Below are 56,729 nucleotides of genomic sequence, written 5' to 3' on the forward strand. Positions count from 1 at the left end.
GCCAATCCAGGAAACTCTAGAGCGARGGTCGTCGTCGCCAGCAGCGCCGCCGCCCTCGTCAGTGATCGGGCTTATAGACCTGCCCCCACCGAGACGTCAACAACGATCTTCAAAAAAACTTCAAAATTCGACAAGATATTGAAATTAAAAGGTAATCTTTATCCACAGGCGTGAACCGCAGATTTTCGCCCGGTTGACCGGGCGAAAATCCGACGGCGCGGGGGATCAGCCGGCCTTTGCCTCGTCGTTGCCGCGCAGGAGCTGGATCAGGGCAGAAAAGTCTTCGCCACCGTGACCGAGCTTCTCGAACATCGAATAGAGCTGCGCGGCCTGCGCGCCCATCGGCGTCGTTGCACCGGCTGCACTTGCTGCCTGCTGCGACAGCTTCAGGTCCTTCAGCATCAGGCTTGCGGCAAAGCCCGGCTTATAGTCGTTGTTGGCGGGCGAGGTCGGCACCGGACCCGGTACCGGGCAATAGGTCGTCAGAGACCAGCATTGTCCGGACGACGTCGAAGCCACGTCGAACAACGCCTGGTGCGACAGACCCAGGCGTTCCGCCAGCACAAAGGCTTCGCAGACACCGGCCATGGAAATGCCGAGGATCATGTTGTTGCAGATCTTCGCCGCCTGGCCTGCACCGGTTCCGCCGCAATGGACGATCTTCTTGCCCATGGCATCGAGCAGAGGCTTGCCGCGGGCGAAGGCCTCGTCGCTACCGCCGACCATGAAAGTCAGCGTGCCGGCCGCAGCACCACCGGTTCCACCGGAGACAGGGGCATCGAGCGAGGGGCAGCCGATCTTTTCGGAGAGCGCATGCGCCTTGCGGGCGCTGTCGACGTCGATCGTCGAGCTGTCGATCAGCAGCGTGCCCGGGTCGACGAAACCGAGAAGCTCGTCCCAGACGTAGAGAACATGGGCACCGGCGGGCAGCATGGTGATCACGCATTCGGCTCCGCGCACCGCCTGCGCAATCGAGCCGGCGACGGAGACCCCGGTCTTTGCCGCCGCGTTGCGGGAGGCTTCCGACAGGTCGAAGCCGCTGACCGCATGGCCCGCCTTGACCAGATTGGCGGCCATCGGCCCGCCCATATTGCCGAGCCCGATAAAGGCGATCTTCGTCATGTCATTCCTCCTCGCATAGAAACTCGGCCTGGCCGAAAAATCGCGCCCATCCTCCGGCGCTAGAACAGTGGCGGGTGATCCTTCCCGGCGAAACGCGCGAGCATGGCAGGCGTGACGTCGGCCAGCCCGACGCTCCATTTCGGATTGCGGTCCTTGTCGATCACCGCGGCCCGCACGCCCTCGTAAAAGTCGGGATTGCCGAGCATGCCGAGCGTCGCCGAATATTCCCGTTCCAGGCAGTCGTTCAGCGACGCGCTGCGACGGCCGGCGCGCAGGAGATCGAGCGTCAGCTTCATGCTGAGTGCCGAACGCGAGTTCAGCAGCGCCAGCGTTTCCCTGGCGAAATCGGAACCGTCAGCCTCGAGTGCCGCCAGAATCTCTTCAACCGTATCGAAGGCAAAGCATCGGTCGATCAGCGTAAGGTGGCCCTGAAGCGACGTTGCCGGCGCTTCCGACGCGTGCCTTGCAATCACCGCGTCGATATCGGCGCCATTTGCGGCCGACGGCTGCGCTGCAAGTTCGGCGATGAGTGCTTCCAGCTTGTGCGAACCAACGAAACGATCTGCGAGCCGCGCACGGATCGCGTCGGCCGCCACGATATCCCGGCCGGTGAGACCCAGATAGGTACCGAACTCGCCGGGCGCCTTCGGCAGCAGCCAGGTCGCGCCGACATCCGGGAAGTAGCCGATCCCGGTCTCGGGCATTGCAAGCCGGGTGCGTTCGGTCACGATGCGGTGGCTGCCATGAGCGGAAATCCCGACGCCGCCGCCCATGACGATGCCGTCCATGATGGCGATATAGGGCTTGCGGTAGCTGGCAATGCGGCTGTTGACGACGAACTCCTCGCGCCAGAACCGAGCGCCCTCTTCCGGGCGCTCGCGGCCGCTTTCATAGATCATGCGGATATCGCCGCCGGCGCAGAGCCCGCGTTCGCCCTCGCCCGTGACAACCACGGCCGCAACCTGCGGATCGTTCTCGAATTCGGTCAGCGCCGCTGCGATCAGCCGGATCATCGGGACGTTGAGGCTGTTGAGCGCACGCATACGGTTCAGCCGGATCCTGCCGATCGCCCCCTGGCGCTCGACGATCACTTCCGGTGCTGGCGTCTGCATTTCCATGAGCGATCTTTCCCGTTTCTGGCCTATTTCCGGCCGATAAGCGAACGCGCCACGATGAGACGCATGATTTCGTTGGTGCCCTCGAGGATCTGGTGCACCCGAAGGTCCCGGACAATCTTCTCGACGCCATAGTCGGCGAGATAGCCGTAGCCGCCGTGGAGCTGCAGCGCGTCGTTGGCGACGGCAAAGCAGCGGTCGGTGACGAAGCGCTTGGCCATGGCGCAGAGTTTCGTCGCCTCCGCGTCACCGGCATCGAGCGCCGAAGCGGCGCGCCACAGGAAGGTCCTGGCGATTTCGAGATCGGTCGCCATGTCGGCGAGACGGAACTGCAGCGCCTGGAATTCGCCGATCGCCTTGCCGAAGGCGCGACGCTCCTGGACGTAGGCGAGCGCCTTTTCGAAGGCGGACTGCGCACCGCCAAGCGAGGCAGCGGCGATGTTCAAGCGACCGCCGTCAAGCCCGCCCATGGCGATCTTGAAGCCGTCGCCTTCGCCGCCGAGCCGGTTTTCCGCGGGCACCCGCACGCCGTCGAGCATGACCGCCCGGGTCGGCTGCACGTGCCAGCCCATCTTCTTCTCGTTGGCGCCGAAGGTAAGCCCCGGCGCGTCCTTCTCGACGATGAAGGTCGAGATACCCTTGGGGCCGTCCTCGCCGGTTCGCGCCATGATCACGTAGAGGCCGGATTCGCCGGCGCCGGAAATGAACTGCTTCTGGCCCGTCAGGACATAGCTGTCGCCATCCCTGACCGCCTTGGTCTTCAGGGCCGCGGCATCCGAACCGGAACCGGGCTCGGTCAGGCAGTAGCTCGCGAGCACGTCCATCGTCAGAAGCTTGGGCAACAGCCGCTGGCGCTGCTCGTCGGTGCCATAGCGATCGATCATGCCGGCGCACATGTTGTGGATCGACATGAAGGAGGCGACGGCCGGGCAGCCGGTCGCCAAGGCTTCGATGATGATCGCGGCATCGAGCCGGGTCAGGCCCGTGCCGCCGACATCGTCACGGACATAGATGCCGGCCATGCCGAGTGCTGCGGCACCGCGCAGCGTTTCGACCGGAAAATGCTTCTGCTGATCCCAGTCGATCGCGTGAGGGGCGATCTCGTCGCGGGCGAAATCGAGCGCCATCTGACGAATGGCCTCCTGCTCCTCCGACAGGCGAAAATCCATATGCATGTCCTCCCTGACCGCATACCGGCTGCAGGCTTCCAGGCTTGCAGCAACTCAGAGCGCTGCAGCGACCTTTGCGCATCTCGGAAGATGCGCGGCGCTACAGACAATTGAGGCCTAGTTACACCAAACTTCGAACAGGCCCATATGCAACTTCTCACAGGCTCTGTTCAAAAATGAACAGACGGCTCCAATCAACTCTCACTTAGACGATACGGCAGAGCGCCGCGTAAGTCATGGTCCACAATCAGGCGACGCTTCAATGGCGGTACGGCGCGGCTGGCGCATTTCGTCCGTTCGCAGATACGGCAGGAAATGCCGATTGGGTCGAAGGCGGCGCGGTTGCCGAGGTCCATGTCGTCGGCATAGACGAAGGCATCGGCGTAGGAGACCTCGCAGCCGAGCGCCAGCGCATAACGCGGCTGCGCGGCACGGAAACCGCCGCCACCCTTGGTGATCTGGGTGGCGAGACAGAGGTAGCGAACTCCGTCCGGCGTCTCAGCCAGCTGACGGATGATGCGGCCCGGCGTCTCGAAGGCCTGATGCACGTTCCAGAGCGGACAAGCGGCACCGAAGCGAGCGAATTGCAGCTTCGCAGCACTGTGGCGCTTGGTGATATTGCCGGCGCGATCGATGCGGGCAAAGAAGATCGGAATGCCCTTCTGCCCCGGCCGCTGCAGGGTCGAAAGGCGGTGGCAGACCTGTTCCAGTGACGCGCCGAAACGGGCGGCGAGCAGCTCGATATCGTGCCTCAGGTCGCGGGCGGCCTTTAGAAACGCCTGGTAGGGCAGGATCAGCGCGCCGGCGAAATAGTTCTGCAGCCCAATGCGACAGATCTCATAGGCCTCTTCGGTGCGGAAGCCGGCGCTGCCGGCCACCCGGTCGATCTCTTCGCGGGCATGGAGCTGGGCGATCTGCAGGGCGATCTGAAAGTCGCGCGTCGCCGCCGGAGCGTATGGGTTGAGCGTCAGGATACGGGCACGCGGATCGAAGCGACGGATCGCCTCGTCGCCGGCGGCACCGCGCACGACGCGGACGCCATGGCGCTGCTCCAGATAGACTGCCAGCGCTGCGTGGTTGTCGCCCTCGCCGAGCCCGAGTTCGCCGGCAAGCCGCTCTGCGAGCATATCGATCTCGTGGATGTAGTTATCGACGAAATGGAAGAAGTCGCGCACTTCCTCATAGGGAGTGGTTTCGACGAAGGGGCCGCCTCGGCCGATCGTGTCGTCGATGCTTGCAAGCTGTTCGCTGTTGCGGCGATAGGCCTGGTGGCAGGTGATCAGCGCGTGCGCCAGCCCCGGTGCGTTCTGAGCAACGAGCTTCAGTTCCTGCAGGCTGGCCGAATAGGTCTCGAACAGGGGGTCGCTGAGCGCTTCCGAGAGCGCCGAAAGCAGGCGATCGCCCTCTCCAGTCGAAAGCTCCGCGATATCGATCTGGAACTTCTCGGCGAGCGCCAGAAGCACCGCGGCCGAAACCGGCCGCTGGTTGTTCTCGATCTGGTTGAGATAGCTGGTGGAAATACCGATGCGTTCGGCGAACTGGCCCTGGGTTGCCTTGTTCGCCTCCCGCAATTCCCTGACCTTGCGGCCTATGTAGAGCTTGCCGATAGCCATGTTTGCAACTTTGCAATTTACGTTTCACAAATTTCTCTATTTCACATTTGCACATGAAGGGACGTTTTTCCATCCAACCTTCGACGCTATTGCGAAGGTCGAAGCGCCTCTGCACAATCGTTGAGAAAGCCGGGCATCAAAAAAAATCGGGAGGGCACCATGCGCGCCATACTAGAACAGGTCGAGGCCCGCCGGGCTGAAGCAAGAGCCGGCGGCGGCCAGCGGCGGATCGACGCCCAGCACGGCAAAGGCAAGCTGACGGCGCGCGAACGCATCGAGGTGCTGCTCGATGAGGGCTCCTTCGAAGAATACGACATGTATGTCACGCACCGCTGCGTCGACTTCGGCATGGAAGGCCAGAAGGTCGCGGGCGACGGCGTCGTCACCGGCTGGGGCACGATCAACGGCCGCCAGGTCTATGTCTTCAGCCAAGACTTTACGGTTCTCGGCGGTTCGCTTTCGGAAACGCATGCGCAGAAGATCTGCAAGATCATGGATATGGCGGTTCGCAACGGCGCACCGGTCATCGGCCTCAACGACTCGGGCGGCGCGCGCATCCAGGAAGGCGTGGCGTCCCTTGCCGGCTATGCCGAGGTCTTCCGCCGCAATGCCGAAGCCTCGGGCGTCATCCCGCAGATCTCCGTGATCATGGGGCCCTGCGCCGGCGGCGCCGTCTATTCGCCTGCCATGACCGACTTCATCTTCATGGTGCGTGACTCGTCCTACATGTTCGTGACCGGGCCCGACGTCGTAAAGACCGTGACCAACGAGATCGTCACGGCCGAAGAACTCGGCGGTGCGGGCACGCACACGAAAAAGTCCTCCGTCGCTGACGCGGCCTATGAGAACGATATCGAAACGCTTGAGCATGTGCGCCTGCTCTTCGATTTCCTGCCGCTCAACAACCGAGAGAAGCCGCCGGTCCGTCCCTTCCACGACGACCCGGCGCGGCTCGAAATGCGTTTGGACAGCCTGATCCCCGATAGCGCCACCAAGCCCTATGACATGAAGGAACTGATTCTGACGCTCGCCGACGAGGGCGACTTCTTCGAGCTGCAACAGAGCTTTGCCCGCAACATCATCACCGGCTTCATCCGCATGGAAGGTCAGACGGTCGGCGTCGTCGCCAATCAGCCGATGGTGCTCGCCGGCTGCCTCGATATCGACAGTTCGCGCAAGGCTGCGCGTTTCGTGCGCTTCTGCGATGCCTTCTCGATCCCGATCCTGACGCTGGTCGACGTGCCCGGCTTCCTGCCCGGCACCGCGCAGGAGTATGGCGGCGTCATCAAGCACGGTGCCAAGCTGCTCTTTGCCTATAGCCAGGCGACCGTGCCGATGGTGACGCTGATCACCCGCAAGGCCTATGGGGGCGCCTACGACGTCATGGCCTCCAAGCACATCGGCGCCGACGTCAACTATGCCTGGCCGACCGCCGAGATCGCCGTCATGGGCGCCAAAGGCGCGACCGAAATCCTCTATCGCTCCGAACTCGGCGACGCCGAGAAGATCGCGGCGCGCACGAAGGAGTATGAGGAGCGCTTCGCCAACCCGTTCGTGGCGGCCGAGCGTGGCTTCATCGACGAGGTGATCATGCCGCATTCATCGCGTCGCCGCATCGCCCGTGCCTTTGCATCGCTGCGCAACAAGCAGGTCGATGTTCGCTGGCGCAAGCACGACACGATCCCGCTCTGATGGAGGCGACGATGGAACGGGAGCCGGAGCGCGTGATGACGCCGGAAGAGGCCCGACGCGATCACTGGCAGATGCTGCGCTACATGACCGTCAACGCACTGATCGGCGTTACGATCGGGGCAATCACGGCCGGCGTTCTGATCTGGCTCAACATCGGCGCGGTCGGGACCCATATCATCCGCTCCACGAGCCCGGTGCTTGCCACCCTCATGGTCGTCGTGCCCTTCGCGCTGCTCTTTGGCGGCGCGGCTGCGGCATCGTCGATCGCGCTTCTGCCCTATCGCCGCAAGTTCAAACGCTGACGCCGCCCCCAAGGATTTGAGAAAGAAACACGATGTTCAAGAAAATCCTCATCGCCAACCGTGGTGAAATCGCCTGCCGCGTCATCAAGACCGCGAAGAAGCTCGGCATCGCAACGGTCGCCGTTTATTCCGACGCCGACCGCGACGCGATGCATGTGCGCATGGCGGATGAGGCCGTGCATATCGGCCCGTCGCCGTCGGCGCAGTCCTATATCGTTATCGACAAGATCATCGACGCGATCCGCAAGACCGGCGCCGATGCCGTTCATCCGGGTTACGGTTTCCTCTCGGAAAACGCCGCCTTTGCGCAAGCGCTGGAAAAGGAAGGTGTCGCCTTCATCGGCCCGCCGGTTGGAGCGATCCAGGCGATGGGCGACAAGATCACCTCGAAGAAGCTGGCGGCTGCAGCGGGTGTCTCCACGGTTCCCGGTCACATGGGCCTGATCGAGGATGCCGACGAAGCGGTGCGGATCGCCGGTTCGATCGGCTATCCCGTGATGATCAAGGCGTCGGCCGGTGGCGGCGGCAAGGGCATGCGCATCGCCTGGAACGACCAGGAGGCACGCGAAGGCTTCCAGTCGTCGAAGAACGAGGCAAAGAACGCCTTTGGCGACGACCGCATCTTCATCGAAAAGTTCGTGACCGAGCCACGCCATATCGAGATCCAGGTGCTCGGCGACAAACACGGCAGCACGCTCTATCTCGGCGAGCGCGAGTGCTCGATCCAGCGCCGCAACCAGAAGGTCATCGAGGAGGCGCCGTCACCCTTCCTCGACGCCGAGACCCGCAAGGCCATGGGCGAACAGGCGGTCGCACTCGCCAAGGCGGTCGGCTACCATTCGGCCGGCACAGTGGAATTCATCGTCGACGGCAAGCGCAACTTCTACTTCCTCGAAATGAATACCCGCCTGCAGGTGGAGCATCCGGTAACCGAACTCATCACCGGGCTCGATCTCGTGGAGCAGATGATCCGGGTTGCCGCCGGCGAAAAACTCGCTTTTGGCCAGGCCGACGTGATGCTCAACGGCTGGGCGATCGAAAGCCGGCTCTATGCCGAAGATCCCTATCGCAACTTCCTGCCGTCGATCGGCCGGCTGACGCGCTATCGTCCCCCGGTCGAGGGCACAAGCGACAACGGAACGGTGACGCGCAACGATACCGGCGTTTTCGAGGGCGGCGAGATCTCGATGTTCTACGACCCGATGATCGCCAAGCTCTGCACCTGGGCACCGGATCGGCAGACGGCGGTCGAGGCCATGGCCGACGCGCTCGATCAGTTCGAGGTCGAAGGTATCGGCCACAACCTGCCCTTCCTTTCAGCGGTCATGCAGCAGCAGCGCTTCCGCGAAGGCCGACTGACGACCGCCTATATCGCCGAGGAATTTGCCGACGGCTTCCACGGCGTCGCGGCCGACGCGCAGTCGCTTCGCAAGATCGCGGCCGTCGCCGTCTCGATCAACCAGGTGCTGCAGGAGCGCGCCAGCCAGATTTCCGGCACGATCGGCAATCACCGCCGCGTCGTCGGCCATGACTGGGTGGTCAGCCTCGGCGATCACAACTTTGCGGTCACCGCGGGCGCGTCTGCTGATGGTGCCTATGTCCGATTTGCCGACGGCGGCTTGGTCACTATCGCCGGCGACTGGGCTCCTGGCCGCACCCTTGCCACCTTCAACATCGACAATGAACCCTTGAGCGTCAAAGTCGATCTGGTCGGAACCGCCATCCGGCTCCGCTGGCGCGGCATCGACGCCATAGCCCACGTCAGAAGCCCGCGCGTTGCGGAACTGGCGCGGCTGATGCCGAAGAAGCTGCCGCCGGACACCTCGCGCATGCTGCTCTGCCCGATGCCGGGCGTCATCACCTCGGTCTCGGCCAAGGTTGGAGACACCGTCGAAGCCGGCCAGGCGCTCGCAGTGGTCGAGGCGATGAAGATGGAGAACATCCTGCGCGCCGAGAAGCGCGCCGTGGTCAAGCGTGTGGCGGTCGCCGCCGGCGCCAGTCTCGCGGTCGACGAACTGATCATGGAATTCGAGTGACAGTCATAGCCGCCCTCATTCCTGTGCTTGTCACGGGAATCCAGCAGCGTCGCGTCTGCGATGCGAAGAATTCACTCTTTCACGCGAAGGACTTCGCGTGACTGGATCCCTGTGACAAGGAAGGCGCCCTTTTCGGGCAAGGAGCTAACGATGAGCCAAAAGACCATCAAGGACTGGGAAACGCTCGCCGAGCGCGAACTCAAGGCGGCGCCGGAAAGCCTTAGCTGGCAGACGCCCGAAGGCATCGCTGTAAAGCCGCTCTATACGGCCGATGACCTTGATGGCATCGATCATCTCGCGTCACTACCGGGCTTCGAGCCTTTCGTGCGTGGTCCGCGCGCGACCATGTATGCCGGCCGCCCCTGGACGATCCGCCAATATGCCGGTTTCTCTACGGCAGAAGCCTCGAACGCCTTCTACCGGAAGAACCTCGCGGCCGGGCAGAAGGGTCTGTCAGTCGCATTCGATCTCGCGACCCACCGCGGCTATGACAGCGACCATCCGCGCGTCGAAGGCGATGTCGGCAAGGCGGGGGTTGCGATCGACTCGGTCGAGGACATGAAGATCCTGTTCGACGGCATTCCGCTCCAGGAGATGTCGGTCTCGATGACCATGAACGGCGCGGTCATCCCGATCCTCGCTTCGTTCATCGTTGCGGGTGAAGAACAGGGCGTTTCGCGCGACAAGCTCTCGGGGACCATCCAGAACGACATCCTCAAGGAGTTCATGGTCCGCAACACCTATATCTACCCGCCGGAACCGTCGATGCGCATCGTCGCCGACATCATCGAGTATACGGCCAAGGAGATGCCGAAGTTCAATTCGATCTCGATCTCCGGCTATCACATGCAGGAGGCCGGGGCGACGCTGGTGCAGGAGCTCGCTTTCACGCTTGCCGATGGACGCGAATATGTGCGCGCTGCCCTTGCCAAGGGGCTGAACGTCGATGAGTTCGCCGGCCGGCTTTCCTTCTTCTTCGCAATCGGCATGAACTTCTTCATGGAGGCGGCGAAGCTTCGGGCGGCACGCCTGCTCTGGACCCGGATCATGCAGGAGTTCGAGCCGAAGAAGCCGTCGTCGCTGATGCTGCGCACCCATTGCCAGACCTCCGGTGTTTCGCTGCAGGAGCAGGATCCCTACAACAACATCATCCGCACCGCCTTCGAGGCGATGTCGGCGGCCCTTGGCGGCACGCAATCGCTGCATACCAACTCCTTCGACGAGGCGATCGCGCTGCCGACGGAGTTTTCCGCGCGCATCGCCCGCAACACACAGCTGATCCTGCAGCACGAGACCGGCGTCACCAAGGTCGTCGATCCGCTGGCCGGTTCCTATTACGTCGAGAGCCTGACCAATGAACTCGCCGAAAGGGCCTGGGCGCTGATCGAGGAGGTCGAAGCGATGGGCGGCATGACCCGTGCGGTCAACGCCGGCCTGCCAAAGCGACTGATCGAGGAGGCAGCGACGCGCCGTCAGGCCGCCGTCGACAAGGGCGAGGAGATCATCGTCGGCGTCAACAAATACCGGCTCGACAACGAGGAGCCGATCGACATTCTGGAGATCGACAACAGCGCCGTGCGCGCCGCGCAGATCCGCCGGATCGAGGAGACCAAGCGTCGCCGCGACGGCACCAAGGTGCGGGAAACGCTGGACGCGCTCTCTGCGACGGCAAAGAGCGGCGAAGGCAATCTGCTTGCGGCGGCCGTGGAAGCCGCGCGCGCACGCGCCACCGTCGGCGAAATCTCGGACGCGATGCGCGGCGCATTCGGCGATCACGCGGCAACACCCAAGGTCGTCAGCAAGATCTATGGCAAGGCCTACGAGGGCGAGCCGGAGCTTGACGTTCTTTCCGGACGCCTCGACGAGGTCTCCGCAAAGCTCGGCCGCAAGCCGAAGATCATGGTCGCCAAGCTCGGCCAGGACGGCCACGACCGGGGCGCCAAGGTCATCGCGTCGGCCTTCGGCGATATCGGCTTCGACGTGCTCGCCGGCCCGCTGTTCCAGACACCGGAAGAAGCTGCCGACATGGCTCTTAAGAGCAAGGTCAACGTCATCGGCGTCTCCTCGCTTGCGGCCGGCCACAAGACGCTGATGCCGCAGCTGGCAGAAGCCTTGAAGAAGCGCGGCGGCGAGGATGTGATCGTCATCTGCGGCGGCGTCATCCCCCGTCAGGACTATGACTACCTGATGGACAATGGCGTGTCCGCCGTCTTCGGCCCGGGCACCAACGTGCTCGATGCCGCACGCGCGGTGCTCGACCTGATCGAGGGCAAGCGCCGCAACATCTGACGGGTCAGGGCGGCGGACGTTTGCCCCAGCGCCAACTCCGCACGGTTGTCGGCGTCGATCTACGCAACTATGTTGTGTTCATGACGTCGATTGCCGAAGTCTTCGGACCCTTTGCTCTGATGGGGCGCCTGCTCGCTCGCTTCTGGCCGCAGCTTCTCTTGATCGGGACCTGCGGCTACATCGCGCATGATCTCCTGCTGCGTGCGGCAGTCTTCATCGGCCTGCAGCATCCGCTTGGCGGTATGGTGACGCTCTCATTCGTTGTGCTGGCAAAGCTCGTCGTCATTGTTCTGATGTTCATGGCGCTTCGCCCCGGCTTGCCGGCGCTCGAAGCGCTCCGGCAGCAGCCGGCGGCAGCGCGCACCGCGAGCGCGGCACCAAAAGCCGACCGCCGGCTGATCGCCGTTACCGCCGCCGCCATCCTGCCGTTCTTTGCCTACTATGCCGCCTGGGGCTTCCTGGGCGATACGGTTCGCGAATATTCGCGCATGGCGCTCAATGCCGTTGCCTTGGGCGAGGCGGCCGACTTTTTCGACATATCGAGATCGCGGGGCGTACTCCTGTCGATCGCGCTGTGCTGGCTGGTGCGTTGGGGCGCAAAACGCATGAGCAAGCGCAGCGAGGCTCCCTTCTGGCGCCTGCTGGTGGTCGCCGCAGACGCAAGTTGGATCTTCATCGGTCTTTATGGCCTGTCTGTCTGGAAGGACCAGTTGATCAGCTGGCTCGGCGCCGGCAAGCTTCTCGGCATGAACGAACTCACCTTCACCGGCATTGCGCATGCTGCCGAGACCTTCGTACCGGTGGAACTGAGAAAGCCCGATTGGAATGCGCAGGCGGAGGGCCTGTTCTTCTACGCGCTTCTTCCGATCATCTGGCTGGTCATGGCGGCAATCATCAACGGCTACGAACTTTCGAGCCCGGCACCGCGCACGAAGCCGTCGTCGCCACGGCGACGCGGAGCCAGAACCTTTCGCAAATGGCTTGCCGATTTCCTCGACCACTTCATCAGCGATTACCGCTCCCGTTACAGCCCGATCTGGACCTGCTTGAAGCTGACGCTCGGTTCGGGGCTCGCGACCCTTCTGGCCTTCATCATCGCCTACCGCGCCATCGCCTGGATGGGCGCCTGGATTTGGTACGCGGCGACGCGAACGCTCGGCATGGGTGACCTGCAGAGTTGGCAGTTCGTCTTCGATGCTCTCGGCCTTCTCATCGGCAGTCCCAGCGACCTTGACGGCGGCATCGTGCTCGACGCCCTGCGCATCACCTTGCTGGCGGCGATGCTCGAACACGCAGTGTCCCGCCAGGCCGAGAAGAGCGAAATCAGCTACGCGTCCACTTGAAGATCAGCGTCTCGGCGCTGGCACCGGGAAACTCAATCCGCAGCGAAAGGTCACGTGCCTCCGCGGGAACGATGAAGCTCTCGGCCATGCGAACTGTGGCGCCGTCCTTGGCATCGCTGAAGGCCGTGCCACCGCAGCGCGGCCACTCGGCGACGTCCGGATACATCTTCCGGACGATCGGCTCTGTCAGGGAGACGGGTTCGAACCGGCGCCCTTTGTCGTCGATCAGCCGGACGAGGCAGGCTCCCTGCGAGAGCACGGCTCGATCGGTCGATGACGCCTCGAATTCGGCGAGAATGACGCGCGCGTCATCGGTGCGCGGAAGACGTCTCATGTCGAGGAGCTTCCACTGTCCACCGGCGAAGGCCTGCTTCACGCCACCCTCGACGACGATTTCCGCCTGGGCGGTGCTCAGCCATCGGCTTTCTCGAAGGCTCTCCCATGCGCGGACGACAAAGGCGAGCGGCAGCACAACCATCAGCGCCAGCAGGCAGGTCCAGAAGGTACGTTTCTCGCTCATGCCGGTCCCTCCTCAACGCGCAGCAAGTGTCCAGGGCGTGCCGCTGCTGCTGCGCGCAATGGTGACGGACGGCTTGATCTCCACTGGCTGCTTGTCTCCGAGCATTATCCAAAGCTCCTCCGCCAGCGGCATCACGCGGCTTCGAGAGACCAGTAGCGTGCCGTCGGCGACGGCCGCTTCGGGAAGCTCGAAGGCAAGAAGCACCGGCTTCGGCAGGCCCGGCTCCAGCCTTTCCGTCGACAGATAGCCGGGCACGGTCGAGAACCGCTGGCTAAGTTCATAACGCAGGCCATTGCCTGCAAGCCATTGTGCGGATGTCAGCGTCATGGTTTCCGTCTTGGCGACGGCCGCACCTTCGATGATCAACCAGACGCCGGAAGAGGAGTAGTCCTTGACGCGCCCGAAGCTCTCGACCTTGACCTGGCGCGCCAGGTGAACATTGGCCGCACCGAAGGCGAAGTCCTGGGTTTCCACCCGCTCGCCGGCTGCGCCGCGAATGGCGATCGGCGCGGTGATGTCGCCGTAGCCGGGCGTGCTGTTTCGCATCGCATAGAGCACGGCGATTGCAAGCCCACAAAGGAGCAGCGTGCGGAAAGCCGATCTCATTGCTCCGTCGTCTCCGCAGCTTGGCTGACCGCCAATTCAACGACCGCAGCCTCGCCGTCGTCGAACCAGTTTGGGGCGCCGTAGAGGTTATCACGTGGCTTGTAGATCTGTTTGCCGATGGACAGCGAAAGCTTGTCCGGCTCCGGACGATCCGTCGGCCACTCCCACACCGCGATCAGCTTCTCCGGCATGTTCGGGTTGACCTCGCTGGCGATCCATTTGTCCCTGGCGAGATAATAGACCGGCTTCGGCGACACGACTTCCTGCCCGTCCCTGATCGTAATCAGGTTCATGAAGGCATTGCTGGTGGCGACTGATCGGTTGTCGAGGTCGAGATCCACCATCAGGAATCGCTTTGGCTCGAATGGCTTGGTGCCGGTCGGCGGCACGGAGGCCATGGTGGCGTCGTTGATCGTCACCAGCCACCGGCCGGTATCGACCGCCTCACCCTTGGCAGCGCTTACGGCGCGCGCCGGATTGGCCGCATCATAGACTGCCGTCGCAAAGGAGACCGCAGCCGCCGCCATGCCGCCGATTCCGGTGACCAGCATGATCAAAAGGCGCTGCCTGATTTTCGATCGTGGCACGACCGGCATTTGTCCTCCRTCCGCCCTCGGATGTTGCAACCGGAAGATAGGGAGGTTCGCGCGGAAAATCAAAACACGCGTATCGGCGCGAGCGTGTTTGTCGGACCGTCTCAGTTCAACAGCATCTAGATCCGTTGCATCTCGATCGGCACCACCTGACGGCGCGGGTCGGTGTTAGGCGGCCCTTTTTCGAAAGTCGCGCGAATGGGCAAAGGCTCGCCGTTTGCTTGCGAGGCCACCATATGCATCTGCAACCGCTCGCCGCGGCGAACGAACTGGATACTGAAAGGCCTGCCGCCGTACACGCCGGAAACGGTCGGCATCCACCGCCCCTTGCCGACCGCAAGCTCCACGTCGGCGAACCCTTCAATCTTCACGACGGCCTGCCAGCCCGTGTTGCTCGTGACGGTCAGCAGGTCGCCGTGTCTGACGAAACCGATATAGCACTTGCTACAGTCGCCGGCCGTCGACGTCAGTTGTCGCCATTGCCCGGCAAAGGCATGGCCATCCGCCTGCGCGGCCACTGCAAGCGCGAGGAAYGTTAGGCCGGCCATGCCGACCCTGCAGAGAAACTTCACGCCTCAACTCCCTGATCGTCGCCAACCGTCTTTGAGACCGTCATAGGGCACTGCTCGTACATGCACTGATTGCACGATACATCGACAGCAACCCAGATGGAATAGCCGAGATATGGATGCCTGCCTATCGCTTCCCAGGGCCGATTTCCCCCTGCATTGGCGCTTGCCTTCTTGGCACGACGGACGACAATCGAGTGGAGCGGAAAGGGTGAAACCAGATACCGTTTCATCCGCCGTCCTCCGCTTCATGAGGGAGGCCTTTGATGCGAAAGCTGCAATCGCAAGGGGTTCATCACATCACGCTCGTCGGCGCCGACCGACAGACGTCGATCGATTTCTGGGAGGGGCTTCTTGGCATGCCCTTCATCTTCGAGCAGCCGAATCTCGACCGGGCAAGCGAAAGCCACCTCTATTTTGACCCGGGCGATGGCCGGCTGATTACCATCTTCACCGACGAGAACCGCAAACCCGACCCCGAGCGCACGCCGACGGATATCGGCTGCGTACACCACATCGCCTTTGCCGTTTCGCGCGCGACGTTTACCCAGGCGGTGGAGCGGCTCAACGAGCGAAACATCCGGCACAGTGGCGTCAAGGATCGCGGCTTCATGGATTCGATCTATTTCGAGGATCCGCTCGGACTGCTGGTCGAACTTGCCTCCTATCGCTTCGAGCCGCCGCCCGGCCACAGCCACGCCGAGGTCCTGATGGAGGCACACAGGGTCAGGGTCGCTCGCGGCGACTACAACATCGCCGAGGTGCACCTGGCCGACGCCATCGAGGCGCTGGTCGAGCGTACCCGGCCGACGCTGTCGCCCGACCGGGAGCCGAAGGATCCTTATCGGTCGCGATAGGCCCTTGGTGGTCCACCGCCTGTCGTTCAACGCACGCGACCGGGCCGGCGAGCGAGCCGGAACCGCAGCATCGCGGGCAAAGGGAGGAGTGACATGTCTGCAATCAAGCTCAACGTGATCAAGCCCAGCGTCAACAACATGACGGCGCGCGTCTTCCTGAGGGCAGCCAAACTCGATTTCAACGAGCAGGATGTCTACGGCCAGACGCGCACGGCCGAGTATCTGGCGAAAGCGCCTTCGCATCTCACGCCGATGATGGAGACTGCGGACCTGCCCAAAGGCGCACTATGGGAGAGCTGCGCGATCATGCAGTACCTCTGCAACAAGCACGGGCTCGACCAGTTCTACCCGAAGGCCCCCGAGGCCCGCGCCATGATCGACAGCGCCATGTTCTATCTGATCGGCACCTTCTATCCCTACCTCGCCCGGGCCACCTATCCGGTTTTGAACTTCCCGCTCTATCCGGGCGAAGTTGGTTGCAGCGACGCGGACGCCGAGACGAAGGAGAAGGCGCGCCGCGCAGCAGTCGAGGCGCTTGCCGAGCCGCTTGACGTCTTTCGCACGTTCTATATCGGCGACAAACCCTTCATCGGCGGGGCCAAGCCCTCCATCGCCGACATCCGGCTGGCGGCAACGCTCGAATTCCTGGCAGCGATCGACTACCCATTGCCGGGTTGGGCGAGGACCTATGTCACGAATATGGAGGAGACACTTGGCGACGCCTACACCGGGCCGGCCGCCGATGTGCGCGGCTACATCAGTTACGTGAAGGGGCTAAACTAGACGGGCCCATGCGGGCTCCATCTGCGGCCATTTCCTCATTGAACCAGGAGCACGATGCCGGTTGCGCCGAGCGCCACCGTCCACAGGCGATCGAAGTTGATCCATGTCGAGCGGAGCACCGCAAGGCCAAGCCACTCGAAGACGGCGATCGCCACCACCGCGACGACGGCCAGCATTGCTGCGCCATGAACCGCGACGGCGGCGAACGCGACCGGAAGCGAGCCTGAGATTGCAAGATCGCCAGGGCGATCCGCCACGCAAAGGTTGAGGACCGCCGGCACCAGCATCAGGCCCGCCCCATGGCTCGTCGCCATCAGGAACGACCAGAGGCCGAGACCGGCCATGCCGACCCGCATGCCGACCCTCGCCCGATGGCGGTGTCCGTAGAGCGCGCCATAGGCGGCAACACTGAGAATGAGCAGCGCCGCGACCAGCCTGAAATGGAGCGGCTCCAGCACTGCCCCGAACAGGACGACAACCGCCAGCGTCAGGCCGGCCGAGACGGTGTGCCCCACCGCGATCGGCGCAAGCGACAACCAGACGATCCGGCGGCTTTGGCGGTGAAACCCGAGCGCAACCGCAAACAGCCAGCCCATCGCCGGATTGATGCCGTGAAAGGCGCCGAGGGCAACAATCGAAAGCCACGGCCAGATCGTCGTCATTTGCCCGGACGGCATCGCACGGCCGCCCCTCCCTTAGGGATAGCAATAGGAATCGGAAGAGCAGTCTCCGCCTTCGAGGCGAACCTGGTGCGGGCGATGGCCTTTCGGCCAGTCGACGAAAAATTTCTCGTCGAATCCTATGCCGCCGCCGTCGGCGACATCGAGTTTGACCATCCAGCCGTCGATGCCATCGGGATAGAACTGCGGATCGATGGCGCCGTAGAGCGAATTTGTGAAATAGACCCGCTTGCCGTCCCGGCTGATCTCGACCATTTGCGGCCCGCCGTTCAGGGCGCCATTCGTCGCCTTCGGGTGGCTCGCGCGCGAAACGATGCCGCCGATCCGCACCCGGCCCGTTTCCTTCGGGGCGAAGGGGTCGGAAACGTCGTACTGGATCATGTCGCCGGTGCCCCAGCAGGACACGTAGAGGAAGCGGTCGTCCATCGAGAGATCGATGTCGGTGACGAGCGGCGCGACGGCGCTGAAGCCTTTGAGGACGGGTGGCAGCAGATCCGGATCGGCAGGCTCCGCCGGGATCTCGATCACCTTCTTGACCGCCCAGCGTTCGCCTTCGCGATACCAGGTCCAGATCGATGCCGAGAGGTCCTTCAGGCTGATGACACAGCCGACGAAACCATAGGCCTTGGTTGGGTCGTGCGCCGGGCGCAGTTCGAAAACAAGCTGGTGTTCCTCGCCGAAATCGATCTCCTGCAGGTGCTTGCGCTTGTGCAGGTCCCAGAAATGCAGGCGGCGGCCATATTTCGAGCCGAGCAGCACCTCCGGAACCAGCCCGTTCTCAAAGGTATCCGGCGTACCCCATTCGCTGGTGATCATGGTGTCGTGGCCGAGATGCCACCAGAAATCATAGGCGAGCTTCTGCGGCCCTCGATCCATTTCCCATTGCCCGAGTACGTCGAAGCTCTGATGGTCGAGCAGGAAGATGCCGCCAGGCGCCTTGCCGTCGCGGTCGGCGAGTGCGTTGACGTAGATGCCTTCAGGTCCGCAATGGGTGGTGTGCAGCCGCGAATAATTTGCCTTCTCGGCAATTTCCGTGGGCTCGATCACCCGGACGATCTTCGGATTGCGCGGGTCCGGCTTGGTGTCGATGATGTGCAGACGAGAGGACCTCAGGCCCGGCACCACCAGATAGCGCCGCTCGACATGTGGATGCGGCGCGTTGGGGCAGAGGCACGAGGAACAGGCGTTCCAGCCGAAATGATGCAACTCGTCGCCGACATTCGGCATCTCGACCTGGCCGACGATTTGCGAATAGTTCGGAGAGGTCGGATCGACATCGACAACCGCGATGGCATCCGGCCGCCTTCGTTCGGGATCAAACGCCGCCACATAGGCGACGGTTTCCTTTGGGGCCTTGGCCGCCATGCGCGGTGATGGATAGAAGGAGGGATCGGGTCGCCACGTCGCCATTACCATTCTCCCTTTAGAGAATTCCCAATGCGCGGTTCCTGATGCAGGCCTGTGATGCGGCAAAAACGCGTCGGAAATGCGGCCTGTCCGCCTTATTTCGTCGATCGCGCGCTTGTGACTGGATGTGGCCTTGTCGCCGTGAGGCGGTTGGCGGCGCGCTCCTATGTTTCGATCCGCAGCTTCATCCGGTCAGCGGCAAAGCGGGTGCGGGAATACTCGATCGGTTTGCCGTCGAGATCGGCATTGAGCGATTGCGCCTCGAGCACGATTGCGCCAGGGGAGAGCTTCAGCATCGAAAGCTCCTCGGCGTCGGCATGGCGGGCGACGATTTCGGTCGAGGCGCGCACATAGTCGTCAAGCCCATGGGCGGCAAAGGCCTTGGTGACGGAATGCAACCGTTCGAACTCCTCGGCCATGCGCGGAAAGCGGTGCGCCGGATAGTAGCTCGACGACACTGACAGCGGTCGGCCATCGCCGCTGCTGACGGTCCTGAGTTCGATCACCGGATCACCGGGTCTGATGGCAAGCGCGCTCGCCACTTCGCCTGTTGCCGACAATTCGGCGTGGCCGAGCAGCCGCGAGCCGATTTCCTTCACCTGGTGGCCGAGACCCTGTGAGAATCGCGTGCGCTTCGAGATCGGATAACTCACCCTTTCCTTGCGCTCGATCATCGTGCCGCGCCCCTGGACGGCACGCACCAGCCCCTCTTCGGCAAGCGCCGCCAGCGCGCTTCTGACCGTGTGCCGGTTGACGCCGAACTCACCGGCAAGCACCGTTTCCGGCGGCACCATGCCGGTCGCGTCATAGTCGCCATTGCTGATTGCCAAGCGGATCCGGTCGGCGATCTGTCGCCACAGGGCGACGCCGGTCTGGCGCTCCACCACTTTTCGCATTGCCGGGTCTTTTCGCATTGGCATGTCACAAGCCTGTCATTTGCGGACGTTATGGAAAAGTATAAGATGTACAGTTGTCTAGATCAATAGACATTTGAGGTGAAAATGATGGATGCGAAGCTGAAACAGGAAAGCCCGCCGGATCCGGCGCGCAAGAAGGCCATGGGGCTCTTCGCCCGCGCAACCCTCGACGAGCTCACCGCCGCTTGGGAAGCGCTGGCCGACAAGCCGGAGGTTCATCCGGTTCGCGGTCCGGAAACCGGTCTCGTCATGGTCCGTGGCCGCATCGGCGGTGGCGGCGATCCCTTCAATTTCGGCGAGACGACAGTCTCGCGCGCCACCATCCGCCTTTCGACCGGCGAAATCGGCCACGGCCAGATGCTCGGCACCGATCGGCAGCGCGCACGGCTCGCGGCGATCTTCGATGCACTGTCCCAGCGTGACGGCGACAAGGCCAGCGTCGAGGCTCTGCTTGGCCGCGTTGCCGAACGGCTCGCGCAGGAAGAACGCCGCAAGGCGGAAGAGACTGCTGCAACCCGCGTCGACTTTTTCACCATGGTCCGGGGAGACGACTGATGGCCAGCCAATCGCAGATTTACGCCGGCGCCTTTGCCGATCCGGTCTTTGCTGCCCAATCCGTCTTTCGCGACCTGATGGACGGTTTCGCCCGTCCGGGCAGGGCCAAGCGCCTCGCTTCGACGAGCACGCCTCCTGCTCCGCTCGGCGCGGCCGCTGGCGCGGTTGCCCTCACGCTCTGCGACCATGATACGCCCGTCTGGCTGACGCCGGCGCTCGGCAAGTCGGCGGTTCCGCAGTGGATCGCGTTCCATACGGGCGCCGCGGTCACCACCAGCAAGACCGAAGCCCGCTTCGCCTTCATCGAAAAGGCCGCCGCCTTCCCGGGCTTCGACCAGTTCTCGCTCGGCACGCAGGAATATCCGGATCGTTCGACGACGCTCGTCATCGAGGTCGAAGCGCTGACCGGCGGCCAGGCATTCGTCGCCAAGGGTCCCGGCATCAAGGACGAGACGGAGGTTGCCGTGAAGGGCCTGCCGGAAGTCTTTCTCGAATTCTGGACCGCCAATCGCGCGATCTTTCCGCGTGGCGTCGATCTCGTGCTGACCGCCGGCGACAAACTCGTCTGCCTGCCACGCACAACCCGTCTTTCGCTCAAGGAGGCGTGAACCATGTATGTAGCCGTCAAAGGCGGGGAAGCCGCCATTGCCAATGCGCACCGCCTTCTCGCCGACCGCCGCCGCGGCGACCGCAACCTTCCCTCGATCACCATCGACCAGGTGGTCGAGCAGCTCGGCCTTGCCGTCGACCGGGTGATGGCGGAAGCCTCGCTCTATGATCGCGCGCTCGCAGCGCTTGCCGTTCGCCAGGCCCGCGGCGACATGATCGAAGCGATCTTCATCCTGCGTGCCTATCGCACGACACTGCCGCGCTTCGGCTATTCCGAGCCGGTCGACACCGCCAACATGAAGGTCGAGCGCCGCGTTTCGGCAACGTACAAGGATCTGCCCGGCGGCCAATTGCTCGGCCCTACCTTCGACTACACCCACCGCCTGCTCGATCCCTCCCTGATCTCCGAAGAAACCGTCGAGGAGCCGGCGGTCAAGGAGCCCGGTGAACACGTGATGCGCGTTTCCGACATTCTCGACGGCGAAGGCCTGATCGAGGGTGACGGCCAGATGCCCGAGGGTTACGTGATGGGCGACCTCACCCGCGAGCCGATGGAATTTCCGATGGCCCGGGACCTCCGTCTGCAGGCGCTCGCCCGCGGCGACGAAGGTTTCCTGCTGGCACTCGCCTACTCCACCCAGYGCGGCTACGGCCGCACTCATCCCTTCGTCGGCGAAGTGCGCATCGGCGAAGTGGAGGTCGAACTCGACCTGCCCGAACTCGGCTTTGCCGTCTCGCTCGGCGCCATCCGCGTCACCGAATGCCAGATGATCAATCAGTTCAAGGGCTCTGCCAAGCAGCCGCCGCAGTTCACCCGCGGCTACGGTCTCGTCTTCGGCCAGAGCGAACGCAAGGCGATGTCGATGTCGCTGGTCGACCGAGCGCTCAGGACCGACGAGTTCAGCGAAGATATCGTCGCACCCGCACAGGATCAGGAATTCGTCATTTCGCATGCCGACAACGTCCAGGCGACCGGCTTCGTCGAGCACCTGAAGCTGCCACACTATGTCGACTTCCAGGCCGAACTCGACCTCGTCCGCCGTATGCGGCGCGCCTACGAGTCGGCCAATGCCGGCGACACGGCGAAGGAACAGCGGGAGGCGGCCGAATGATCGGGCATACCGCCAGCCCCGGCGGTTCAATCGCCGCCACCATCTCCGCCGCCGCAATCGCCACCGTCGGCGGCGGGGGCGAACCCGGCATCTCCGGATCCGTCGTTCTTGCGCGCTCTGCTATCCAGTTCGCGCCGTGGCCGACGGGCTATGCCGAACAGGCCGGCAACCGCAGAGCACAGCACAAAGATCCCAACCACCCAGACGAAAATCTCGCTCAAATCCCGGCCCCATCCGCGGTCAACACACTCAAGGGTAATCGGCGATGAACGACCTTGCTACCTATAATTTCGCCTATCTGGACGAACAGACGAAGCGCATGATCCGCCGGGCGATCCTGAAGGCGATCGCTATTCCCGGCTATCAGGTGCCGTTTGCCTCGCGTGAAATGCCGATGCCCTATGGCTGGGGCACCGGCGGCGTCCAGGTGACGGCCTCGATCCTCGGGCCGCAGGACGTCTTGAAGGTCATCGACCAGGGCGCAGACGACACCACCAACGCGGTCTCGATCCGCGCCTTCTTCCAGAAGGTCGCCGATGTCGCCGTCACCACCCGGACGAAGGAGGCGACGATCATCCAGACGCGCCACCGCATTCCGGAGGAAAGGCTCTCCGAGGGACAGACGCTCGTCTACCAGGTGCCGATCCCGGAACCGTTGCGCTTCCTCGAGCCGCGCGAGACCGAAACGCGCAAGATGCATGCGCTCGAGGAATACGGGCTGATGCATGTGAAGCTCTACGAGGACATCGCCCGCAACGGCCACATCGCAACGACTTATGCTTATCCGGTCAAGGTCGAGGGCCGCTACGTGATGGACCCGTCGCCGACGCCAAAATTCGACAATCCGAAGATGCATATGTCGGAAGCACTGCAGCTCTTCGGCGCCGGACGCGAAAAGCGGATCTACGCCGTGCCGCCCTATACCGAAGTGGTCAGCCTCGACTTCGACGACCATCCCTTCGAGATCCAGAGCTTCGATAAGCCCTGCGCCCTCTGCGGCGCCGAGGACGTCTATCTCGACGAGGTGATCCTCGACGACAAGGGCGGGCGCATGTTCGTCTGCTCCGACACCGATCATTGCGAAGACCGCCGCGCCTGCGGCCATGCAGGTCACATGCTCGCCCGAAAGGAGGCCGCAGAATGAGTACGCTCCCGCTTCTGAAAGTGAACGACGTCTCGAAGTTCTACGGAAGCCGCATCGGCTGCCGCAACGTCTCCTTCGAGCTCTATGCCGGCGAAGTGCTCGCCATCGTCGGTGAATCCGGCTCGGGCAAGACGACGCTTTTGTCGTGCCTCTCGACCCGCCTGATGCCGACCTCCGGCATCGTCGAATACCACATGCGCGACGGCCAATACCGCGATCTCGCCCGCATGGGCGAAGCCGAGCGCCGGTTCCTAATGCGCACCGACTGGGGCTTCGTGCACCAGAACCCGGCCGATGGCCTGCGCATGACGGTTTCGGCCGGCGCCAATGTCGGCGAACGGCCGATGGCCGTCGGCGATCGCCACTATGGCAATATCCGCGCCACCGCCAGCGACTGGCTGGAGCGGGTGGAGATCGGCGTCGACCGTATCGACGACCAGCCGCGTGCCTTCTCGGGCGGCATGCGTCAGCGCCTGCAGATCGCCCGCAACCTCGTCACCTCCCCTCGCCTCGTCTTCATGGATGAGCCGACCGGCGGCCTCGACGTTTCGGTTCAGGCGCGCCTGCTCGATCTGGTGCGCGGTCTCGTGCATGACCTCGGCCTTGCCGCCATCATCGTCACCCACGATCTCGCCGTCGCCCGCCTTCTCTCGCACCGCATGATGGTGATGAAGGATGGCGCCGTCATCGAACAGGGCCTGACCGACCGCGTGCTCGACGATCCGCGCGAGCCCTATACCCAGCTCCTCGTCTCCTCGATCCTGCAGGTGTAATCATGGCAACTCCTCTCGTTGTTTCCGAAGTCGCAAAAAGCTTCACCATGCACCTGCGCGACGGCGTCCGCCGGCCGGTCGTCGCCAACGTCTCCTTCTCGGTGAAGGCCGGCGAATGCGTCGTTCTCGGCGGCCCCTCCGGTGTCGGCAAGAGCTCGATCCTGAAAATGCTCTACGGCAATTATGGCGTGGACGAAGGCCAGATCCTGATGGATCACGACGGCAAACTCGTGAATCTCGCAACCGCCGAACCGCGCACCGTGCTCGAAGTCCGGCGCACGACGCTTGGCTATGTCAGCCAGTTCCTGCGAGTCGTGCCGCGCGTCTCCTCCCTCGACATCGTCGCCGAGCCGCTGCAGGCCCGCGGTACGCCGATCGAGGAAGCCCGCACACGCGCAGCCGAACTCCTGAGCAAGCTGAACCTCCCGCGCGAACTCTGGGGTCTGCCGCCGGCGACCTTCTCCGGCGGCGAGCAGCAGCGCGTCAACATCGCCCGCGGCTTCATCACAGAGCACAAGATCCTGTTGCTCGACGAGCCGACCGCTTCGCTTGATGCGAAGAACCGGGCGGTCGTGGTCGAACTGATCGCCGAGAAGAAGGCCAAAGGTACGGCACTGATCGGCATCTTCCATGACGAGGAAGTGCGCGATGCCGTTGCCGACCGCATCCTCGATGTCTCGGCCTTCTCACCGCGAAAGGCCGCCGCATGAGCCAGAAGCTCGGGCTCGAGCCCTTCATCCACCCGACAGCGAGCGTCAACAATTCGACGCTCGGCCGCTACACCGAAGTGCAGGAGCGCTCGCGCCTCGACGAGGTCGAGTTCGGCGACTACTCCTACATGATGCAGGACGGTTCGATCTGGTGTGCGACGATCGGCAAGTTCGTCAATATCGCCGCCGCCGTGCGCATCAACGCCACCAACCACCCGACCTGGCGCGCAACGCTGCACCATTTCACCTATCGCGCGCCGAATTATTGGGACGACACCGAACTCGACCATGACCTCTTCGCCTGGCGGCGGTCGAACCGGGTCACGATCGGTCATGACGTCTGGATCGGCCACGGCGCCACCCTCCTTCCCGGAGTCAATGTCGGCAATGGCGCCGTGATCGGTGCCGGTGCGGTCGTTTCGAAGGACGTCGCCCCCTACACCATCGTCGGCGGCGTGCCGGCCAAGCTCATCCGCGCCCGTTTCAACGAAGGCGTCGGCGAGCGCATGGACGCACTCTCATGGTGGGACTGGGACCACCAACGCCTCCGCCGCGCGCTTGACGACTTCCGCGAACTGACGGCCGAGGAATTTTTGGTGCGTTATGCATAAGTGACCGGGCGCCGTGCGAAGGTTCGGCGCCCTTTCGAGTTAGGGAGGGCATCGATCTACGGCCCGTTCACCAGTCTCAGGATCAACTGGTGAATATTGCCGCCGTCGGTCAGTTCCACCTGGTCGAACTCGCGGCTGCGCTGGCGCTGCGTCTGCGAGAGCGCACCGAGGCGCTTGGTCATTTCCGCCCGGATCTTCTGGCACTTCGGGTCGTCAGGAACGGAGAACCCCAGCGTTGCCTGCTCGATCGCGCGCACCATCTCCTTGATGAAATCGCCGTGCACGAGCTCATGCTTGCGAACGCCGTCAATGAAGATCTCCCAGTTTTCGCGTGTGCCCGAAGGCAGCGGCTTGGCGGGCTTCGGCAGAGTGTAGGTGATGATCAGCTTCGGCTTTGCCACCGTCAGCACACAGGCGCCGCTCTGCTGCTCATACTTCCGCGTCCAGGTCAGTTTGAAATTTGTATGGGCGATCGCCCGGCCGATTCCGGCTTTCGGACCACGTTCGCCGATCGAGGCGTAGAGCTCGGCACCCGTCTGGCCGTTGATGATGTAAGGCGCCTCCTTCTCGGCCGGCTGCCATTCGGCAGCTGCGAGCCGCGGCATGCAGGAAAGGCAAAGAGCAACGACGCCCAGACAAATGCTTTTGTTCAATCCGAACCCTCGACCCTTGCCCCTTTCGGCGCGCCATTCCCGACCGCATTCCTTAAACGCGAATCGGCGGATGGCAACAGGTCAAAATGCAAAGGCACCGCACGCCGCCTGAGCGCGCGGTGCCTTTGTCGTCTTATCCGGTCTTTGGCGCCCGTCGTGGGAGGTGCAACGGGTCGCCAATCGACGTCAGTTGACCGCAGTCAGCGTCATCGACGTGCCGGTTGCGGCGAGGTTGAGGCCGATCTGGCCGGTCAGGCTGATCGTCTGCAGATGGATCGAGCCGGACGTGCCGCCCACCAGGATGTTGGCGCCAATGCCGGCGCCGACGGTGGCTTCGGCGGTTGCCCCCTGGTAGAGGCCACCGAGCGAGCCGTGGTGGTAGCCCGCCGTCGGCGCGAATACGGCCCAGATCAGGCGGCTCTGCGTCGTGAAGCCGACATCGACGCCCATCTTGCGGATGGCGCCGGAGTAGTGATCAGACGCTTCCGCGCCCATGGTCGAGCGGAAGACGCAATCGACTTCCTTGGCAGACCCAAGCACATAGCCGACACCGCCGGCGATGTTGCAGTCAAGGTAGCCGATCTTGACGCCATTGCTGGTGTCCGGCTCCGGCTGCGGTTGAACTGTCGCGAGATCGGCAGCATTTGCGGCGATCGCGCCAGCGAGAACCAGAGACGCTGCGGAAACCTTCACGGCAAAACTCTTTTTCATTCTTGTCTCCTTCTCGGAACGTCAGAAATGATTGGCATTTGACCGGCGGCACGCGAACTCAAGAACACTTAGCGCACGCTGCAGGAAAGCAAAGCCATAGCCCGCCTTCGGGCAATTCCGTGGCAAGTTTTGGTTAGCCGAGAAAATTGATGGGGTTTCCCCAACGATGACCAGAGATTGTGTTGAAAAAGCCACGACCGCGGGCGCGCTCCGGCGTGGTTTGCTATCCCCAAGGCCCGCAGAACAGGCCGTCCAAAGGCGGAAAGTTCGCCCTGGCAAAAAGGCGGCACTCACGCGCGCGATTTGCGACCGGACGGCGCGACTACCACCCGATCGCAGGTATCGAAACGTCAATCCTTAGCGGCGCTGCCCCAGGAAGCCGTCGGCAACACGGGCCGTCAGCGCCAACGAGACCGCGCCGGCGTCCGGATGGCCGATGCTCTTTTCGGCGAGCGGGCGCGCCCGGCCGAGTTTCGGCGTCAGACTGGAGGTCGCCTCGGCCGCATCGGTTGCAGCCTTGGCGGCAACCTGCCACGCCTCGATCAGGCGCTTGCCGGCAGCAAACTCGCGCTCCAGGGCCTCGACGAAGGGCACCAGCGCATCGACGAGCGTCTTGTCGCCGACGCGCGCACGGCCGAGGCGCGTGACGCCATCGAGCGCCAGGCGTGCGCCATCGACGATGGCAGCATCCGAAGGTGCCGTCTCGTCGTCAAAGGCATTGCTCCACGAACGCAGCAACAGGCCCCAGATCGCGCCCGACGTGCCGCCGGCGCGATCTGCCCAGGCATCGCCCGCCGCAGCCAGGACACTTGCTGCACCAGCGCCGGCAGCAACCGCCGCCTTTGCCGCCTCGTCGGCTGCGGCCGAACCGCGGCGCATGCCCTGTCCGTGGTCGCCATCGCCGGCGAAGGCATCGATGCGGCCGAGTTCCTCTTCGGCCTGCTTCAGCGCTTCGGCAAGCTCAGCGATCAGCTGCGCAATGCACTTGCCGCTTTCCTTCGAGGCATCGGAGGCAGGACCGAACGTCAGCGGGCCGTCCTCGTTCTCGATCTCGTCGGTTGCGGTCTCGGCCGCGATGATCGTGCCCTTGCGCAGCACCGGTGCGTCGCAGGCAGCGCGCCAATAGGTCTCAAGTTCGTCGTTCAGCCACATCAGTGTCAGCGAGCAGCCCTGCATGTCCAGGCTGGTGACGAATTCACCGCATTCGGGATCGACGATCTCGAGGCCGGCCGCCTTCAGTTCCTTCTCGATCGCGACCCAAAGCACGAAGAGTTCCTCGTACTTCGTCGAACCGAGACCGTTCAGGAGAGGCGCAACCTTGCGGACATCCGTCGGACGCTCGGCCAGCAGCTTGCCGACCAGAAGCCTGGCGAACTCGCTCGCCGAAACCATCTTTTCTTCGCGGATGCCCGGCTCACCGTGGATGCCGAGACCAAGCGCCATCTCGCCCTTCGGCACGGTGAAGAGCGGCGCCTTGGCGCCCGGAAGTGTGCAGCCGCCGAAGGCGACCCCGAAAGAAACCGTGCGATCGTTGGCAAGGCGGGTGACGCGCTCGACCTCATCCAGATTGAGGCCGGCTTCCGCAGCCGCCCCCGCAATCTTGAAGACGACGAGGTCGCCGGCAATGCCGCGGCGCTTGGCCGGCGTTTCGGCCGATGCGCTGGCAACGTCGTCCGTCACCGGCACGATGCGCACGTCGATGCCTTCAGCGCGCAGGCGCTCGGCGGCAACACCGAAGTTCAGAACGTCACCGGCATAGTTGCCGAATCCGAGCAGCACGCCACCGCCCTGACTGGCCTGGCGGCAGACGCGCGCAACGGCCGCGGTCGACGGAGAAGCGAAAACATCGCCGGCAACGGCCGCATCCGCCATGCCCGGCCCGACATAGCCGGCAAAAGCCGGATAATGCCCGGAGCCGCCGCCGATGACGACGGCGACCTTGCCCTTTGGCACCTTGGTCGAGCGGACGACGCCGCCCTTCACGAGACGGACATTGCGCGCGTAGATCGAACTGAACCCGGCAAGCGCGGTCGTGGCGAACTCTTCCGGTGCGTCAAAGATGGTGGTCATCGCGTCTCTTCCCTTATTCGCGAGGCAGGATGCGCCTCAGATAGTCCCGGTTGGCAGCGCTGACGGAGAGACCGTCGCCGCCGTAATGTTCGCAAAGGAACGGGCTGTTGTAGCCGTGGGCAAGCGCCATGCGGATCGCCGCGCGGTAGTTGATCACACCGAACTCCAGCGGCGCCGGATGGGTGACCACCAGGCCCGACGTCTCGTCCTCGGTGCGGTTGTAATTCTTGACGTGCCAATACTTGGCGAAGGGAGCAACCTTGGCCATCATCTGTTGCCAGTGCTCGACCGGACGGTGGAGACGAATGAGGTTGCCGAGATCGGCATTGATGCCGACATTCTGCAAGCCGACATCGGTAACGAAGCGCACGGCGCTGTCGGCCGAGCCGATATAGGTATCCTCGTACATTTCGAGCGCCAGCTCGATACCGAGTTCCTCGGCATGGCGGCCGAGTTCACGAATGCGCTGAACGGCCTTCTGCCAGATGGCGGGGTCTTCAGGGTTTTTCACGCCGTCGACCGTCCAGAACCAGAGCGCCTTCTTCTGTGCCTCTGTCAGCTGGCCAAAGAAGCCGAAGGAAACGGAGCCTGCGCCGATGGCCGCCGCGGTTTCGATGACCCGGTGGCCGTAGGCGAGGTACTCGTCGCCATGCTCCGGGTCGATCACACTACGCCGCGAGGTCGAGATCGCCGGCATGGTGAGGCCGAGGTCACGGGTCAGCTTGACGAAACTATCGAGCCGCTCCGACGAGAGATCGGCGAGCCGGATCCAGCTGTCGGTCGGGTCGAGTTCGGTGAAGCCTGCATCAACGACGTCGGCCAGCGTTTCGGCCCATTGTTCGGCTGATTGCTCCTGCACCGAGCTGCCGTCCGCCAGCACGTTCGGATACTGGATCATGGCGGCCGCGATCGGCCAGGTTTCACGGGTCCATTTGCGCGATGTGTTCGCCATGGCTCTCTCCTCGCCATTCGCAAGATCAATTCAACGCTTCAGCGAAACGATGAAATGATCCAACTCTTTGAAGCAACGCAACTGCGAATGGAAAGCTGCGAGACTTTTTTTCCTGGAATTGCGTGTGGTCGTCGGGGTGCGACGGCTCCGTCAAGCCGCCGCGCTGCCGTCACCATGCGGGTGGGCGTCATGCTTGCGCTTGCGAACCAGGCCGATCAGTCCGAAGACGAGCGGCGACAGCAGAAGGGCAAGGGCAAGCGCCATCAGCGAGGAAACCAGCGGGTTCGACCAGAAGATGTTCAGGCTACCGCTGGAGAGAAGCATCGACTGGCGGAAGGCATCTTCAGCCTTGTCGCCAAGCACCATGGCAAGAACCAGCGGCGCCAGCGGGTAATCAAGCTTCTTGAACACATAGCCGAGCAAGCCGAAGCCGATGACCAGGAAGATGTCGAAGACCGAATTTGCCACCTGGTAGGCGCCGGAGAAGATGACGGCGACGATGATCGGGCCGATGATCGCAAAAGGCACGCGCAGGATCGAGGCATAGAGCGGCACGGTAGCGATCACCAGGAAGACGGCGACCACGTTGCCGAGATACATCGAGGCAATGAGGCCCCAGACGAAATCCGGCCGCTCGGTGAAGAGCATCGGACCGGGCGTCAGGCCCCAGATCATCAAGCCGCCCATCATGACGGCAGCCGTTGCCGAACCGGGGACGCCAAGAGCGAGCATCGGAAGCAGCGCCGATGTGCCGGCGGAATGGTCGGCAGTTTCGGGTGCGACGACGCCACGCGGATCGCCCCTGCCGAACTTCGACTTGTCGCGCGCCGAGCGGCGGGCAACGCCGTAGCTCATGAACGAGGCGGCCGTCGGGCCGGCCGGCGTGATGCCCATCCAGATGCCGATGATCGTCGAGCGCAGGATCGTGAACCAGTAGCGTGGGATCTCGACCAGCGTGCGGCCGATCTCGACGAGCTTGACACGCGCCTTGATGCCCTCGAAGCGCAAGCCTTCTTCCGTCGTCAGCAGGAGTTCGCCAATGCCGAAGAGGCCCATGACGGCGATCAGGAAGCTGACGCCCTTGATCAGGGTCGGGATATCGAAGGTGAGGCGCAAGTCGCCGGAGATCGTGTCCATGCCGATGGAGGCAAGCGCGAAGCCGAGCATCATCGAGACGAGCGTCTTGAAGGGCGATTGCGCACCCATGGAAATGAAGCTTGCGAAGGCGAGGAAATAGACCGCGAAATATTCGGGCGAAGAGAAGCGCAGCGCGAAGTTTGCGACCCAGCCGGAGAGCAGCGTGATCATGACGACGCCGGCGAGCGCGCCGATGCCGGCCGACACGAAGGCGAGCGTCAGGGCGCGACTTGCCTGCCCGGCTTTCGCCATCGGGTAGCCGTCGAAGGTCGTCGCCACCGACGAGGGTTCGCCGGGAATGTTGAAGAGGATGGATGTGGTCGACCCGCCGAAAAGTGCGCCCCAATACATGCAGGAGAGCAGGATGATGGCGGAGATCGGGTCCATCGAGAAGGTCAGCGGCAACAAGAGCGACACGCCGTTCGGCGCGCCGAGGCCCGGCAGCACGCCGACCAGAATGCCGAGCGTGACGCCGACCATCATCAGCAGGATATGGTTCCAGCTGAGGATGTGGCCGAAGCCATCGATCAGGAGACCGATATTTTCCATGTCATTCCTCCCGGGGCTCAAAGCGCGTCGCGATCTCTCGGATCCGCTCCCTGCGCTTTAAGCCTTTGATTGTCTGCGTGTCGTTATTTGCGCGACATGCCCTGCACGGTCGGGATCAGTAGATTCCGAACCAGGCCTCGACCGGCCCCTTGAGCAGCGGAACCTTGAAGCCGATCTCAAATACGACGAAGAAGAACAGTGAGACCGCGACACCGGACGGCAAGGCGATCCACCATTTGTAGCGCCCCTGGAAGAGCATCGTGCCTGCGATGTAGAGCGCCGTGCCGACATAGAGGCCGAGCCAGGCGGAAACGCCGGCAAAGGCAATCAGCGGCAGCAGAAACGACGAGACCACCCTGGCGCGGTGACCATCGATGAAGATTTCGTCCGTGCCGCGATGCTTGACGAAAGCGTGGATGGCGTTCGCAACGCTTCCAAGAAGGATCAGCAGACCGACATAGAAGGGAAAATAACCGGCTTCCGGCCCGAATTCGGTCCATCCCGCACCGATATCGAGGGATCCGTAGCAGACCGCCGCGCCAAAGGCGCCGGTCAGCGCAGCAACGCCAAGCTCAACCGCGAAGCGGGAGACCCCATTCGCACCGTTCTCGCTCATGATCGTGACCTTTCAAAGCGAATGACGGGCGCCCGAAGGCACCCGCCTCAATGTCGCGCCTTAGTTGGCGAGCCAACCTTCGCGCTTCAGCACTTCGCCGACAGCAGCACCATCCATCTCGATGGCGGCCTTGAAGTCGTCGCCGGCAATGTAGGCAGGCGACTGCGAGGTGTCGGCGAGGTACTTCGCCCATTCCGGCGTTTCCGAAACCTTGCGCATCAGGTCCGCATAGAACTTGACCGCATCCTGGTCAACGCCGGCCGGCAGCCAGACCGTGCGTGGCATGGAGTAGTTGTCGATGGCTATGCCCGATTCCTTGCAGGTCGGAATATCGCTCCAGGCCTTGTCGCCGGCGACCTTGGTCTCGTTGGAAAGCTTGACGCTCTTGAAGACGCAGAGCGGCTTGACCATACCGGCCTGCCACTGGCCGAGGTTTTCGCTCGGGTTGTTGACGTTGGCGTCGAGGTGTTCGCCGGCAAGCTGAACGGCTGCTTCACCACCGCTCTTGAACGGGATGTAGTTGATCGTAGAGCCAGTCGCTTCGTTGATCATCGAGGTCAGGATCTGGTCGACATCCTTCGACTGGCTGCCACCGATCTTGAGACCACCTTCCTTCGCCTTGGCGGCGAAATCTGCCGCGGTGTTGTAGGACGCCTTGCCGTTCACCCAGAGAATGAACTCGTCGGAAGCGAGCGCCGCCACCGGCGTCAGGTCTTCAGCCTTGTAGGGAACCTTGGCGCGAACCGGCAGAAGGTAGGCGTTGTTGGTGCCGAATGCGAGCTTGTAGGCGTCGCCCTTGTTGGTCGCCGCGTAGACGAAGCCTTCGGCGCCGCCGGCGCTGCCCTTGTTGGTGACGACAACAGGAGCCTTCATCAGCTCGTACTTGCCGATGATCGCCTGGATCGTGCGGGCGAAGATGTCGGTGCCGCCGCCCGGACCGGCGGTGACGACGAATTCAACCGGACGATCGGGTTCGAAGGCCGCGGCCGGAGCGGCAACGCCGAAAGCGGCTGCCATGATGCATGCGATAGAGACGGATTTCTTCATGTCTGGTCCTCCCGTTATTTGGGTTGCGGCGCAAGACCTCCTCCTGCGCCGTTATTGCGTGAAAGCGTGCGAAATCAGGCAGCAGCCTTCAGAGCCGCCTTTTTCTTCGCCATGCGCACGGCAAGCAGCAGCGCTTCGCGGCTGGCGCCGACGTCGGCAATGCCCTTGCCGGCGATGTCGTAGGCGGTGCCATGGGCCGGCGTGCAGAGCGCGAAGGGCAGGCCGCCCATCATGGTCACGCCCTTGTCGAAGCCCATCAGCTTCATCGCGATCTGGCCCTGGTCGTGGTACATGGTGAGGACGGCGTTGTAGCCTTCCTTGAGAGCCCGACCGAAAACGGTATCCGCCGGGAACGGGCCTTCGACGTTGAAGCCGAGCGCCTTCGCCTTTTCGACGGCGGGCTCGATGATGTCGATCTCTTCCATGCCGAAGCTGCCGCCGTCACCGGCGTGCGGGTTGAGACCGGCGACCGCGATCTTTGCCTCTTCGTGACCGGCTTCCTTGAGGCAGGCCCGGGTCAGTTCAAGCTCGGCGATAATGCCGTCGACTGAAAGGTTGTCAGCCACTTCCTTCAGCGGAATGTGCGAGGTGACGCGTGCGTTCCAGACCTTTTCGAGGACGTTGAATTCGCGAACCTTGCCGGTGAAGCCGAGAACATCGGCAACGAAACGGATTTCGTCGTCATAGCCCGGATAGGCAAACCGCATGGCCTTCTTGTTGAAGGGCGTGAAGCAGACGGCGTCGGCCTTGCCCTCATGCGCCAGCTCGAGCGCGGTGCGGAAGTTGCGGGTCGCAAAGGTGCCGCCCGCAAGCGTTGCCTCGCCGCGAACGACGTCGGCCGGGTCGAGATGAGCGAGATCGACGAATACGTGGCGCGACGTACCCGCCTTGTCGAGATCTTGGAGGCTGGACGGCTCCAGATCGAGCGTCACGCCAGCAGCCTTCGCACCCTCGTCCAGAATCCGGCGATCGCCGATGGTGATTATATGTGCGGCCTCGCGGATATCGGAAAGCGCCAACAGCTTGGCAGTGAGCTCCGGACTGATGCCCGCCGGATCGCCCATGGCGAGCGCAATGACAGGACGCGCGCCGTTACCGGCAGCACCGTTGGTCGTCATGAGAGATGTCCTCCACTTCATTCTTTCGGCTGCCGTCATACGTTATTCAAAATTCTGCATCAAGTCTTTTGTATTCTGTATGCAGCATTTTCTGTTGACGGTGGCGAAGCCCGTCTCCATGCTTTAATGAGACAGCGCTGATTCAATCGGCGCGAACGGGAACAGACGGTCGACACCCAGTCGCCAGACGCAGAAGCAAAACAATGAACGAAATCACATCTCTGGAGAGGCGGCCGGACGGCGGCCCAGGCCCGATCAGGCGCACGGCGCTGCATGACACGCTGGTCAGCCACCTGCGCGACATGATCATCGAAGGCGACCTGTCGCCCGGTACCCGCCTGCATGAAGGCCAGCTTGGCGAACAGCTCGGCGTGTCCCGCACGCCACTGCGCGAAGCCATCAAGTATCTGGCGAGCGAGGGGCTGGTAGAGCTCGTTCCGAGCCGCGGCGCCGTCGTCAAGCGCTTCAGCGCCAAGGACGTGCACGACATGCTGACGGTCCTGCAGACGCTGGAGGAGCTTGCCGGCAAGCTTGCCTGCGACGCGGCGAGCGATGCCGGCATTGCGGAAGTGCGCGCGCTCCACGACGAAATGGTCCAGCGCTACAAGGCGAGCGACCGCCTGCAGTATTACAAGCTCAACCAGCAGATCCATTCGGCCATCGTCCAGCTCGCGGCAAACGCCGCCTTGGCCGATATGCACGCGGTGCTGCAGACGCGGTTGAAGCGCATCCGCTTCATCGGTCACGAAGGACCGGAGAAATGGGCAGCGGCCGTTGCCGAGCACGAGGAGATGATCGTCGCGCTCGAAGCCCGCGACAAGGCAAAGCTATCCGAGGTTCTCGGCCGTCACCTGATGAATGCCTGGGAGCGGGTCAAGGCTTCCGTCTGATTCTTCAGCGGGGCAGCAACCGCCCCAACTACGGCAACTCCGAGGGCGCCCGACGGGCGCCCTTCGTCATTCGGCGCCCCCAATTTTGCAGCAATGCGAATAGACCACCAATCGCTGTTTCCCGAATAAGACACATTGCTTGGAAAACAACTTAGAATATTCGAACACTATTGACTTTGACCTGGTCGAAATTCACTGAATCCACGGTGAGGTGGAGACGGGAACTAAGATGGGGCGGCAAAGACGTCGGGTACTGCTCGCTACGGCAGCGATACTCTGTCCAAGCATGGTATTCGCTGAACCGGTCCAGCGTACGCCGCCCGTTGCCGGATCGGTGATCGCCCGCAAATCCGGCGAAGAAGTTCGTTTCGTCGACGTCTCCAACTGGCGCTTCGTCGACCTCTCCCAGGACTTGCTGTCCGGAGACGTGCTGCGTACCAACGCGACCGGTGCACTTGCCGTTCTCTTTTCCGACCACACGCAGATCCGGCTTGGCCGCAATACCGCCTTGCGCGTCAAGCGCATGGGCACGGGCGGCGACACCAATCTCGAGCTGCAATCGGGTACGATCTGGGCCCGTGCGGAACGCGGCGGCCAGGGCCTCACCATCGACACGCCGGCGGCAACGGCCGCCATTCGCGGCACCGACTGGACACTGACGGTTGCCGGTGACACGACCTCGCTGACCGTGCTTGAAGGCGTGGTCGAACTCAGCAACGAGCTTGGCAGCGTCACCGTCGCTCAAGGCGAAGGCGCAGTCGCGGCGATCGGCAAGGCGCCGTCCAAAGTCGTGGTCGTGACGCCGAAGGACCGCGAACAGATGCTCTTCCATCTGTCGCTGCGCGATGCGTTCGCCTTGATGCCGCCGACGCCGCTGAAGGTGCGTGACATGCGCAACCAGCGCGAACGGATCGAAGCCAAGCCGGAGACGTCCCGTTCGGCGGAAGATTGGCTGACGCTCGCCGAAATCCAATTGCAGTTCGACGGGCGGGCGCAGGCCACGGCCGCGCTTCAGCAAGCGCGGCGTCTAGGCCTCAACCGATCTCAAGCCGCGCGCGCCTATCTCGTCGAAGCGCTGATTGCCGGCTCCGAGAGCCGCTACAACGATGCGGCACAGCTCTTTGCCAAGGCCGCTCCGGGGCTCGACGCCAATCGCCGCTCTGTCGCTGCCTATGGCGGCTATTTTGCACGCGCTCTGGCAAATCCGGATCGCGTCGAAGAGCCACCGTCTCAGGCGGCGGGGGCTTACGGCGCCTTTGCCGCGGCCTGGACCGCAGGCTTCCGCACCGACATCCGCGCGGCAATCGACACGATCAAGAAAGCGGAAAAGCAATATCCCGACGATCCGTTCCTTCCAGCGGCTCGCGCGCAATTCGCCATGCTGCTCGACGATCGCGACGAAATGCGTGATGGCATCGAAAAGGCGCTGGCGAACGATCCCGACGATCCAACCGCACTTGAATCCCGTGCCAAGTATCATTTGCTCATTGAAAATGATCGGCGCGGCGCACTGGCAGACCTTGAGCGCGCCGTCGAAATCACGCCTGGCGACGCGTCCATCTGGAACTGGATAGGCTTGGCAAAGAGCGATCGGGGCGACAATCGCGGCGCCGAAAAAGCGTTCCGCAAAGCGGTCGAACTCGACCCGGCAGACCCGCTCTACCACGCCAATCTCTCGATCCTCTATCTCGACGAAAACCGGATGAAGGAGGCCAAGGCTGAGATCGACGCGGCCCTGGCTGCCGATCCTTCCTTCGACATCACCCTGGTCGCCCGCGGGCGCTACCACATGCAGACCGGCGAACTCGACAAGGCCCTGAACGACCTGCTTGCCGGCTCGACCGCCAATCCCGCCTATTCCAATGCGCAATTGCTGCTGGCAGGCGCCTACTACGAAAAGGGCGACCGCATCCCCGCCGCGCAAGCGCTCGACAATGCCGATCGCCTCGATCCGAACGATCCGGTCATCATGCAGATGCGCACCGCCATCGCGATCGACGAATACGATTCCGATGCGGCGATCCGCTATGCGCAGGAGCTCATGCGCCGGACCCGGGCGCGCGGCGGCGAAAGCGCGCCGCTTGGGGCCAACCAGGACGCCGGCTCGACGCTCAACGATGCCTTCCGGCTGCAGGGGTTGAACGCGTGGGGGCAATATTACGGCGACGCCGTCTTCGACCCGTTCACGGGATCGAGCTATGTCGACCAGGCGATCCGCGGCAGCGTCAATCCGCTGTTCAACGACTATGACTTCGATGGCAGCCCGGTCGTCAACACTGCCAACCCGCAAAGCTTCTCCGCCTTCTTCCAGGGCCTGCTGATCGAACCGCACATGCTGGCGAGCCGCGAGCGCACGGCCAACATTGTCCAGCGGCCGTTCTTCGAAGCCGCGCTTGGCGGCGGCATCATCGCCGACAACGATCACACCGGCTGGATCGGCGAAGCGGAACTGCGTGGGCTGACCTTTTCGCCCTTCCCGATCAGCGTCTATGGCAATCTCCACTGGGAGGAGCCGCGCGACACCATCGACCTCGGTCAGGGCGTTGCGATCGAGCGCGAGACACGCTTGCTCGGTGGCAACGGCTATCTGACCGCCTCGCCGACGCCAGACGACCGGATCATCGCCTATGCCAATTATGGCAAGTTCGATGACGACAAGAGCGTCCTCGACTATCCGGCCACCGGCTTCGACAACTTCCTTGACGACAAGGCCGACCGACTTTTGTCCGGTGTCGCCTGGAGCCACACTTTCGGCTATCGCAACATCGCCAATGCAGCCTTTTTCTTTTCCGATCAGGACGTCGTCGAAAACGAGAAGGTCAGCGGCTCACGCCTAAGCTTCCCCGACCTCGCCACCATTCGCAGCGAGGACAGGCAGAAAACCTATATTGCCGCCGTCAACCACCTTTACGGAGACGGCGACTTCACCTGGCGCTACGGGATCGAAGGCGGCGTCGTTCGCTCCAACAGTTCGTTCGATATCTTCGATCCGCTGGCGATGAGGGTCGGCAGCGGCAATACCCCCTTCATCGGATCCGGCTCGTCCTCAGCGACACAGACCGTCGCCAAGGCCTACGTCGACACGATCTACGAAATCACGCCGGACCTGAAGACGGAAGGCGCGCTGTTTGCCCGCTACATCGAGGATGTCAGCGACGGCGATGTCCGCCTTGAGCCGAAACTCGGCATTGCCTGGGCACCGGCGGAAGGGCATTGGCTGCGCGCCGCCGCCATGCGCGACGGCCTGAATTTCGACGTCGCCACCCTCGCCCCGATCGGCATCGTTGCCCTGCAGCCCAACCAGCTTCGCTTCGGCGCGGAAGGCTACGCCGACACCCTGGCACTCCGCTGGGATGCGGAGTGGAACAACTGGCTTTTTACTGCACTCGACTATCAGCACCAGGAAGTGCACGAACTGTCGCTCAATGTCCCACTGTCCCCGGTCAATCTGGACTACGAAAAGGTCGGGCTGGACCGGGTGGCCGCGACGGCAAACTTTGCGATCGGTCACGGCTTCGGCCTTTCCCTGACGGCCGCCCATACGGAAGCCGACGTCAAGGAGCACACCGTCAACCAGTTGGACGAACTTCTCTTCGTACCCGAAAACACCGGCCAGGTGGCGCTGACCTGGGTCAACACCGCCAACGTCAAGGCGACGATCGCCGCAAACTATATCGGCTCACGACCGGCTGGCGGGGTTACGCTCGACGATTTCTGGACGCTCGACGCATCGCTGCAATGGGAGCCCTTCGACAAACAGATCGAAGTCGACCTTGCGGCCTTCAATCTGCTTGACGAGGACTTCGAGCTTAGAGACGGCATTCCCGGCTGGGGGCCGACGTTCAAGGGCACGGTCAAGGTGCGGTTCTGATCAGGGAGCACGTCGCCGTGCAGGCATCGGGCGGCCGATACGGACAGTTGGATAGGCGTCGCCTGGCGCTGCGGCGGCTGAAGCTGCTGGCTCTCGCCGCCTTCGTCAGCATCGCGCTTTCGCTTGCGACCTTGTCCAATGCCTGGCTGCTCAACGAACTGCGCAGCTTCGATTATCTGTCGACCGTCGACACGCCGTCGCTCCCGGAAAACAGCCCCATCGTCGTTGCCATCGACGAGCCATCCATGGCCGAGATCGGCCAGCAATGGCCGTGGCCACGGGCGCTGCACGCCCGCCTCATCGAAGCACTGCGCAAGGCCGGCGCCCGCGCGATTGGCGTCGACGTCATTTTCGCCGAGCCTTCTGCCGATCCGGTCAACGATGACGCGCTGGAGCGCGCGCTTGGTACCGACGTCGTTCTCGCCGGCGACCAGACGCTTGTGGAAGCGCCACAGGCCGACCAGTTCGTGCGCACCGAGCCGCTGGCTCGTTTCACCGCCAAGGGTGCCAGCACCGGGATTGCCTCGGTCAATCTCGGCGGCGACGGTACGCTGCGCTCGATCCCCGACTATTCCGACGGGTTTGCCGCCGTTCTGGCCGGGATCGCCGGCACGCGGACGCAAGCTCCCCCGGCAGATGCCCTCATCCAGGTCTTCGGACCGGCGCGGACCTATCCGACCGTCTCCTATTACCAGGCACTCGATCCCGCCAACTTCCTGCCCGAGGGCACTTTTCGCGATCGGGTCGTGCTTGTCGGGCTCAGCCTGCAAAACGCGCCGTCGATCGCCGATGGTGGCGCGGACGCATTCGCGACGTCCGATACCGTCCATTCGAACAAGCTCGTCTCCGGTGTCGAGATGCAGGCGACGATCTACGACAACCTGGCGCACGACCTTTTCATTCAGCGGGCTCCGCGGCCCGTCGTGATTGCGGCGATCGCGTTTGCCGCCATCTTGGCCGCCTTCACAGTGCTGAGGACAACGGGATGGCGCACGCTCGGATACACAATCATCGCGCTGAGCCTCATCGTTCTTGCGAGTTATGTGGCCATGCGCCTCGGCCATGTTTTCCTCTCGCCGCTCGGCCCGGGGCTGGCCTTCGGGACGGTGGCTGCCGGCCAGGCGGGCCTGGACTACGCCGACGAGCGCCGACGGCGCCGCGAAATCACCCGCGCGTTCCAGCAGTATCTGTCCCCCGCCCTTGTCGAACGGCTGGCGAAAGACCCGTCGCATCTGAAGCTCGGCGGCGAACGGCGGACCCTGTCGATCCTCTTTTGCGATATCCGCGGCTTCACCACCATTGCCGAGGAAATGAAGGACGACCCGGAGCGGCTGACGACCCTCGTCAACCGCTTGCTGACGCCACTGTCGGATGCGGTGCTGAAACAGGGCGGCACCATCGACAAATACATCGGCGACTGCCTGATGGCCTTCTGGAACGCGCCGCTTGACGACCCCGACCATGCGGTCCACGCCGTGCGCGCAGCACTCGACATGCTTGCGGCACTGGCGCGGGTCAACGAGGAGCTGGAGACCGAGGCGAAGCGGGATCGGCGGCCTGCACAAACGCTGCGGATCGGCATTGGTATCAACACCGGCGAATGCGTCGTCGGCAACATGGGCTCGCATCAGCGCTTCGACTATTCCGCCCTCGGCGATGCCGTCAATCTCGCCTCGCGTCTCGAAGGTGCATCGAAGGACTACGGCATCTCCCTGCTACTCGGCGAAGAGACCGCGCGTCTCGTCGAGAAGACCTTCCCGATCGCGGAACTCGACCGGATCACTGTCAAGGGGCGCAGCACCGTGTCCCCCGTCTTCACGGTCGCCGTCGGCGCCAAGAAGGAAGCGCTCGAGCGGCACCGGTCTTTCGTGCAAGCCAAATATGACGGCGCGCTGCAGATGCAGGACGGAGTTTTCGACCAGCTGAAAAACGCCCTGCCACCGCTCGCGCGCTACTACGAAAGGGAACGCTTCCGCCTCGATACGTCAGGGCGGGAGCCGAAGTGAACCGGAGCAAGCAGCCGCGCCGTCAGTGAAGGCCGCCGACGCCGAGCAGCCGCTCGACCGCCTCGTGATCTCTCGCCAGCGCTTCCGGCGTTCCGGACCAGGCGATGCGCCCACGCTCGAGCACGATCACCCGATCGGCAAAGTCGAGCGCGCTCTGGATGCGTTGCTCCACCAGCAGGATGGTCATGTCCCCGGTCTTGGCCAGTTCGGCAAAGGCCTTCATCAATTCCTCGCAAATGACAGGCGCCAGGCCCTCCAGCGGCTCGTCGAGAAGCAGGATGGACGGACGGCCAAGGATCGAGCGCGCCGTCGACAGCATCTGCTGCTCGCCGCCGGAGAGTTGGCTACCGAGATTGCGCCGGCGCTCGAAGAGACGCGGAAACATGTCGTAGGCTTCCTGGATCGCGCTTTTCGGTCGGCTCTTGAGGCCGACGAACAGGTTCTCCTCGACGGTCAACGTCGGGAAGACGCACCGCGCCTGCGGCACGAAACCGAGACCCTGCATGGCGCGTGAAGCGCTTGGCAGCGCGGTGACATCCGTGCCGCCCATGCGGATGCGTCCGTCATAACGCCGCGTCTGGCCGGCAAGCGTCGCAAGCAGCGTCGTCTTGCCCATGCCGTTGCGGCCGAGCACGGCTAGGCGGGCGCCAGCCGGAACGGCGAATGAGACGCCTTCGAGCACGCGCGTCGGGCCGTAGCCGGCGGACAGGTTTTCCACCTCAAGCGGCGTGGCTGGCATTGGCATAGCTCCCCAGATAGGCTTCCCGCACGCGCGGATCCTTCGTCACGTCAGACGGCGAACCGTCGAAGATGATAGCGCCCGCAGCCAACACCACCACGCGCTTGGCAAAGCGGAAGACGAGATCCATGTCGTGTTCGATCATCAAGACGGCGAGATCGGCCGGCAAGTCGGCGAGCGCCTGCTCAATGCGACCGGTGTCGCTCTGCGGCACGCCGGCGGCGGGTTCGTCGAGCAACAGCACCCTCGGTTTCAGCGCCAGCGCAACGGCGATCTCCAGCAGGCGTTGCTGGCCATAGGCAATCTCGCTCACCTTGCGGTGCATCAACTCGTTGAGACCGAGCTTGCCGAGAAGCTCCTGGACCTCGGCCATGATGTCCGGCATGCCGAGAAAATTGCCGAAAAGGCGACCGGCGCGGCCGCTCCGCTGAAGCACGGCAAGGGCAACATGCTCGGCCGGCGTCATGTCGGCAAAGAGGCGGGTCACCTGGAAGGAGCGCACAAGTCCGCGACGCACGCGACCAGTGGCATCGACACCGGTTACGGTATCTCCGCCGATCAGCACTTCACCGGAGTCAGGCCGAAGGTTACCGGTGACCAGGTTGACGAAGGTAGTCTTGCCGGCACCGTTCGGCCCGATCAGCGCGACCCGGTCTCCGGGCGCCATGCTGAGGCTGACGTCGTTGGTGACCGCAAGCCCACCGAAGGCACGCTTCAAGTTGCGGACTTCGAAGATCGGCTGCATCACTGGGCCTCCTTGCGGCGGGTAAGGAACGCAGCGGCGGTGCCGTAGATACCCTTCGGCGCGAACAGCACGACGGCGATCAGCAGCGCTCCGACCATCGTCAGCCAGTGGAAGGGATTGGCCGCCGAAACGACGTCCTCGAAGAACATGAAGACGACTGTCCCCGTCAGCGCGCCGAAGAGAGAGCCGGTTCCGCCGAGCACCAGCATGACCAGGCTTTCGGCCGACATGGTAAAGGAGAGGCTGTCGAGCCCGACGACCTGGGTAGAGATCGCATTCAGCGCGCCGCCGACGCCGGCAACGGCACCGGAGATCACGTACATCTTCGTCAGCGCGATCTTCGGAGACGCGCCCATGGAGCGAATGCGGATCGGATCTTCCTTGATGCCGCGGCACAGCATGCCGAACGGCGAGCGCACGATCAGCCGCAACAGCACGAAGACGATCGCGAGTAGGACGACGCCGAAGACATAGGCCGTGCGCCCCCAGAGGTCGAACTCGTAGAGCCCGAGAAGTGCCGTTGGCGCAATGCCTGAGAGCCCGTCGCTGCCGCCGGTCCAGGAGGAGGCCTTGTTGGCGAACTCGTGGAAGAGATGGATGAGCGCGATCGACAGCACCAGTTGCGGCAGCCCGTGGGCGCGCAGGATGACGACCCCACAGATAAGCCCGGCCACCGCGCCGGCGACGATGCCGAAGGCCAGCATCGCCAGCGGATCGTTGATGCCGTAATGCGCCGAGGCTATGCCCGCGGCATAGGCGCCGGCGCCGAAGAGGGCCGCATGCCCGAGCGTCGCGACACCGCAATAGCCGGTGACGAGATCGAGCGACAACACCAGGAGTGCCGCTGCGATGATCCGCGTCAGAAGCGCCAGATTGTTGGGAAAGAGGAAGTAGCCGATCACCGCAACCAGCAGGATCACCGCCAATCCGATGAGGTCTCCACCGCCGAACCGCCGGCGCACAGGAGCGGTCGCGATCAAGTCGTTCGTCGTCGTCATGGTCATCCCTTGGCCCTCCCGGCGAGCCCGCGCGGAAAGACGCAGATGATCGCGATTACGGCCAGATAGAAGAAGAATTCGCCGAATTCCGGCATGAGATAACGGCCGGTCGTATCGATCGCGCCGAGCAGCAGGCAGGCGACGAGCGCGCCCGGGATCGAGCCGGCGCCGCCGACGGAGACCACCACCAGGAAGGTCACCATGTAGCGCAGCGCATAATAGGGTTCGACCGGCAGAAGCTCGGCACCGACGACACCGCCGAAAGCGGCAAGCCCGACGGCGACCGCAAAGCTTACGGCATAGACGATCTCCGTGCGGACCCCGAGGGCGGCGGCCATCGCGGCATTGTCGACGGAGGCCCGCAGCTTGACGCCGAAGGCGGTCTTTTCGATCGCGTACCAGAGACCGGCGGCAACCGCGAGGCCGCAGACAATCGCGAAGATGCGGTGCGTGGCGATCGCCCGGAAGCCGAGATCGACCGAGCCCTGCAGTTCGCCAGGCAGTGGCACGGTCTTCAGCGTCGGGCCGAAGACATAGTTGGCAATACCGATGATGCAGAACGTAATACCAATGGTCATCAGCACCTGGGTCAGTTCCGGTGCGCCGTAGATCCGCCGGTAGAGCAGCCGCTCGATCGGCACGGCGATGATGATGGTGCCGAAGATCGCAAGCACGACGGCAAAACCATAGGCAAGGCCGAGATCGCGCGCCGCATAGGAGGCGATGTAGCCGCCGATCATGGCAAAGGCGCCATGCGCGAGATTGACCACACGCATCAGGCCCATGGTGACCGAAAGACCGATGGAGATGACGAAGAGCACCATGCCATAGGCAAGGGCATCGATCGCAATGCTGAGGACGGTTTGCATGGGGCTATCCGTTGCCCTTTCTTCCAAATTTGGCTGCGCCGGATCAGGTGCGCATACTATGCGCGGAGCGGCAGTCAGGCGCCAGCATTCGCGGCGCCGCAGGCACGCCGGTCGCTCTCAATAGCAACCGGTCAACGCATCATCGGTGTCGGCGGGCGCGTGGGCACCCGCCCCAGGTCGACTACTTCAGCGCAGCGAGACCGGGATCGCCCTGCTTCTCGAAGGTCTGGATTTCCTTGTTGTAGTAGGTGCCGTCATCGGCCTTGGCGACTTCACGCAGATAGATGTTCTGGGTGATGTGGCGTGATTCCGGATCGATGGTCACGGGGCCGCGCGGGCTGACCCAGGAAAGGCCCTTCACGGATTCGACCGCCTTGGCCGCATCCTGCTTACCGCCGGTCGCCTCGATCATCTTGTAGATCACATGCATGCCGTCATAGGCGCCGACCGAGGGGAAGGAGAGCTCGGCCGGGTTGCCGATCGCCTTGCCGGCCGCCTCGACGAAGGCCTTGTTCTCGGGCGAGTCGTGCGACACTGCGTAGTGGAAGGTCGTCTGAATGCCGAGCGCGGCCTCGCCGAGCGCCGGCAGGTCGGATTCCTGCGTCAGATCGCCGGGCGCAAAGAACTTGATGCCGCCGTCCTTCAGGCCGTTCTCCTTGAACGCCTTGACGAAGCCGAGCGTCGTCGGACCGGACGGCAGGAAGGCAAAGACGCCCTCGGCACCGGAATCCTTGATGCGCTGCATGATCGGCGAGAAGTCGTTCGTCGCAAGCGGCATGCGGATCGCTTCGACCACCTGTCCGCCGGCCGCTTCGAAGCCCGCCTTGAAGGCGTTCTCGGCGTCCACGCCCGGGCCGTAGTCGCTGACGACGGAGATGACCTTGGAAACGCCGGCGTCCTTGGCAACCTTGGCGATCGGCGTCGAGGTCTGCCAGGTGGTGAAGGAAGTGCGCACGATGAGCGGGCTCTTGGTGACGATCGCCGAGGTCGCCGCGTTCATGATGACGAGCGGCACGTTCGCCTGGGTGAGCAGCGGTGTGACCGCCATAGCATCCGGGGTGAAGTAGAAGCCGGCGAGATACTGCACGCCTTCCTTCACCACCAGTTCCTGCGCCAGCGCCTTGGACTGAGCGGGATCGGCCTGCGGCACGTCGCGATAGATGATCTCGATATCATCGTCGCCGACCTTGCTGCCGTTCAGTGCCATATAGGCATCGATACCGGCCTTGAAGTTCTTGCCCTGAAGCGCGAACGGGCCGGAGAAGGGTCCGACAACACCGATCTTGATCGTGTCGGCATAGGCAGCACTGCTCATGGCCAAAGCTGCAACCGCTGCCAGAATCATCCGTTTCATATTTCCTCCCTGCGACGCCGATCGCTCCCGAACCCGCATCGTCTTCGCAAACCCCGTTGATTTGATCGCAGTCAACTTGCCATGCCAAACGGTAATGTAAAAATGAAATATGGGGCCAAAATCATAATTCAACGGTTATGTTTTCCGGCAAACCGTCGCGCCCGTGTGAGCTGCGCACCGTGGTGACGAAGTCACCCTTCACCTTGATTTCCAAAGGAACAACATAGTGGCAAGTCGGTCGCGCCCACAGGCGATCCACTGTATCGGTCGAATGGATAGATAGGGACCACAGGCTGTCGCGTCGCAACGACCAGCGGAGAAACGAGGCCAGGACAATGTCCTAACCTCGCACCTTCTACACGCTTCGCACGACGGCTCTGCGCACGCCAACCACATTCAATTGCTGAAGACGGTCACTCGACGGTAATGAGATTGTCGAGGCCAAGCGTTGCAGTCCGCGACGTCAGAGAGCCACCATAGACGACTTCGACGGCGCCCGTGACCTCCTCGAAGTCGAGCACGGCTCCGATCTCGTAGTTGCCGAAAACCACCCAATAGTTCGGGTGCGGCGTGAAGGCAGCCGTCATGTTCGGCGCTCCCTGCACAACGAACGTGCCGGAGCCGGCCATTCCGATCCCAACGGACGTCCGGTTGGGAACGACGTTCGACAGCTGTTCTATCGTAAGCGACCCAGGCGTCCCGCTGGCGCCCGGATTGCTGAAGGTCGTCGCTCCGACTGCGTCCTGGGTGAGCTGAATCAGGTTTTCACCGCCGGGGTCTGCCGGCTTCACCTGCGATGCCGAAAACGAGATCCCCGGCTGCAGCAGACCGGTCTCCGACCAGATGAAGCAGTAATCGGGGCTCCAGGCGAAGGTGACGCGGCTGTCGGGCGCGGTCGGCCGGGCCAACCAGGCAAGCGATAGGACGTCCGTCGGGCCCATGGTTTCGGGCGGCCTCTGGAAGACGGCGAAACTGCCCGAAAGCTGCGAGTTGTTTACGCATGTCAGAGTGTATGACGTCATCGGTTCTGCCCGGCTTTTGCGCTTCCCCTCAAGGGTGCATAACAGCTAGCAGCTTTTCCTATGGTTGTCTTCAGGCCAGATTTCGCCAAATCTGGGATGATCATCCGGGGCCTTCAAAAGCTGTCGGGCACTGCCGACGGTTTCCACCGTCGCACGAATGCGAGGGTGGAAGCGCTCGCCATTCACGCTCAGAGGGTGCTGGCCGCCACCCCAATCGAGTCCGACAGGATCTCCAGCCCGCGATCGATTTCTTGCGGCGTTACGGTCAAGGGCGGAGCGATGCGAAACACGCCACCCATGCCGGGAAGCTTGACGATGTTCATGCTGAGGCCGCGCCGCATCGCTTCTTCCATAACCCTTGCACCGAGCTCGAAGCCCGGAGCCTTCGTCTGCCTGTCCGCGACAACTTCGAGCCCAAGAAGAAGGCCGCGTCCCCTGATATCGCCGACGCATTCGAATCTTTGCTGCAATGATCGAAGCCCCTCGCGCAGCCGCTCGCCGCGCGCAATCGCCTGTTCCACAAGGCCATACCGTTCGATCACATCGAGCACCGTAACGCCGACCGCCGCCGGCAACGGGTCGGAGACATGGGTGGTATAGAAGAGGAAACCTCTTTCATGGGCCTTCTGTTCGATTTCCGCCGTCGTCATCACGGCGGCAAGCGGCAGTCCAGCGCCCAAGGTCTTCGACAGAGTGAGAATATCCGGCGTCACGCCGTCGCGCTGGAAGGCAAACATATGGCCCGTCCGACCGATGCCGGTCTGCGCCTCGTCGAGAATGAGCAGCATGCCGCGTTCTTCGCACTTGCGCTTGAGTGCTGAGAGATACCCCGGCGGAAGTTCGAGGATCCCGCCGCTCGAAAGGATCGGTTCGGCGATGAACGCCGCAAGGCTGCCCGTCGACTGCCGGTCGATCAGCGAGAAGGCGTCATCGAGTTCCGTCTGCCAGTCGTTGCTGCCATCCGGGTGGGTGAAACGCGGCCGATAGGAATTCGGCGCCGGTATCACGAACGAGCCGGCGGCCGCGGGACCGTAGCCCTTTCGCCCGGCGCTATAGGTCGCCGAGGCGGCAGCGCCCGTCATGCCATGCCAGCTCTGCGCGAAGGCAACGACTTCGTGCCCGCCGGTCACCAGCTTGGCCATGCGAATGGCCGCCTCGTTAGATTCAGCGCCGGTCGTCAGCAGTTGAACCCGGTCGAGCCCCGGCGCAAGTGCGGCAAGGCGCGTGGCAAGTTCGACGACGGGCCTCGACAGCATGCCGCTGAAGAGATGGGCGACCGTTCGCATCTGCCGCTCGACGGTCGCAACGATGTCCGGGTGGGTGTGGCCGAGAACACCGCTCATCTGTCCGGAGGTGAAATCCAGGATGGCGCGACCGTCCGCATCGTAAACGAAACTTCCTTCCGCCCGCTCCACGATGATCGACTCGAAACCGGGGCCATAGCGCGTGAGGTGTTTGTTGGCGGCGGCCCAGAACGCAGGATCGGAATTCAGCGACATCAGATTGCTCCTCGTTGGCGGTCCTCACTGGCTAACGGGCATTTCAGCTTCAGGCAAATTGATAGTATTCCGCTCCGGTATCGGATATTTTGATATCATGAGAAACCTCGACCTTGCCCTGCTCAGGAACTTCGCCGTCATCGCGCGGACGGGCTCCATCAGCCTTGCCTCCCAGCAGGTCGGGCGAACGCAATCGACGCTCAGCATGCAGATGCAGCGCCTCGAGGAGTTTCTCGAACAGGCCCTCTTCCACCGCACCGGATCGGGTGTACGGCTGACGGCAGCGGGTGAAAAACTGCTGGTCCATGCCGAGTACCTTCTTGCCGGGCACGACGAAATCCTGGCGGAGATGGAAGGCAAAGGCCTCAAGGGCTCCGTTACCCTGGGTTGCCCGGAAGATTACTCGATCGCTTTCCTTCCGGGGATCATCGAGCGCTTTCTCGATCAGCACCCGGAGGTCGAATTGCGCATGCTCTGTGCACCGACCACGGAGTTGCGCCCGATGCTGCTGCGGCGGCAGGTCGACCTGGCGCTCGTTTCCATCGCCGACGCCGCAAACGGCGAGGTCATTCGAACCGAAGACTTCGTGTGGGTCGGCAAGGTTGCGGAGCCGGAAATCCTCGACCGTGTCGCCCTGCCCCTTGCCTTGTCGGCCCCGACGACGCTCGACTACCGGGCAGCCTGCGATGCGATGGAAGCGATCGATCGACGGTACCGTGTCGCCTTTGCAAGCAACAGCCTCGCCGGGCTTATCGCATTTGCCCGCTCCGGCCATGCTATCGCCGTCCTGACGAGAACCGCCGTCCCCTCCGATCTGCACATCATTTCGGCCGGATTGCCGAAGCTGCCGACGATCGGCATTGCGCTGGAATTTGCCGAGCCGCGCCCGTCATCTGCGGTGAAGGCGCTTGCGGATCATGTGCGGGCAGTACTGCCCGCCATTTGAAAGTGCCGCGGGGGACGGTCACCGCCCAAAGCCGGTGGCCAGTTTGAGCGCGGTCGTTCCCAGTCGCGCGGCCGCAGCCCGCAGCGCACCCGTTTCATATCCCGAAAACCCGAGGATGAGCCCTTCGGCATCGCTTCGCTCCATGAAGGTTTCGGACAATAGCACCGCGTCGATTTTCGCTTCCTCTCGGATCACTTGCGACAGGCCTGGCGCCAGCCCGTCGCGCGGCCGGACGATCATGTGAAGGCCCTGCTCAGGGACATCCGGGCACAGCGTCCCGCGGGACGTGGTGCTGACGATTTCGGCCAGTTGATCGCGAGCGGCACGGTAGCGCCGCTGGCTCTTGCGCAATTGGGACGCGACCGATCCGTCCGCCAGGAGATCGGCCACGGCGTTCTGCAGGAACACCGGCATGAACCGGTCAAAGGCGGCGCGCCGCGTCAGGACCCGCTCCAAGGCTCCCGGAGGCACCACGACATAGCCCAGCCGCAACCCGGGAAACAGCGTCTTGGCGCAGGTTCCGAGATAGACGACGCGGTCCGGCGCAAGCCCCGCCAGCGCCGTCAGCGGCGGACCCGAATAGCGAAACTCGCTGTCGTAGTCGTCCTCGAAGATCCAGGCGCCGGCTGCCTCCGCCCATTCGATCAGCGCCACACGCCGGTCCATCGCCATCTTCACGCCGGTGGGAAACTGGTGCGAAGGAGTAACATAGGCGGCGCTGGCGCGAGGGTTTCGCGCAATGCCCACGGCAACATCGATCCCTGCCCCGTCGACCGGCACCGGCACAGGGCGCATTCCCGCCGCCATGAGTGTCGAGCGCGACGCGCCATAGCCGGGCTCCTCGACCCATGCCCAATCTCCAGGCTCAAGCAGCGCATCGACGCAGAGCCTCAGGCCGTGCTGAGTGCCGCTGACGATGACGACGCAGCCGGGATCGCAGCGGATGCCTCGGTTGACGGCCAGGAAGTCTGCGATCTGTCGCCGCAAATGCAAGCTGCCGCGCGGATCGCCATAGGCAAGGTCATCCGCGCTCGCTTCGGCGATATGGCGCCGGGTTACCGCGGCCAACCGCGCAAGGAAGGCCGGCTCCACATGGGTCTGGCCAAGAGCAAAGGGCGGTCGGCCGCCAAAGGTCAGCGGGATATCCGGCGCCGCCGCTATGGATGGCGGTGCCGGCAGGCTGGACGAGACATAGGTGCCCGAGCCGTGACGGGCTTCGATCAACCCGTCGTTCACCAGGTGCTCATAGGCGGCAACGATCATGTTGCGGCCTATACCAAGCTGGCTGGAAAGCTCGCGGCTCGACGGCAGGCGGGAACCGGGCGGGAGCAGCCCGTCGACGATGGCGGCGCGCAAGCCGCTATGGACGCGAAGCGACTGGTTGCGGATCGAGCCGTCGAGTTCGATCGGCGGGAAGGCCGATTCCTGTCTTGGATGAAAAGTGGTTGGCATGAGGCTAACGGAAGTGGACCTATTTCAAACCAGTCTGCGCATGCGAACCTTCAGGAAGCAAGCCTGAAAGGAACCAGCCGTGACCGAACATTCCGCTCCCACCTACCCCGTCGATACGGTCAACCGCGTCAAGCGCCGCCATGATCGTGGCTTCTATGACCACGAGACCGTGCACAGACTGCTCGACGCGGCAGCTCTCGCCCACGTCGCCTATGTCATCGACGGTCAGCCTTTCTGCACGCCGACGCTCTTCTGGCGGGAAGGACGGCACCTCTATTGGCATGGCAGCAGCGCCAGCCGCATGCTGCGCAACCTCTCCGCAGGCGAGCCGGCCTGCCTGACGGTGACCCATCTCGACAGCCTCGTGCTTGCCCGCTCCGCTTTCAACCACTCGGCCGATTACCGCTCGGTCATGGCGTTCGGAACCGCCCGTCTGGTCGAGAACCAGGAGGAGAAGCTGCGCGCCTTGACGATGATGGTGGATCGGTTCTTTCCGGATCGCACCGCAACGCTGCGCCCGAGCACTGCGCAGGAGATCAAGGCAACAGCGGTGATCGTCATGGAAATCGAACGGGCTTCGGCCAAGATCAGGTCCAAGGGCCTGATCGACGACGAGGAGGACTACGACCTGCCCGTTTATGCGGAGCGCCTGCCGGTGCACACCGTCCTTGGCGCCCCCGAGCGCTGTTCGCGCCTCAATACCAGCATCGTGCGACCGGCGACGCTTTCTCCTTATCGTGCGGGACGCTCGCTGGATGAGGCGCTCAGCGAAGCCTACACTCTCGCCTATGCCGATAAGCCGGAGGCCTGACGGCGCAGGTAAAGGGGCGGCCCTATCGCTTTCCAGCCGCGGCGGCCCGGGCGGGCCAGCCGGAGGTGGTTTCACGAACCACCAGCGGCCCGTCGACCTTGATCGTCATCGGGCGCATGTGCTTGCCGTGAATGGCCATGTCGATCAGGATCTCCGCGGCCCTCTGCCCCATCTCGTAGTTGGGCAGCACCAGCGTCGAGAGCGGCGGATGGGTGTAGCGCGCCAGTTCCTGGTCGTCATAGCCCATGACCGAGAGATCGGCCGGCACGCGCAGCCCCTTCTCCTGGGCCGCCTCCATTACGCCGATCGCCATCAGGTCGTTGCCACAGAAGATCGCGGTCGGCGGGTTGGGCATGGAGAGCAGGTCCAGCCCGGCCTCGTAGCCGCGCAGCGGCAGCCAGTCGCCGTCCCTCACGAGCGTCTCGTCGAAGGCGATGTCGGCGGAAGCAAGCGCCTGCTTGTAGCCCTTGAGACGATCCGCAGCCGCATCCATCCAGCGCTCACCATTGATGAAACCGATGCGCTTGTGGCCGAGCGCCGTCAGATGTGCGGTAGCGGCAAAGCCGCCGGCGACCTCGCCCGGCACGACGGCCACATGCTGACGCGGTTCGCAGTAGCAATTGAGAAGCACCGTCGGCAGCGGCGCCAGTGCCTCAGGCACGGCAACCTTACGGGTAAAGATCGTTGCGTAGATGACGCCGGCGATTGAAGGGTCTCTCAAGACCGAGCGCAGTACCGCCTCTTCGAGTTCAGGGTTGGAGCGGGTCACATGCGCCGAAACCAGCATGCCCTGTTCGAAGGCGTAGTCGCGGATGCCGTCGAGGCTGACGACCGGGTGCGGGCTGGTGGAGATTTCATCGACGATGAAGGCGATCGTGTCCTTCTCTACCGCCGGCGCCGCTGCAACCGGGCCTCGGGTCGCCGGCAATTTATAACCGATTTTATGAGCAGCCTCACGCACCTTCTGCTGCGTTTCGGGCGAGATGCGCGAACCCGACATCTCGTTCAGCACCAGGGAAACGCTTGACTGGGAAACGCCGGCTATCCTTGCGACATCCGTCATCGTCGGGCGACCTTCGCCCCTTTTTTCCGGACTGCGCCCGTTTCCCTTGGCCATGCGTGCTCCCTACCCTCATGCGTGCATTGCACTGCACGCGGGCTTTTGCAAGTGCTCATAATTTTTGGCCTTGACTGCTAATATTATTAGCGCAAGATTTGGAGATGTGAAGCCCAAAATGCTCACGTCCGGTAGAGGAGCACCGGCCAAATCTGGGAGGAGAACCCGATTATGACTACGATTTCGCGTCGTACTTTCATGCTTGCGGCCACGGCCGTCGGCGCGCTTGCCCTTGCGGGCGTCGCGATCGCCGAAGTGCCGAAGCTCGAGCAGAAGGACAAATACAAGGTCGGCTTCGCGCAGACCGAATCCAACAATCCCTGGCGCATCGCCCAGACGAACAGCATGAAGGCCGAAGCCGAAAAGCTCGGCTTCCAGCTCGTCTATACGGATGCTGCCGGTTCCGCCGCCAAGCAGGTCGCCGACGTCAACTCGATGATCGCTCAGGGCGTCGACGTGATCTTCCTCGCACCGCGCGAAGAAAAGCCGCTGATCCCCGCCGTCATGGCCGCCAAGAAGGCCGGCATTCCGGTGATCCTGCTCGATCGTTCGGTCGATCCGTCGCTGGCCAAGGCCGGCCAGGACTATCTGACCTTCATCGGCTCGAACTTCGTCGAGGAAGGCAAGCGCGTTGCCGAGTGGCTGGCAAAGAACGCCAATGGCAAGTCGAAGATCATCGAACTCGAAGGCACGACCGGATCGTCGCCCGCCAACGACCGCAAGAAGGGCTTTGACGAGGCGATAAAGGCGGCCGGCGGCTTCGAGATCGTCGCCTCGCAGACCGGCGATTTCGCCCGTGACAAGGGTCGTCAGGTGGCCGAAGCCCTGCTGCAGGCCCATCCGGATGCGGACGTGATCTACGCCCACAACGACGAAATGGCGATCGGTGCGATCGCCGCACTCGAAGCGGCCGGCAAGGTCCCCGGCAAGGACGTTCTCGTCCTGTCGATCGACGGCGGCAAGGAAGCCGTGCAGGCGGTCGTCGACGGCAAGATCGCCGCGGTCGTCGAGTGCAACCCGCGCTTCGGACCGAAGGCCTTCGAGACGATGATGCGCTACGCCAAGGGCGAGAAAATCGACGCGATGATCATCAACGACGACAAGTTCTACGACGCCTCCAACGCGGCCGCCGAACTCGCCAACGCCTATTGATCCATTCTCCCCGAGCCTCTGCGGCCGGGACGGCACAACCGTCTCGGCCGTCTTTTTGACGACAGCGGTCCCCGCTGACCTTCGGCCCGTTCACGTGTAGGCTGATGACGCCCACCCTCAGGGGCGGCGGATGGCGAAGATAGGGAGGAGACCCATGCTTCTGTCCATGCAGGGCATTTCCAAAGCGTTCGCCGGCGTGCCGGCACTGAAATCCGCCTCGCTCGACGTCGAGGCAGCGGAAGTCATGGCACTTGTCGGCCAGAACGGCGCCGGCAAGTCGACACTCATCAAGATCCTGACCGGCGTCTATCGCCGGGACGAAGGCAGCATCACCTTAGACGGCCAGGATGTCGATTTCTCGATGCCGGCGCAGGCACAGGCCGCCGGGATCGCCACGATCTACCAGGAGATCAATCTCGCCCCGCAGCGTTCGGTGGCGGAGAACATCTACCTCTCCCGCGAGCCCAAACGCTTCGGCATGATCGACCATGGCGCCATGCGGCGCGGCGCCGAAGCGGTGCTCAAAACCTTCAACCTGACGATCGACGTCGATCGTCCGGTCGCGCATTTCGATGCGGCGACGCGGCAGATGGTGGCGATCGCCCGCGCTGTGACGCAAAGCGCCCGCCTCGTCATCATGGACGAGCCGACCTCCTCGCTCGACGAGCGCGAGGTCGCGATCCTGTTCGAGACGATCCGCACGCTGAAACGCTCGGGCGTCGCCGTCATCTTCATCGGCCACCGGCTCGACGAACTCTATGAAATCTGCGACCGGGTGACGATCATGCGCGACGGGCAAACCGTGGCCAAAAGCCCGATGGCCGACATGCCGAAGATGGCGCTGGTGCGCCATATGCTCGGCAAGGAGCTTGCCGCCTTTCAGGCGATGGCGCCCGAAGCCGAGACAGTTGAACGCCCGGTTCGCCTCGAACTCGACAAGGCCGGCGCGGGTGTGCGCGTGCGCGACGTCAGCCTTGACGTGCGAGAGGGCGAGATCTCCGGCCTTGCCGGTCTGCTCGGCTCCGGCCGCACGGAAACGGCGCGCCTGATCTTCGGTGCCGACAGGATGGAGCGCGGCACGATCCGCATGCAGGGACGGGATCGCAGCTACCGCGAACCGGCTGACGCGATCGCCGACGGGATCGGTCTCGTATCCGAAGACCGAAAGATCGACGGCATCGTCCCTGACATGAGCATCCGCGAGAACATGACGCTCGCCTTGCTGCCCAAACTCAAGAAAGCTGGCATCGTCGACCGTGCCCGGCAGGACGAGATTGTGAGCCGCTATATCCGCGCCCTCGGGGTCAAATGCGCCTCCCCCGATCAGCCGATCAAGGAACTCTCCGGCGGTAACCAGCAGAAGGTGCTGCTCGCCCGCTGGCTTGCCACCGACCCACGCGTCCTCATCGTCGACGAACCGACGCGCGGGATCGACATCGGCGCGAAATCGGAAATCCTGAAACTTCTGCGCAGCCTCGCCGACGAGGGCTTGAGCGTGCTGATGATCTCGTCGGAACTCGAGGAACTTCTCGCCGCCGCTGACCGTGTGACGGTCTTGAGCGACGGCACGTCGGTCGCGACCCTGCCGCGCAAGGATTTGAGCGAGACTGCGCTGCTTGCCGCCATGGCCCACCAGGAAGAATGACATGACGACGATCGAGACCCCAGCCCCGCAACCATCGGGAACCCTTTCGTCCGGTAGCCGGCTCATGACGCTGGCGAGCCGCTACGGCACCTTCGTCGCTTTTCTCGCGCTGATCCTGTTCAACGTCGCTGTCACGCCGAACTTCCTGTCTCTGCAGACGCTGAATGTGAACCTGACCCAGGTTGCGACCATCGTCATCGTCGCGACCGGCATGACGCTGGTTATTGCCACCGGCGGCATCGACCTGTCCGTCGGCTCGCTGATGGCGATTGCCGGCGCCCTGGCGCCGATGATCTTCATGGGCCAGTTCTGGCCGGTGGAAAACATGGCGCTCGCAGTCACCCTCGCCTTCCTCCTGCCGGTTGCTGCCGCCGCCCTCTTTGGTCTCTTCAACGGCTTCCTCGTTACCCGCTTTTCGATCCAGCCGATCATCGCCACGCTTGTGCTTTTCATCGCCGGCCGTGGCATCGGCCAGGTGATGACCAACGGCAATCTGCAGGTCTTCAAAAATGAAGGCTTCCAGTTCATCGCACTCGGGCGCATTGCCGGCGTTCCGGCCCAGGTCTTGCTGATGATCATCATCGTCGCGGCGGCTTTCGCAATGATCCGCTACACCGTGATCGGCCGGCAGATCATCGCCGTCGGCGGCAACGAGAAAGCCGCCCGTTTGACCGGCATACCGGTGAAACGGGTCAAGCTCTTCGTCTACATGACAAGCGGCGCGCTTGCCGGCGTAGCCGGCCTCATCGTCGTTGCCCGCAACTCGGCGAGCGACGCCAACCTCGTCGGCCTCGGCATGGAACTCGATGCGATCGCTGCGGTCGCCGTCGGCGGCACGCTTCTGACCGGCGGGCGGGCCAACATCATCGGCACGGTGCTCGGCGCATTCGTCATCCAGCTGGTGCGCTACACGCTGCTCGCCAATGGCGTACCGGACGCGGCGGCGCTCATCGTCAAGGCCGGGCTGATCGTCACCGCCGTCTTCATCCAGCAGCGCGCCGGCAGACACTAGGGGCAACCACGATGCAAACGATCCTTCGCCTCTTCCTGGTCAAGAATTCCGGCGACCTCGCCCGGCTCGGCGTCATCCTGGCGCTCGCCGGCCTCATTCTCTTCGGGGCGTTGCGCTACGACAACTTCCTGTCGCCCTACAACATCCTGAGTTTCCTGCGCTACAACTCGATGTTCGCCTTGATCGCGCTCGGCATGGCCTTCGTCATCATGACAGGCGGCATCGACCTGTCGGTCGGCGGCACGGCGGCGATGGCAAGCGTGGTCGCAGCATTGCTCTCCCCCTATCATTGGGCTGCCGGGCTCTTTGGCGGCATGGCGGCCGGCTTCGCCGTCGGCGCGCTCAATGGCTTCATCATCACGAGGATGCGCATCCAGCCCTTCATCGCCACGCTCGCGACGATGCTCGCCGCCTACGGTACCGGCCTTTTGCTGGCCGACAACCAGTCGGTCTCGGTTTCCTACGACACCGGTTTCACCGTGATCGGCCAGGACGATTTTCTGGGCTTCCCCATCCCCGCCTGGATCGCACTTGCGGCCTATGTGGTCGGCTGGATCGTGCTTGAGAAGCTCCCCATCGGCCGCCATATCCTGGCGATCGGTGACGGTGAAGCGACCGCTG

52 protein-coding genes (1 of these 52 running past the window's edge) are annotated in these 56,729 nt (G+C 63.4%); 24 read left to right on the forward strand and 28 right to left on the reverse strand.

What is annotated here, in order from left to right; all coding sequences use genetic code 11:
* Positions 1-225: 225 nt before the first annotated feature.
* From mmsB to AB4Z53_RS31230, 4 genes are all read right to left on the reverse strand, one after another.
* Positions 226-1,122 carry a 3-hydroxyisobutyrate dehydrogenase gene (gene mmsB, locus AB4Z53_RS31215; RefSeq protein ID WP_223729590.1) on the reverse strand — a complete coding sequence of 299 codons (897 nt, stop codon included), beginning with the start codon at positions 1,120-1,122 and terminating at the stop codon, positions 226-228.
* Positions 1,123-1,181: 59 nt separating this feature from the next.
* Positions 1,182-2,240, reverse strand: coding sequence for an enoyl-CoA hydratase/isomerase family protein (locus AB4Z53_RS31220; protein WP_441599227.1), 1,059 nt, complete (start codon positions 2,238-2,240; stop codon positions 1,182-1,184).
* 23 nt (positions 2,241-2,263) lie between these two features.
* Positions 2,264-3,406: an isobutyryl-CoA dehydrogenase gene (locus tag AB4Z53_RS31225; RefSeq protein WP_441599228.1), complete on the reverse strand. Its 1,143-nt coding sequence runs from the start codon at positions 3,404-3,406 to the stop codon at positions 2,264-2,266.
* Positions 3,407-3,600: 194 nt separating this feature from the next.
* Positions 3,601-5,019: a helix-turn-helix domain-containing protein gene (locus AB4Z53_RS31230; protein ID WP_441599229.1), complete on the reverse strand. Its 1,419-nt coding sequence runs from the start codon at positions 5,017-5,019 to the stop codon at positions 3,601-3,603.
* A gap of 159 nt (positions 5,020-5,178) precedes the next feature.
* Here AB4Z53_RS31230 and AB4Z53_RS31235 point away from each other — a divergent pair, with 159 nt between their 5' ends.
* The 5 genes from AB4Z53_RS31235 to AB4Z53_RS31255 all read left to right on the forward strand — a co-directional run bounded on the left by AB4Z53_RS31235 (position 5,179) and on the right by AB4Z53_RS31255 (position 12,681).
* Positions 5,179-6,711, forward strand: coding sequence for an acyl-CoA carboxylase subunit beta (locus AB4Z53_RS31235; protein ID WP_441599230.1), 1,533 nt, complete (start codon positions 5,179-5,181; stop codon positions 6,709-6,711).
* 11 nt (positions 6,712-6,722) lie between these two features.
* Positions 6,723-7,013 carry a hypothetical protein gene (locus tag AB4Z53_RS31240; RefSeq protein ID WP_223729595.1) on the forward strand — a complete coding sequence of 97 codons (291 nt, stop codon included), beginning with the start codon at positions 6,723-6,725 and terminating at the stop codon, positions 7,011-7,013.
* 32 nt (positions 7,014-7,045) lie between these two features.
* Complete coding sequence (locus AB4Z53_RS31245; RefSeq protein ID WP_113538738.1) at positions 7,046-9,049, forward strand: acetyl-CoA carboxylase biotin carboxylase subunit; 2,004 nt, start codon at positions 7,046-7,048, stop codon at positions 9,047-9,049.
* A 150-nt stretch (positions 9,050-9,199) separates the two neighbouring features.
* Positions 9,200-11,338, forward strand: a complete 2,139-nt coding sequence (scpA, locus tag AB4Z53_RS31250; RefSeq protein ID WP_441599231.1) for a methylmalonyl-CoA mutase — start codon at positions 9,200-9,202, stop codon at positions 11,336-11,338.
* Positions 11,339-11,358: 20 nt separating this feature from the next.
* Entirely contained in the window at positions 11,359-12,681 is a 1,323-nt protein-coding gene (locus tag AB4Z53_RS31255; protein ID WP_441599232.1) for a hypothetical protein, read from the forward strand.
* Here AB4Z53_RS31255 and AB4Z53_RS31260 read toward each other — a convergent pair.
* The 4 genes from AB4Z53_RS31260 to AB4Z53_RS31275 form a co-directional block, all read right to left on the reverse strand.
* Positions 12,662-13,201: a hypothetical protein gene (locus AB4Z53_RS31260; RefSeq protein ID WP_441599233.1), complete on the reverse strand. Its 540-nt coding sequence runs from the start codon at positions 13,199-13,201 to the stop codon at positions 12,662-12,664. The genes AB4Z53_RS31255 and AB4Z53_RS31260 overlap by 20 nt on opposite strands.
* Before the next feature lie 12 nt (positions 13,202-13,213).
* Positions 13,214-13,807: a hypothetical protein gene (locus AB4Z53_RS31265; RefSeq protein ID WP_441599234.1), complete on the reverse strand. Its 594-nt coding sequence runs from the start codon at positions 13,805-13,807 to the stop codon at positions 13,214-13,216.
* Positions 13,804-14,358 carry a hypothetical protein gene (locus AB4Z53_RS31270; RefSeq protein WP_441599235.1) on the reverse strand — a complete coding sequence of 185 codons (555 nt, stop codon included), beginning with the start codon at positions 14,356-14,358 and terminating at the stop codon, positions 13,804-13,806. The genes AB4Z53_RS31265 and AB4Z53_RS31270 overlap by 4 nt, the downstream gene beginning before the upstream one ends.
* 161 nt (positions 14,359-14,519) lie before the next feature.
* A complete protein-coding gene (locus AB4Z53_RS31275) occupies positions 14,520-14,972 on the reverse strand; it encodes a hypothetical protein (protein ID WP_162768807.1) in 453 nt (150 codons plus the stop codon).
* 263 nt (positions 14,973-15,235) lie between these two features.
* Between AB4Z53_RS31275 and AB4Z53_RS31280 the strand changes: the two genes are divergently transcribed.
* Entirely contained in the window at positions 15,236-15,826 is a 591-nt protein-coding gene (locus tag AB4Z53_RS31280; RefSeq protein WP_441599236.1) for a VOC family protein, read from the forward strand.
* Positions 15,827-15,919: 93 nt separating this feature from the next.
* Entirely contained in the window at positions 15,920-16,609 is a 690-nt protein-coding gene (locus AB4Z53_RS31285) for a glutathione S-transferase family protein (protein ID WP_441599237.1), read from the forward strand.
* 35 nt (positions 16,610-16,644) lie between these two features.
* On the opposite strand, the gene AB4Z53_RS31290 is transcribed toward AB4Z53_RS31285, so the two are convergent.
* The 3 genes from AB4Z53_RS31290 to phnF form a co-directional block, all read right to left on the reverse strand.
* Entirely contained in the window at positions 16,645-17,286 is a 642-nt protein-coding gene (locus tag AB4Z53_RS31290; RefSeq protein WP_441599238.1) for a hypothetical protein, read from the reverse strand.
* Between the two features lie 18 nt (positions 17,287-17,304).
* On the reverse strand, positions 17,305-18,699 hold the full coding sequence (locus AB4Z53_RS31295; RefSeq protein WP_441599239.1) for a selenium-binding family protein: 1,395 nt from the start codon (positions 18,697-18,699) through the stop codon (positions 17,305-17,307).
* 161 nt (positions 18,700-18,860) lie between these two features.
* Positions 18,861-19,592: a phosphonate metabolism transcriptional regulator PhnF gene (gene phnF, locus AB4Z53_RS31300; RefSeq protein WP_441599269.1), complete on the reverse strand. Its 732-nt coding sequence runs from the start codon at positions 19,590-19,592 to the stop codon at positions 18,861-18,863.
* Positions 19,593-19,700: 108 nt separating this feature from the next.
* Between phnF and phnG the strand changes: the two genes are divergently transcribed.
* From phnG to AB4Z53_RS31340, 8 genes are read left to right on the forward strand one after another with little or no spacing between them, the layout of a single operon-like run.
* Positions 19,701-20,168 carry a phosphonate C-P lyase system protein PhnG gene (gene phnG / locus AB4Z53_RS31305; RefSeq protein WP_441599270.1) on the forward strand — a complete coding sequence of 156 codons (468 nt, stop codon included), beginning with the start codon at positions 19,701-19,703 and terminating at the stop codon, positions 20,166-20,168.
* Positions 20,168-20,776: a phosphonate C-P lyase system protein PhnH gene (gene phnH, locus AB4Z53_RS31310; RefSeq protein WP_441599240.1), complete on the forward strand. Its 609-nt coding sequence runs from the start codon at positions 20,168-20,170 to the stop codon at positions 20,774-20,776. The genes phnG and phnH overlap by 1 nt, the downstream gene beginning before the upstream one ends.
* Before the next feature lie 3 nt (positions 20,777-20,779).
* Positions 20,780-21,889, forward strand: coding sequence for a carbon-phosphorus lyase complex subunit PhnI (locus tag AB4Z53_RS31315; protein WP_441599241.1), 1,110 nt, complete (start codon positions 20,780-20,782; stop codon positions 21,887-21,889).
* On the forward strand, positions 21,886-22,158 hold the full coding sequence (locus tag AB4Z53_RS31320) for a hypothetical protein (RefSeq protein WP_441599242.1): 273 nt from the start codon (positions 21,886-21,888) through the stop codon (positions 22,156-22,158). The genes AB4Z53_RS31315 and AB4Z53_RS31320 overlap by 4 nt, the downstream gene beginning before the upstream one ends.
* Positions 22,155-23,033, forward strand: coding sequence for an alpha-D-ribose 1-methylphosphonate 5-phosphate C-P-lyase PhnJ (locus AB4Z53_RS31325; protein WP_441599243.1), 879 nt, complete (start codon positions 22,155-22,157; stop codon positions 23,031-23,033). The genes AB4Z53_RS31320 and AB4Z53_RS31325 overlap by 4 nt, the downstream gene beginning before the upstream one ends.
* On the forward strand, positions 23,030-23,806 hold the full coding sequence (phnK, locus tag AB4Z53_RS31330; RefSeq protein ID WP_441599244.1) for a phosphonate C-P lyase system protein PhnK: 777 nt from the start codon (positions 23,030-23,032) through the stop codon (positions 23,804-23,806). The genes AB4Z53_RS31325 and phnK overlap by 4 nt, the downstream gene beginning before the upstream one ends.
* 2 nt (positions 23,807-23,808) lie before the next feature.
* Positions 23,809-24,516, forward strand: coding sequence for a phosphonate C-P lyase system protein PhnL (phnL, locus tag AB4Z53_RS31335; protein ID WP_291152015.1), 708 nt, complete (start codon positions 23,809-23,811; stop codon positions 24,514-24,516).
* Positions 24,513-25,127 carry a DapH/DapD/GlmU-related protein gene (locus AB4Z53_RS31340; RefSeq protein WP_113538755.1) on the forward strand — a complete coding sequence of 205 codons (615 nt, stop codon included), beginning with the start codon at positions 24,513-24,515 and terminating at the stop codon, positions 25,125-25,127. The genes phnL and AB4Z53_RS31340 overlap by 4 nt, the downstream gene beginning before the upstream one ends.
* A gap of 56 nt (positions 25,128-25,183) precedes the next feature.
* On the opposite strand, the gene AB4Z53_RS31345 is transcribed toward AB4Z53_RS31340, so the two are convergent.
* The 8 genes from AB4Z53_RS31345 to AB4Z53_RS31380 form a co-directional block, all read right to left on the reverse strand.
* Entirely contained in the window at positions 25,184-25,732 is a 549-nt protein-coding gene (locus AB4Z53_RS31345; protein ID WP_113538796.1) for a DUF922 domain-containing Zn-dependent protease, read from the reverse strand.
* Between the two features lie 234 nt (positions 25,733-25,966).
* On the reverse strand, positions 25,967-26,491 hold the full coding sequence (locus AB4Z53_RS31350; RefSeq protein ID WP_113538756.1) for a DUF992 domain-containing protein: 525 nt from the start codon (positions 26,489-26,491) through the stop codon (positions 25,967-25,969).
* 357 nt (positions 26,492-26,848) lie between these two features.
* Positions 26,849-28,561, reverse strand: coding sequence for a dihydroxyacetone kinase family protein (locus AB4Z53_RS31355; RefSeq protein WP_441599245.1), 1,713 nt, complete (start codon positions 28,559-28,561; stop codon positions 26,849-26,851).
* Positions 28,562-28,574: 13 nt separating this feature from the next.
* Entirely contained in the window at positions 28,575-29,513 is a 939-nt protein-coding gene (locus AB4Z53_RS31360) for a sugar phosphate isomerase/epimerase family protein (protein WP_441599246.1), read from the reverse strand.
* A 150-nt stretch (positions 29,514-29,663) separates the two neighbouring features.
* On the reverse strand, positions 29,664-31,199 hold the full coding sequence (locus AB4Z53_RS31365) for a tripartite tricarboxylate transporter permease (protein WP_113538759.1): 1,536 nt from the start codon (positions 31,197-31,199) through the stop codon (positions 29,664-29,666).
* Positions 31,200-31,314: 115 nt separating this feature from the next.
* Entirely contained in the window at positions 31,315-31,815 is a 501-nt protein-coding gene (locus tag AB4Z53_RS31370; RefSeq protein WP_441599247.1) for a tripartite tricarboxylate transporter TctB family protein, read from the reverse strand.
* Between the two features lie 60 nt (positions 31,816-31,875).
* Positions 31,876-32,862, reverse strand: a complete 987-nt coding sequence (locus AB4Z53_RS31375; RefSeq protein ID WP_113538761.1) for a tripartite tricarboxylate transporter substrate binding protein — start codon at positions 32,860-32,862, stop codon at positions 31,876-31,878.
* Positions 32,863-32,936: 74 nt separating this feature from the next.
* The gene (locus AB4Z53_RS31380; RefSeq protein ID WP_441599248.1) at positions 32,937-33,980 is read right to left on the reverse strand and encodes a 4-hydroxythreonine-4-phosphate dehydrogenase PdxA; all 1,044 of its coding nucleotides are present in this window, start codon (positions 33,978-33,980) and stop codon (positions 32,937-32,939) included.
* Between the two features lie 203 nt (positions 33,981-34,183).
* Between AB4Z53_RS31380 and AB4Z53_RS31385 the strand changes: the two genes are divergently transcribed.
* The 3 genes from AB4Z53_RS31385 to AB4Z53_RS31395 all read left to right on the forward strand — a co-directional run bounded on the left by AB4Z53_RS31385 (position 34,184) and on the right by AB4Z53_RS31395 (position 40,747).
* On the forward strand, positions 34,184-34,870 hold the full coding sequence (locus AB4Z53_RS31385) for a GntR family transcriptional regulator (RefSeq protein ID WP_113538763.1): 687 nt from the start codon (positions 34,184-34,186) through the stop codon (positions 34,868-34,870).
* Positions 34,871-35,099: 229 nt separating this feature from the next.
* Complete coding sequence (locus AB4Z53_RS31390) at positions 35,100-38,741, forward strand: FecR domain-containing protein (RefSeq protein WP_441599249.1); 3,642 nt, start codon at positions 35,100-35,102, stop codon at positions 38,739-38,741.
* A 47-nt stretch (positions 38,742-38,788) separates the two neighbouring features.
* The gene (locus tag AB4Z53_RS31395) at positions 38,789-40,747 is read left to right on the forward strand and encodes a CHASE2 domain-containing protein (protein ID WP_441599250.1); all 1,959 of its coding nucleotides are present in this window, start codon (positions 38,789-38,791) and stop codon (positions 40,745-40,747) included.
* 22 nt (positions 40,748-40,769) lie between these two features.
* Here AB4Z53_RS31395 and AB4Z53_RS31400 read toward each other — a convergent pair whose 3' ends face one another.
* From AB4Z53_RS31400 to AB4Z53_RS31430, 7 genes are all read right to left on the reverse strand, one after another.
* Positions 40,770-41,486, reverse strand: coding sequence for an ABC transporter ATP-binding protein (locus AB4Z53_RS31400; RefSeq protein WP_441599251.1), 717 nt, complete (start codon positions 41,484-41,486; stop codon positions 40,770-40,772).
* Positions 41,467-42,231: an ABC transporter ATP-binding protein gene (locus AB4Z53_RS31405; protein WP_113538766.1), complete on the reverse strand. Its 765-nt coding sequence runs from the start codon at positions 42,229-42,231 to the stop codon at positions 41,467-41,469. Before AB4Z53_RS31405 ends, AB4Z53_RS31400 begins: the two co-directional genes overlap by 20 nt.
* A complete protein-coding gene (locus tag AB4Z53_RS31410; RefSeq protein ID WP_441599252.1) occupies positions 42,231-43,235 on the reverse strand; it encodes a branched-chain amino acid ABC transporter permease in 1,005 nt (334 codons plus the stop codon). Before AB4Z53_RS31410 ends, AB4Z53_RS31405 begins: the two co-directional genes overlap by 1 nt.
* Positions 43,232-44,098 carry a branched-chain amino acid ABC transporter permease gene (locus tag AB4Z53_RS31415; protein WP_113538768.1) on the reverse strand — a complete coding sequence of 289 codons (867 nt, stop codon included), beginning with the start codon at positions 44,096-44,098 and terminating at the stop codon, positions 43,232-43,234. Before AB4Z53_RS31415 ends, AB4Z53_RS31410 begins: the two co-directional genes overlap by 4 nt.
* A 181-nt stretch (positions 44,099-44,279) precedes the next feature.
* Entirely contained in the window at positions 44,280-45,452 is a 1,173-nt protein-coding gene (locus AB4Z53_RS31420) for an ABC transporter substrate-binding protein (protein WP_113538769.1), read from the reverse strand.
* Between the two features lie 413 nt (positions 45,453-45,865).
* Positions 45,866-46,474: a protein rhiA gene (locus tag AB4Z53_RS31425; RefSeq protein WP_441599253.1), complete on the reverse strand. Its 609-nt coding sequence runs from the start codon at positions 46,472-46,474 to the stop codon at positions 45,866-45,868.
* Positions 46,475-46,662: 188 nt separating this feature from the next.
* Positions 46,663-47,973 (reverse strand): aspartate aminotransferase family protein, encoded by a 1,311-nt coding sequence (locus AB4Z53_RS31430; RefSeq protein ID WP_441599254.1) that lies wholly within the window; start codon positions 47,971-47,973, stop codon positions 46,663-46,665.
* 97 nt (positions 47,974-48,070) lie between these two features.
* Here AB4Z53_RS31430 and AB4Z53_RS31435 point away from each other — a divergent pair, with 97 nt between their 5' ends.
* Complete coding sequence (locus AB4Z53_RS31435) at positions 48,071-48,919, forward strand: LysR family transcriptional regulator (protein ID WP_441599255.1); 849 nt, start codon at positions 48,071-48,073, stop codon at positions 48,917-48,919.
* Positions 48,920-48,937: 18 nt separating this feature from the next.
* Here AB4Z53_RS31435 and pdxR read toward each other — a convergent pair whose 3' ends face one another.
* Positions 48,938-50,371: a MocR-like pyridoxine biosynthesis transcription factor PdxR gene (pdxR, locus tag AB4Z53_RS31440; protein WP_441599256.1), complete on the reverse strand. Its 1,434-nt coding sequence runs from the start codon at positions 50,369-50,371 to the stop codon at positions 48,938-48,940.
* A gap of 79 nt (positions 50,372-50,450) precedes the next feature.
* On the opposite strand from pdxR, the gene AB4Z53_RS31445 reads away from it, so the two are divergent.
* On the forward strand, positions 50,451-51,182 hold the full coding sequence (locus tag AB4Z53_RS31445; protein ID WP_441599257.1) for a pyridoxamine 5'-phosphate oxidase family protein: 732 nt from the start codon (positions 50,451-50,453) through the stop codon (positions 51,180-51,182).
* A gap of 22 nt (positions 51,183-51,204) precedes the next feature.
* Here AB4Z53_RS31445 and AB4Z53_RS31450 read toward each other — a convergent pair whose 3' ends face one another.
* A complete protein-coding gene (locus AB4Z53_RS31450; protein WP_441599258.1) occupies positions 51,205-52,299 on the reverse strand; it encodes a LacI family DNA-binding transcriptional regulator in 1,095 nt (364 codons plus the stop codon).
* A 171-nt stretch (positions 52,300-52,470) separates the two neighbouring features.
* On the opposite strand from AB4Z53_RS31450, the gene AB4Z53_RS31455 reads away from it, so the two are divergent.
* The 4 genes from AB4Z53_RS31455 to AB4Z53_RS31470 all read left to right on the forward strand — a co-directional run.
* Positions 52,471-53,451, forward strand: a complete 981-nt coding sequence (locus AB4Z53_RS31455; protein ID WP_113538775.1) for an ABC transporter substrate-binding protein — start codon at positions 52,471-52,473, stop codon at positions 53,449-53,451.
* Positions 53,452-53,605: 154 nt separating this feature from the next.
* A complete protein-coding gene (locus AB4Z53_RS31460; protein ID WP_441599259.1) occupies positions 53,606-55,096 on the forward strand; it encodes a sugar ABC transporter ATP-binding protein in 1,491 nt (496 codons plus the stop codon).
* A 1-nt stretch (position 55,097) separates the two neighbouring features.
* Positions 55,098-56,108, forward strand: coding sequence for an ABC transporter permease (locus AB4Z53_RS31465; RefSeq protein ID WP_441599260.1), 1,011 nt, complete (start codon positions 55,098-55,100; stop codon positions 56,106-56,108).
* 11 nt (positions 56,109-56,119) lie between these two features.
* Positions 56,120-56,729: the 5' portion of an ABC transporter permease gene (locus tag AB4Z53_RS31470; RefSeq protein WP_113538778.1), read on the forward strand. 374 nt of this gene lie beyond the right edge of the window; the window shows 610 of its 984 coding nt (coding positions 1-610); it begins with the start codon at positions 56,120-56,122; the stop codon falls past the right edge of the window.

Source organism: Ensifer sp. 2TAB8 (assembly GCF_052115125.1).
Classification (GTDB): Bacteria; Pseudomonadota; Alphaproteobacteria; order Rhizobiales; family Rhizobiaceae; genus Ensifer.

Bases quoted from the DNA above. Each gene is read 5' to 3' on its own strand.
- mmsB (WP_223729590.1), bottom strand. From the start codon at position 1,122: ATGACGAAGATCGCCTTTATCGGGCTCGGCAATATGGGCGGGCCGATG.
- AB4Z53_RS31220 (WP_441599227.1), bottom strand. From the start codon at position 2,240: ATGGAAATGCAGACGCCAGCACCGGAAGTGATCGTCGAGCGCCAGGGG.
- AB4Z53_RS31225 (WP_441599228.1), bottom strand. From the start codon at position 3,406: ATGGATTTTCGCCTGTCGGAGGAGCAGGAGGCCATTCGTCAGATGGCG.
- AB4Z53_RS31230 (WP_441599229.1), bottom strand. From the start codon at position 5,019: ATGGCTATCGGCAAGCTCTACATAGGCCGCAAGGTCAGGGAATTGCGG.
- AB4Z53_RS31235 (WP_441599230.1), top strand. From the start codon at position 5,179: ATGCGCGCCATACTAGAACAGGTCGAGGCCCGCCGGGCTGAAGCAAGA.
- AB4Z53_RS31240 (WP_223729595.1), top strand. From the start codon at position 6,723: ATGGAACGGGAGCCGGAGCGCGTGATGACGCCGGAAGAGGCCCGACGC.
- AB4Z53_RS31245 (WP_113538738.1), top strand. From the start codon at position 7,046: ATGTTCAAGAAAATCCTCATCGCCAACCGTGGTGAAATCGCCTGCCGC.
- scpA (WP_441599231.1), top strand. From the start codon at position 9,200: ATGAGCCAAAAGACCATCAAGGACTGGGAAACGCTCGCCGAGCGCGAA.
- AB4Z53_RS31260 (WP_441599233.1), bottom strand. From the start codon at position 13,201: ATGAGCGAGAAACGTACCTTCTGGACCTGCCTGCTGGCGCTGATGGTT.
- AB4Z53_RS31265 (WP_441599234.1), bottom strand. From the start codon at position 13,807: ATGAGATCGGCTTTCCGCACGCTGCTCCTTTGTGGGCTTGCAATCGCC.
- AB4Z53_RS31270 (WP_441599235.1), bottom strand. From the start codon at position 14,358: ATGCTGGTCACCGGAATCGGCGGCATGGCGGCGGCTGCGGTCTCCTTT.
- AB4Z53_RS31280 (WP_441599236.1), top strand. From the start codon at position 15,236: ATGCGAAAGCTGCAATCGCAAGGGGTTCATCACATCACGCTCGTCGGC.
- AB4Z53_RS31285 (WP_441599237.1), top strand. From the start codon at position 15,920: ATGTCTGCAATCAAGCTCAACGTGATCAAGCCCAGCGTCAACAACATG.
- AB4Z53_RS31290 (WP_441599238.1), bottom strand. From the start codon at position 17,286: ATGCCGTCCGGGCAAATGACGACGATCTGGCCGTGGCTTTCGATTGTT.
- AB4Z53_RS31295 (WP_441599239.1), bottom strand. From the start codon at position 18,699: ATGGCGACGTGGCGACCCGATCCCTCCTTCTATCCATCACCGCGCATG.
- phnF (WP_441599269.1), bottom strand. From the start codon at position 19,592: ATGCGAAAAGTGGTGGAGCGCCAGACCGGCGTCGCCCTGTGGCGACAG.
- phnG (WP_441599270.1), top strand. From the start codon at position 19,701: ATGGATGCGAAGCTGAAACAGGAAAGCCCGCCGGATCCGGCGCGCAAG.
- phnH (WP_441599240.1), top strand. From the start codon at position 20,168: ATGGCCAGCCAATCGCAGATTTACGCCGGCGCCTTTGCCGATCCGGTC.
- AB4Z53_RS31320 (WP_441599242.1), top strand. From the start codon at position 21,886: ATGATCGGGCATACCGCCAGCCCCGGCGGTTCAATCGCCGCCACCATC.
- AB4Z53_RS31325 (WP_441599243.1), top strand. From the start codon at position 22,155: ATGAACGACCTTGCTACCTATAATTTCGCCTATCTGGACGAACAGACG.
- phnK (WP_441599244.1), top strand. From the start codon at position 23,030: ATGAGTACGCTCCCGCTTCTGAAAGTGAACGACGTCTCGAAGTTCTAC.
- phnL (WP_291152015.1), top strand. From the start codon at position 23,809: ATGGCAACTCCTCTCGTTGTTTCCGAAGTCGCAAAAAGCTTCACCATG.
- AB4Z53_RS31340 (WP_113538755.1), top strand. From the start codon at position 24,513: ATGAGCCAGAAGCTCGGGCTCGAGCCCTTCATCCACCCGACAGCGAGC.
- AB4Z53_RS31345 (WP_113538796.1), bottom strand. From the start codon at position 25,732: ATGCCGCGGCTCGCAGCTGCCGAATGGCAGCCGGCCGAGAAGGAGGCG.
- AB4Z53_RS31350 (WP_113538756.1), bottom strand. From the start codon at position 26,491: ATGAAAAAGAGTTTTGCCGTGAAGGTTTCCGCAGCGTCTCTGGTTCTC.
- AB4Z53_RS31355 (WP_441599245.1), bottom strand. From the start codon at position 28,561: ATGACCACCATCTTTGACGCACCGGAAGAGTTCGCCACGACCGCGCTT.
- AB4Z53_RS31360 (WP_441599246.1), bottom strand. From the start codon at position 29,513: ATGGCGAACACATCGCGCAAATGGACCCGTGAAACCTGGCCGATCGCG.
- AB4Z53_RS31365 (WP_113538759.1), bottom strand. From the start codon at position 31,199: ATGGAAAATATCGGTCTCCTGATCGATGGCTTCGGCCACATCCTCAGC.
- AB4Z53_RS31370 (WP_441599247.1), bottom strand. From the start codon at position 31,815: ATGAGCGAGAACGGTGCGAATGGGGTCTCCCGCTTCGCGGTTGAGCTT.
- AB4Z53_RS31375 (WP_113538761.1), bottom strand. From the start codon at position 32,862: ATGAAGAAATCCGTCTCTATCGCATGCATCATGGCAGCCGCTTTCGGC.
- AB4Z53_RS31380 (WP_441599248.1), bottom strand. From the start codon at position 33,980: ATGACGACCAACGGTGCTGCCGGTAACGGCGCGCGTCCTGTCATTGCG.
- AB4Z53_RS31385 (WP_113538763.1), top strand. From the start codon at position 34,184: ATGAACGAAATCACATCTCTGGAGAGGCGGCCGGACGGCGGCCCAGGC.
- AB4Z53_RS31390 (WP_441599249.1), top strand. From the start codon at position 35,100: ATGGGGCGGCAAAGACGTCGGGTACTGCTCGCTACGGCAGCGATACTC.
- AB4Z53_RS31400 (WP_441599251.1), bottom strand. From the start codon at position 41,486: ATGCCAGCCACGCCGCTTGAGGTGGAAAACCTGTCCGCCGGCTACGGC.
- AB4Z53_RS31405 (WP_113538766.1), bottom strand. From the start codon at position 42,231: ATGCAGCCGATCTTCGAAGTCCGCAACTTGAAGCGTGCCTTCGGTGGG.
- AB4Z53_RS31410 (WP_441599252.1), bottom strand. From the start codon at position 43,235: ATGACCATGACGACGACGAACGACTTGATCGCGACCGCTCCTGTGCGC.
- AB4Z53_RS31415 (WP_113538768.1), bottom strand. From the start codon at position 44,098: ATGCAAACCGTCCTCAGCATTGCGATCGATGCCCTTGCCTATGGCATG.
- AB4Z53_RS31420 (WP_113538769.1), bottom strand. From the start codon at position 45,452: ATGAAACGGATGATTCTGGCAGCGGTTGCAGCTTTGGCCATGAGCAGT.
- AB4Z53_RS31425 (WP_441599253.1), bottom strand. From the start codon at position 46,474: ATGACGTCATACACTCTGACATGCGTAAACAACTCGCAGCTTTCGGGC.
- AB4Z53_RS31430 (WP_441599254.1), bottom strand. From the start codon at position 47,973: ATGTCGCTGAATTCCGATCCTGCGTTCTGGGCCGCCGCCAACAAACAC.
- AB4Z53_RS31435 (WP_441599255.1), top strand. From the start codon at position 48,071: ATGAGAAACCTCGACCTTGCCCTGCTCAGGAACTTCGCCGTCATCGCG.
- pdxR (WP_441599256.1), bottom strand. From the start codon at position 50,371: ATGCCAACCACTTTTCATCCAAGACAGGAATCGGCCTTCCCGCCGATC.
- AB4Z53_RS31450 (WP_441599258.1), bottom strand. From the start codon at position 52,299: ATGGCCAAGGGAAACGGGCGCAGTCCGGAAAAAAGGGGCGAAGGTCGC.
- AB4Z53_RS31455 (WP_113538775.1), top strand. From the start codon at position 52,471: ATGACTACGATTTCGCGTCGTACTTTCATGCTTGCGGCCACGGCCGTC.
- AB4Z53_RS31460 (WP_441599259.1), top strand. From the start codon at position 53,606: ATGCTTCTGTCCATGCAGGGCATTTCCAAAGCGTTCGCCGGCGTGCCG.
- AB4Z53_RS31465 (WP_441599260.1), top strand. From the start codon at position 55,098: ATGACGACGATCGAGACCCCAGCCCCGCAACCATCGGGAACCCTTTCG.